Source organism: Salegentibacter sp. UBA1130 (assembly GCF_002311535.1).
In the GTDB taxonomy this organism is placed as follows: domain Bacteria; phylum Bacteroidota; class Bacteroidia; order Flavobacteriales; family Flavobacteriaceae; genus Salegentibacter; species Salegentibacter agarivorans.
Map to the genome: position 1 here is coordinate 1 of NZ_DCAP01000001.1, position 57,671 is coordinate 57,671.

The following is a 57,671-nucleotide window of genomic DNA, read 5'->3' on the forward strand; positions in this document are numbered from 1 at the left end:
TATTGACGATTCTAACGGGATGATGGGCAGGGACCAGATCATCATAACTGGGAGGCAAAAGACTTAACTGCGACTGGTCATAGGTCTTAAATACTGCTCTGGCTTTCATTACATGAAAATACTAAAAACCAGAAAATAATACAACAAACAAGGCTGCCTTTTCAGACAGCCTCTTTGTTTTTAAAGGTGGTTAGAAAGACCTGTTTATTAATTTACTTCACTTTTTACAAGTCTTATAAATTCCGCTCTGTAACCTTCCTTATCCTCTCCACGACCTTTTTCGGCAAGATCTAATATGAATCCAGTATTATGATTTTTCACAAATTCTGAATCGGTTAATTTCATTCCATAAAGAGCTACAGCAGCAGCAAACTTAAAATCGGTGCTGGCTTCTTCAAAATCCTTTTCAGTATCTGCTACCGTCTTGGTAATGAGCTTGCTTTTTGCACCCTCTGGATCCTTATACCTAAATTTTACCGTAAATAACTCACCGCTATTATTTTTTAATTCGGTGTTAGTATACTTCAGTGAGTCTATTTCTTTTAAATACTCACTTTCAACTCCTACAGGAATTAGCTCATAAAGAGCTGTAACGGTGTGGCCACTTCCAAGTTCCCCGGCATCCTTTTCATCATCATTAAAATCTTCTGCATTCAATAATCGATTTTCATAACCAATTAATCGGTAGGCCTGGATTTTTGCGGGATTGAATTCTACCTGTATTTTTACATCTTTGGCAATGGTGTGAAGTGTTCCTCCAAACTCAGTTCCCAGAACTCGTCTGGATTCCTGCATGCTATCTATATAAGCGTGGTTGCCATTCCCGGCCTGGGCAAGGCTTTCCAGTTTTGAGTCCTTGTAATTTCCCATTCCAAAACCTAAAGCGGTTAGAAATACACCACTTTCCCTTTTTTCTTCAATTAATTGCTTCATTGCGCTATCACTGCTGCTGCCAATATTAAAATCACCATCTGTTGCGAGAATCACCCTGTTGTTTCCCCCTTCAATAAAGTTCTCTTTTGCAATTTTATAAGCTAATTCTATGCCCTCACCTCCGGCTGTGGAGCCCCCTGCATTTAGGTTATTAATCGCTTCCAGGATCTTTATTTTTTCACTGCCGGGTGTGGATTCTAAAACAACCCCTGCAGCGCCCGCGTAAACCACTATGGCTACCCGATCTTCTTCCCGTAACTGGTTCACCAGGATTTTAAAAGAAGATTTTAGTAAGGGTAATTTGTTAGGGGAATTCATAGAACCTGAAACATCTAATAGGAAGGTAAGATTGGATGCCGGGATATCCTCAGTAGGAATGTTTTTACCCTGTAAGGCTATTTTCGCGATTTTTGTTTGTTGGTTCCAGGGAGATTTTGCTACCTCTGTATGTATGGCAAAGGGATGTTCATCTTTAGGCCCGGCATAATTGTAGTTGAAATAATTTATCATTTCCTCTATTTTAACGGCGCCTTTGGGTATCTCCTGCCCATTGTTGATCATCCTCCTAATATTGCTGTAAGAAGCACGGTCTACATCTATAGAAAAGGTAGAAAGTGGTGCGGTCTTAACACTCTTGAAGATATTCTCGTTTTTTTCTTTATAAGCTTCTGTGTTAGTTCTATTGTTATAGCCATAGCCAGTCTGTAAACTTGAAGTTCCTCGAATTCTTATCGTTTCTGAAACCGCTACTACTTCTTCGTTCAAAGAAACATTGTCAGGCTCTAAAGAGGCATTAATCACCTTTTTATCTTTAACCTTAACCTCTTTGGTTTTATAACCAATAAAGCTGAAGGTAAGAAGATCTCCTTTTTTAGCTTTAATGCTGTATTTTCCGTCGAAATCGGTTTGTGTCCCGGAATTTGTGCTCTTATTAAGGATGTTAACGCCGGGAAGTGGTGTTGAGTTTTCATTACTTACCGTTCCGGTTATTGTCTGTGCCGAAATCGAGTTGCAGAGAAATAGGCTTAAAATAAATAGTAAATTATACTTCATGAATTGAATTTTTTAGGTATTGTAGAAAGTTGATTTTTATTCCTGAACCTGGAAAATTATGGGTAAGGCATAATTTACATTAACAGGCTTTCCGCGTTGTTTGCCTGGTTGCATTTTTGGTAGGGCTTCAATTAGCTTTTTGGCTTCTTCTTCCAGTTTTGGATGTGGCGCTCGTGCCTGTATATTTACGATATCTCCTTCAGTATTTATTTGAAAAAGAATATTGATACGATTTACTCCTGAAAGACCTAATTCACCACCCAGATCCTTATTGAAATTCTTATTTACATAAGTGGTTATTTTTTCACTCATGCAGTTCTTTCTTGCTGTATTATCTTCTAATGCTTCACAACCCGGAAATATTGGTACATCTTCAATTAATGTAAAAGGAACAGTTTCTACTTCTTCATCGGGTTTATGATCAATTATTTCCTCCGGTTCTACAATGTCGTCAAGATTTGCTTCGGTAGACTCAATTTCGTCTTCTTTGGCTTCGGGGTCATCTTTAATGACCTCTATTTCATCTGGAATTACCGGAGCTTTTGGTGGCGGAGTGTTTGCTAACTCGGTAATGGGGATAACTTCTTCTTCAAGATCATTTAAATAGACCTGCTCTTTTGTAAATTCATCCTTGACGTAGGTTTTCCATTCTATTAATAATAAGCTGGCCAGTAAGGCTACAATAAGTCCGAATGATAAAAACAGGTTTGATTTTTTCCGAAGATCGGCTTTGGCATTTTTCTTAGGTTTCATAATAAATTAGATTAATAGTTAGTAAATAAATGATAAGAAACTTAATAGAATGGTTGGTATTTTAAATAACCATCAATTAAAATGCCAAAAAACTAAAAAATATGATTTCAGTTAATATTGAAAAACTGGATATTCAATTCTAAACTTAGAAGTACAATGCTGCTACAATTTTATAGAAAATCCTATCTTTACTAAAAATTTACTCCTATGTATCCAACTGTACAATTCATTCATTCTTATTGGGCTTATTTAGTATTAATAGTTTTATTTGTAGCCTCTATAAATGCAATTATTGGTTATGCTTCTAATAAAGAGTATGGAGCAACTAATTTTAGGATTGCACTTTTCACACTTATCACTTCACATATTCAGCTTTTAATAGGAATAGTTTTATACTTTGTTTCTCCTTATTTTTCAGTACTTCTGGAAGAAGGAATGGGTACGGTAATGCCAGATCCTACTTTGAGACTTTACATTCTGGAACATCCATTAATGATGATTATTGCGGTAACTTTAATTACCATTGGATATTCAAAACACAAGAGTAAACTTACTTCAAAGCCTAAGTTTAAAATCCTTGCTATATTTTATACCTTAGGATTGTTGGTAATGTTATCCCGTATTCCCTGGAACGCCTGGTTTTAAAACTGTATAATTAAATTATTTCTAAGGTTTTACTTTCATCCAATCATCGAGATTTAAAGGCTACGAGGTAATTTATTTATTGTCTCGGTTTGGATTTGAAGAGACTTCTTTAAGCAGGTAAATATAAACCGGAAAATGGTCACTGTAACCGCCCTGATAACCTGAATAGCCGTAACTCCTAAAAGGATAACCTTTATATTGACCTTTCTCAGTAATGAGTTGTTTTTTATTAAAGATACCTGTTTTATAAAACTGAAATGTAGAATAATTTCTCCCGGTTAAACCGCCAGAAACAAGAATCTGATCAAATAAATTCCAGCCATCCCGGTAAGCAAGGGTGCCCATTCCTTTCTTTAGCATTTTTTCCATAGGGTTATATAATTGATGTGGGTTTACTTCATTTTGAGTAGCTACAGTTTTTAATACTTCCTTGAAACTTTTATTGGTGGGATCATCGTTAAAATCGCCCATACTTATAATCTTAGCCAAAGGTTCTTTCTTAAATATGGAATCAAGAATAATTTTATGGTATAGATCCAGTAAAATCAAAGCCAGGCTTTCTGCTTATTACACGCAAATTAAAGATGCTACTGAAATTTCATTTTATTATGCCGATGGACTTTCAGGATTGGGTAGAAATAGCACTACAGCATTCGTGCAAGAGGTTTTAAGCGGAATTGATAAACAACATTTAGGTTTGGAAATGGGAGTTGAGGCCCAATTAACTTCAGCCATAAAATTAAAAGCTGCGGCGGCATTGGGACAATTTGTTTATAGCAATAATCCTGAACTCTATTTAACTTCAGACGATTTTAATGATATGGTAGATTACGGGACTTCTTATTTAAAAAATTACAGGATAGCCGGCGGCCCGCAGAGAGCCGCGCAAATTGGATTTGAATATCGTGACCCCGATTATTGGTGGTTTGGAACTACAATAAATTTTTTCTCCCAGGCTTTTCTGGATGTAAGTCCGTTAACTAGAACTGCGAATTTCCTGAATGATAGCGATGGTCTACCCATTTTGAATTACGATGAAAATGTTGCCGAGAAACTGCTAAAACAAGAACAATTTAAAGATTATATGCTTGTAAATGCCATAGGTGGCAAATCCTGTTTGGTAAAAGGAAAGTTTATCGGCTTCTTTGTGAGTCTCAATAATATTTTTGATAAGCTCTATAAAACCGGTGGCTTCGAGCAATCCCGAAATGCCAATTACCGCACTTTAAAACAAGACCGGGAGAGGGAAAACCCCATTTTTGGACCTAAATACTATGGCACCGGTGCTTCCTATTTTGCTATGATTTATGTTAGATTTTAAAATTATAGTTATGAAAAATTTCAATTTAATTGTAACTGTTTTATTCGCTTTTTTAGCTACTTCTTGCGTGGAAACTGATGATTTTCAGCTGCCGGAATCCAAAAATAAAGAGATAAATATTGAAGGAAATATTACCGGAATTTCTGCAGTAAAAAGCAATTTTAATCCAGAAACCGAAGAAATCTATGTTTTTTCTGAAACCAATACGGTAATGGAAGCTTGTGTAGTTTCCAGTGATGAGGGTGGAAATTTTTATAAAGAACTGGTGTTGCAGGATAAACCTGAAAACCCAACTGCTGGCATATTACTTCTGGTAGATGATAATTCGCTTTTTGAAACCTATAATTTTGGAAGGAAAATCTATGTAAAATTAGACGGTCTCGCTTTATGGTCTAACAATGGAGTGCATCAATTAGGAGTTCAGAATAGGGGAGACGTGGTGACAATCCCACCTTCAAGGATAGACGATCATATTATTAGAACTATGGAAACTGCGGAAATTCTTCCACTACAACTTGAAATTTCAGAATTTAATGAAAGACACGAAAATTTATTTATTAAAGTTAAAAATGTCCAGTTCAATCTAAACCTACTAAGGGAACAGCATCATTATACTTTTGCAGGGGAAATAACCGATGAGTATGATGGTGAAAGGCAGCTGGAAAGTTGCCGTACCGGTGCCAGCGCGATGTTAAGCACCAGTACTTTCTCGGGTTTTAAATCCCTTTATTTGCCTGAAAATTCCGGAAGCGTAAAGGGGATTCTAACCCGTAATTTTTACGATGATTATTTTGTGATCGCGGTAAATTCACCCGATGATTTTAATTTTGATGAAGATCGATGCGACCCCGAATTTCTTAAATGTGAGGGTGATAATATAAGGGGTGGTTCCCTCATTTTCGAAGAAAATTTCATTAATATAGCAAGTCTTTCTGCATTAGAAAATAATGGATGGACTAACATAAATGTAAACGGCGGCAAAGCATTTGAACCGGGAACATTTGACGGGAATAGGTATATTCGGGTTTCAGCATATAATACCGAAGAAACCCCTATGGAAGTCTGGCTGGTGAGTCCGCCAATAGATTTGGATGAAGTTTCAGAAGCAAATTTATCTTTTGAGATTATGTCTTCTTATGATAATGCAACCATTCTAAGCGTGCTCGTTACAGAGGAATTTACCGGGAATGTCCTAACCACGAATTGGAGGCCGGTAGATGCTGTAATTCCTATAGGCCCAACTAATCAATACGGAAAAAGATTTGTAAAAAGTGAAATAGATATTTCCTGCTTAAAGGGAGATATCCATTTCGCCTTTAGATATTTAGGTGCTGCACCAGATAAAAGCACAACTTATCATATTGATAACATACGAATAAGCGGGAATTGAGTAAATTGGGAGATTATTTAAACTCGGCGCATGAAGCAAAAATTACTCTTTTTATTCTTGATAATTACATCTTTAAGCTCTGCTCAACATTCCCAGGATTTTGCCGGAAATTGGTTCTGGAAATCTCCAGACGGCCAGAATACCATGGAATTAGAACTGGAGTATGAAAGCCAGGGAAGTATTAAAGGTAATCATTGCGTGATCTTCTCACAGGGTGAAAATACCGATTGTAAAAGAAAAAATGGAAATTCGTTTACAATCAATTTGGTTAAAATCGCTGAAGGTGTTTACGACGGAACTATAGAAAGTGCCGTAAGTTATACTTCAGGAAAAATACGTTTGCAATATATAGACAGTGAAAAAGCTATTCGTTTTTATCTAAAAGAAGTGCCTCCCGGAGAATTCTATATGCCCAAGGAGGCTTTTTTAGTTAGATAATTTATTTTTGATAAGCTTCGCTGTAAGGCGACCAGATTTCATAAATAGGATCTCCTTTAGAGCTTTTGCCTTTATGATGCCATTTGCCATTTTTAACTTCATATTGAAACTCTAAACTTGCTCCTACACGGCTGGCATCTCGTGAAAAGAATTCAATATTTTCAGTATATTTTCCATTTTCTGCAGAATAAGTTCCTCCACCCGTTCCATTAAATTCTTTGGTAGCCGAATTAAAGGCGATCCATTGAAACCTTCCACCGCTTAAAATTTTTACCGTGCGCCTGTCACCTGGGGTCATCGTACTCATTTCCCCGTTTCTTTCACGGCCGGTAATTACCCAGTTTCCTGTTAAAGCATCTGATTTATCTGAAACACGTTCCCATATTTTAGTAGTATTTCCGTCAGAAATTTCCATCTTGTTTTCACCTTCCCAGGTAATATTATATTCCCGTTCAGTCCCAATGTTTTCGGCATCGTAGGTGTCAAAATCCCGGATTTCGGTAAGGGTTTCATCTTCCAGGCTAAGTTCGCCTCCCGCAGCGCCTAAAAATTCATTATTACTTAAATTTTTAGAACCCAGGGCAAAATAACCGTCCTGAACTATTTTAATCACTTCACGATCGCTCACCGTTTCACCGTTTTTTTGAATTAGTTTCCAGGCGCCATCAAGCTCCTGAGCTCCCATTATTCCGAAGAAAAAAAGTAAGGGTAATAAGATTAATTTTTTCATTGTAGTAAATTATTGGTATACCCTAATTTACTGAAAATACCAATAAAAAGCCCCGAAATTTTCGGGGCTGTATACTTTTATTTTTCTTCTCCGTATTTATCATATTCCGGATATAGGAAGTTGTTATAGGGAAAACGGGTAATATGAATTTTACGAACAGCTTCATAAACTTTTCTGCGGAAATCTTCCATATTCTCTTTATTCAAAGCAGATATGAACAGAACGTTATCTCCCATTTTATTCATCCAGGTTTGCTTCCATTCTTTCAACGTATAATGCGCTTTTGTCCTTTCGGTCATTAAATCATCATCTTCAATTTCTTCAGCTTCATATTGATCAATTTTATTAAAAACCATAATCGTTGGTTTGTCATTACTCTTAATCTCACTCATAATCTGGTTAACCGATTCTATGTGATCTTCAAAGTTAGGGTGAGAAATATCTACCACGTGAAGTAATAAATCGGCTTCTCTAACTTCATCTAAGGTAGATTTAAAAGACTCTACTAGTTGTGTAGGCAACTTCCTTATAAATCCTACCGTATCGGTTAAAAGGAAGGGTAAATTTCGAATTACCACTTTTCTTACCGTAGTATCCAAGGTTGCGAAAAGTTTATTTTCGGCAAAAACCTCACTTTTACTAATGGTATTCATTAAAGTAGATTTCCCAACATTGGTGTAACCTACCAGTGCAACCCTTACCAACTGCCCGCGGTTACCACGCTGCACCTCCATTTGTTTGTCTATGGTTTCAAGTTTTTTCTTTAATAGGGAAATTTTGTCTCTAACAATCCTACGGTCAGTTTCAATTTCTGTTTCCCCTGGCCCACGCATTCCAATACCACCACGCTGGCGTTCAAGGTGAGTCCACATTCCCGCAAGTCTCGGTAATAAATATTCATATTGGGCAAGTTCTACCTGCGTTCTCGCGTAACTGGTTTGTGCGCGTTGAGCAAAAATATCGAGGATAAGTGTAGTTCTATCTAAAACTTTACATTTCAGGATTTTCTCAATATTTTTCTGTTGAGCAGGAGAAAGTTCATCATCAAAAATAGCGGTACCTACGTCATTTTCATCTACGAACTGTTTAAGCTCGTTCATCTTCCCTGTCCCTATAAAAGTTTTTGGATTGGGTTTATCCATATTCTGGCTAAAACGCTTTATCACTTCCCCGCCTGCGGTATAGGTAAGGAATTCTAATTCGTCCAGGTATTCTTCTAATTTATCATGCCCCTGCTCTTTGGTTACAATACCAATTAGAACAGCTTTCTCGTGGGTTAGGTCGGTTTTTTCAATCATAAATACAAAGTTACACAATAGATTGCTACTGCGATTTTTGCGGAAATTATTTCAACATATATTTAACTAAAATAGGCTCATAAACAACAAACCCGCCGGAAAAGGCAGGTTGTATTTTTAATTTTGTGGTGGTTTTGTCTTCACTTTCAACTCGTTTCAGTATTTAAATAATCAAAATAACTACGGAAACAAGTTCAGCATAAATTATGGGTTTGTTATTGGTTAAAATCCATAATTAAACCCTAAACCAAAAACTTCTCTAATTTGAAAACCTTTTACTGCATTGTCGTCGTAAATAGCCTGGAAAATAAGGTTTGTAGAAAGATAATCGTTAATCTTCATTTTCATGTTCATCGTATAATCGATATCTACGTTTTGAGGATCTTCCAAATAGTTGGAGTAGAGGTTAATTAAATTCTCCATAGTTACATTCTCAATTATATCGAATTGCGCGTAACCCGAAACCGATGCACCAAGTTCAAAACGCATGGCTTTCCCTGCATCTACACCAAAATAATCACCATCTACATAATCTGGACCTGAAGTAAAATCTTTATCTACAAAGACCATTCTTCCCGTAGCCGGTGCAAGATTTATATAGAAATTTTCACTTTTTTTCCACATCATACCGGGACCAAATTGAAGGTAAGCGGGAGATAGAAAATTGGTATATTCACTTCGGGTTGTTTGGCCGCTTTCAGGGTCTTCGCCGAATTTATAGCCCTTTGTAATTTGCGTTCTAAAATTAAGAAAAAGCGAATAATACCAGTTTGATTCCTGTACCTGCTTTCCCGCAATCGAATTAAATTCTAAGCGGTCACTTGTTTTCCTGGCAAATTCGTCACTTCGCTGTTTAGTCATCCCATAATCAAGGAGCAATTTATTATCCCAGGTAAAATCGTCTTTTAAATAATTAAAATCGTAATCAAAAAGAAGGTTTCCAGCAATATTGGAAGTTCCACCGCCCGTCCACTCTTCATTAAAGGCTGACTGATTAAAAAGAATGGCTATGTTTCCTTCTTTTGTCCATCCTTGTTTTTGTTCTTTCTCTTCTTCCTGAGCCGATAAATTAAAAATCCCGCCACAAAGGGCGAGAGCAAATAATAATTTTTTCATTTTGTTTATAATTTAAGATCCCTATCTGGATGTTTACCACTATTTTGTATTTACTTCCTGCGTTTTGCTAATTGTAGCAGTATACATCCAGAGGGTTCAACTTAATTTTTTGGTTTTTTATACAATGGTACCGACGAGCAAGCCTCACCATACATTAAACTTTTAACTACCGGTTGCAGTTTTTCTATTAAAAGTAAATAGGCATTTTTTGGAACCGGTTTGTGAGAGCAGCCTTTAACGATCACAGGTTTATCTGTAAGATTACTAACATCCATTTTATTAATAGCTTCGGTATAAAGTACGGTTTCCAAAGTTTCCAGGTCACCGGTGATTACTTTTTTTGCATATGGCTGTAAATAAGTAGCCAATAACATATATGCCCAGGCAGGGATTATTGCATCGCTGGAGCAGGTAAGGGCTATAAATTTATCCTGGTATTGACTCCAGTCGTGGTTTTTGGCCTGTTCTCTAAATTCTCCTTCCCGCAGCACGAAACCTTCCAGAAGCCAGTCTTTTACATCAAACAATACGCGTTCCCCCTCAGGATAATAATCCTCCAGGTTAAAGGTAATAAGTTTACTGTTGGCTATTCGGTTTACTATTTCTTCGGCCATAAAATGGGTTCAGTGTTAATGGTTAAAAGCTAATAAACATTTAAAGTAAAAGTTTTTATTTCCCTTTGGGGGCCATGGGACTTTTATAAAAGTCCTAATTCCAATTTTGCTTCCTCGCTAATAAGGTCTTGATTCCACGGCGGATCGAAAGTAATTTCTACTTCGGCATCTTTTACCGTATCTATAGAAGCTACCCTCTCCTTCACTTCCTGCGGCAAACTCTCTGCAACAGGGCAGTTTGGTGTGGTTAAGGTCATTAATATTTTCACTTCGTGATCGGTATTTACCATTACGTCGTAAATAAGGCCTAATTCGTAAATATCTACCGGGATTTCTGGATCATAAATAGTTTTTAAAACCTTTACGATCTTTTCTCCTAATTCCTGTGTGTCTATTTCCTGTTCCATTTTAATTAAGTTGTGTTTGGTATGCTACAGCATACATTTTAAGTTGTTTGATCATACTCACCAAACCATTGGCGCGGGTAGGAGACAAGTGCTCTTTAAGGCCAATTTCATCAATAAATTTCGTGTCGGCTTCAATAATTGCTGAAGGATGATGATTGGAAAATGCCCTAATTAAAATGGCTACAATTCCCTTGGTAATAATCGCATCACTATCGGCCGTAAAAACCAATTTCTCATCTTCAAGTTCAGCGTGAACCCACACTTTACTTTGACAACCTTTAATAAGGTTTTCGTCTATTTTATATTTTTCGTCTATAAGCGGAAGCGCTTTTCCAAGCTCTATCATATACTCATAACGCTGCATCCAGTCCTCGAACATTGCAAATTCGTCTACAATTTCTTGCTGTATTTCCTGTATCGTTTTACTCACTATCTTCTGTTTTTTGCAGGTTTAAAAGCTCCTGATTTTCTTTAGATAAAAATATTAAATCTTTATCGCTAATTCTAACATTTCTAATTTCGGGAATTACTTCATTCATAATCTCTTCATATTCCATTTGCCCTTCGCAGTACATTTTGGTTCCCAACGGCGGATTGAATTTCACGATAGAATCCTGAATTTTATAGGTGGCTACAAAATTGTTGCAACCGGTTTTTCCCGATAACCTTTTTTCTGTACCATTAAAATTTAAAATGAAACCTTCTGCAGAAATATCTTCTCCATCCATTTCTACTAAATTATAATCGCCACTTAGTGAATTCAGGTCTGCTGGATCTTCTGAAATTTTTTCTTCTGAATTTCCGCAGGAAATCATTAAAAATGCGCTGAATATAAATAAGATCTTTTTCATTTAATATATTTAGGAAAGCATTGATTTTGCTTTTATAACTGCATCAATAAACCGGTCTATTTCTTCTTTGGTATTATAAAACGAAAAAGAAGCCCGAACAGTACCTGGAATTTTATAAAAATCCATAATAGGCTGTGCGCAATGGTGGCCGGTCCTTACCGCGACCCCCATTTTATCTACGAGCGTCCCAATATCATACGGATGAAGCCCTTCAATATTAAACGAAATAACTGCGGTCTTTTCTCTTGAAGTCCCGTAGAGTTTCATCCCTTCAATTTCCTGAAGTTTTAAAGTAGCATAATCCAACAATTCTTCCTCGTAACGGGAAATTGCTTCAAAACCAATACTATTCATATAATCTATAGCTGCGCCAAAAGCAATGCCACCACAGATATTAGGCGTACCCGCTTCAAATTTATGAGGAAGACCGGCATAAGTTGTTTTTTCAAAGCTTACCGTAGCAATCATTTCGCCACCACCCTGGTAGGGGGGGAGTTTATTCAGCCATTCTTCTTTGCCATATAAAACGCCAACACCTGTTGGGCCACACATTTTATGTGCAGAAACCACATAGAAATCCACATCTAATGCCTGTACATCTGCCTTAATATGCGGGGCAGCTTGCGCGCCATCTATTAAAACGGCTGCGCCTTTCTCGTGGGCTCTATCTATAATCTTTTTAATAGGATTTATGGTTCCCAAAGCGTTTGAAACGTGGTTTAGGAAAACCATTTTTGTTTTTTCTGAAAGCAATTCTTCAAAAGATTCGTAAATAAGTTCTCCCTGTTCGTTCATAGGAATAACTTTCAGTTTTGCACCAGTTTTTTCGCAAAGCATTTGCCAGGGCACAATATTGGAATGATGCTCTAATGCTGAAACCAGGATTTCATCGCCTTCTTTTAGAATAGATGAAAAACCACTTGCCACGAGGTTAATCCCGTGCGTAGTTCCTGATGTAAAAATGATCTCATGAGATTTTCCAGCATTAAAATGTTGCTGAATTTTTTTCCTGGCACCTTCATATTTGTCGGTTGCTTCCTGAGACAGGCTGTGCACACCGCGGTGAATGTTGGCATTGTAATTAGAATAATAATCTACAATAGCATACATTACCTGTTTCGGCGTTTGCGAAGTTGCTGCGTTGTCAAAATAAACCAGGGGGTAACCATTAACTTCCCTATTTAGGATAGGGAAGTCTTTTCTAATTTCGTCAACGTTAAATGCTATATTATTAGTAGCAATGCTCATTTTTATATTTATTTGAGGATTCTATTAAAGCTACTTTTAATAGCGATTTACAGGTTGAATCCTAATTCTACGCCCAATTTAAGGGCTATAAGTTTATTGATTCTCTTCTTAATCTCTGGAATTTTTACACTTTCCAATACATTATTGGCAAATGCATACATTAAAAGTCCGCTGGCTTCTTTTCTTGGAATACCACGAGATTGAAGATAGAATAATGCTTCTTCGTCTAACTGTCCAATAGTACAACCGTGGCTACATTTTACATCGTCTGCAAAAATTTCCAGCTGAGGTTTTGAGTTTATGGTTGCTTTATCGTTTAATAAAACATTATTGTTAGACTGGTAAGCATTTGTTTTTTGCGCTTCTTTTTCAACCACTACTTTCCCGTTGAAAACACCAACCGATTTTTCATCAAAAATACCTTTGTAATCCTGGTGCGATTCACAATTTGGTTCTATGTGATGTACCAAAGTATTATGATCTACGTGTTGTTTTCCTTCAATAATGGTAACACCTTTCATAGTAGAATCTATGCGTTCCCCTCTTTGATAAAAATTAAGGTTGTTACGCGTTAATTTTCCGCCAAGAGAAAAAGTATGTACAGAGCAAAAACTTTCAGATTTCTGTTCTATGTAGGTATTATCAATTAAAGACGCCGAAAGTTTGTCGTTCTGAATCTTATAATAATCTACTATAGCACGTTTATCAGCAAAAATTTCGGTAACCGAATTAGTAAGCACCGGTTGATCTGTTAAACTTTGGTGACGCTCAATAATCTGGCAATGGGAATTTTCGTCTACCACAATTAAATTACGAGGCTGCACTAATAAAGAAGATTCGTTTCCGGTAGAGAAATTAATGATCTGAATTGGTTTATCGGCCATCGTATTCTTGTGAATATGAATAAAAGCCCCTTCTTTGGTAAAAGCAGTATTCAACGAATTTAGTCCATTTTTTGGAGCAATTTTGTTGAAATAATTATCAATTACCGGTTTGTAAAGATCTTTATTTAAAGCCGAAGACATTAAGCAAACATCAATCTTATCATGCGTAGTGCTAGATAAGTGTGATGAGTAAATACCATCTATAAACACTAAATCGTAAGTATCTATCTCGTGGATAAAATACTTTTTAATGTCTTTATATTCAAGCGTATTTTCCTGTTTTGGAAAAAGACTATAATCTTCCTTTAAAATTGATTTAAGGGAAGTATATTTATAATCTTCCTGCTTTCGGTTTGGGAAACCTATAGTTTCAAAATCCTTAATCGCCTGATTTCTTATTTTATGAAGATCATCGTTAGAACCTGTGTACTCTTCTTCAAAAGCCAGGAAAGATGATACTAATTTCTCTTTTAATTCCATGATAATGTATTTTGTCTTTCCCGCGTAAGCGGGAAACTTGACCAGTCTTCAAAAAGACTAAAATAGCTTTTCTTACTTTTTTCGAAATAAGTTATTAAACCGCTTTTTCGGCTTTAACCCATTCGTAACCTCTTTCTTCCAGCTCGAGTGCAAGTTCTTTACCGCCAGATTTCACTATTTTACCGTCTATCATTACGTGAACTACATCTGGTACAATATAGTTAAGCAAACGCTGGTAGTGAGTAATTAGCAAAACTGCGTTGTCTTTGCTTCTTAATTTGTTTACCCCGTCGGCAACAATTTTAAGGGCATCAATATCCAAACCTGAATCGGTTTCATCAAGAATAGCCAATTTTGGTTCTAACATTGCCATTTGGAAGATTTCATTTCTTTTCTTTTCTCCACCTGAAAACCCATCATTTAAAGATCTTGACAAAAATTTACGGTCAATTTCCAAACTTTCAGATTTCTCTCTAATCTTTTTCAGCATTTCATTTGCCGGCATATCTTCCAGTCCATTAGCTTTTCTATGAGCGTTAATGGCGGTTTTCATAAAATTGGTAACTGAAACTCCAGGAATTTCCACCGGATATTGAAAAGAAAGAAAGATACCTTTATGAGCTCTTTCTTCAGGATCCATTTCTGAAATCTCTGTGTTTTCAAAAATAATTTCTCCCTGGGTTTGTTCAAATTCCTCTTTTCCCGCAATTACCGAAGAAAGTGTACTTTTTCCTGAACCATTAGGTCCCATAATAGCGTGAACTTCTCCGGGATTAATATCAAGATTAATTCCTTTTAAGATTTCTTTATCTTCTATACTTGCGTGTAAATTCTTTATTTGTAGCATAAATTATCTGTATGCATCCCGAATAAATTTGGGATTGGTTTATTATTCTTCTTCCTGTTCTTCTAAAGCCTTCTCAGACTCCAGAATTTCTATAATTTCTCTTATTTCTATATTCTCATCCCAGCCTTCCTGTCTTGGGTTGGGCACAATTTTTCCTTTAACTTTTACTGGAACCATATCAAATTCTTCCTTCTGAAATGGTTGTACCTGCTCGGCGAGTACTTTAGACATCGAGTCTATAGTTACACCATAAACAAAATCGCTTCCTCTTAAAATTGCTGCATCGCCGGCATAAATAAATTCACCGGTTAGCGTTTGAATACTATCGGGAACTTTTTCTGCTTCAGGCTGGTTCATTAGATCCTGGCGGCCTTCGTCCTGACAGGAAAAAGCCGTAAAAGCAAGGCTAAGAATTAGTAAAAACTTCTTCATTTCTTCAATCTTCATTCGCCCAAATTATCCTACAGATCCTTCCAGAGAAATTTCTAATAGTTTTTGTGCTTCCACTGCAAACTCCATAGGTAGTTTGTTCAATACCTCTTTACTAAACCCGTTAACAATAAGAGCAATAGCTTTCTCGGTATCAATACCACGTTGGTTACAGTAGAAAATTTGGTCTTCTCCAATTTTACTTGTGGTGGCTTCGTGTTCTACCTGCCCGCTTTTGTTTTTAACTTCAATATATGGGAAGGTATGCGCGCCACATTTATTTCCCATTAAGAGGGAATCACATTGTGAAAAGTTACGGGCATTTTCAGCTCTGCCGTTTATTTGCACGAGTCCGCGATAAGAGTTTTGCGACTGTCCCGCTGAAATACCTTTAGAGATAATGGTACTCTTGGTATTTTTACCAAGGTGAACCATTTTTGTACCGGTATCTGCCTGCTGGTGGTTGTTGGTAACCGCGATTGAATAAAATTCACCAATAGAATTATCTCCTTTTAAAATACAGGATGGATATTTCCAGGTTACTGCAGATCCCGTTTCAACTTGCGTCCAGGAAATCTTAGCTCCTTTTTCACAAAGTCCACGTTTGGTTACGAAGTTATAAACTCCTCCTTTTCCTTCTTTACTTCCCGGGAACCAGTTCTGTACAGTACTGTACTTAATTTCGGCATCATCTAATGCTATAAGTTCTACAACCGCCGCGTGTAATTGATTTTCGTCACGGGTAGGTGCGGTACAACCTTCAAGATAACTAACATAACTTCCCGGTTCTGCAACTACAAGCGTACGCTCAAATTGCCCGGTACCAGCCTGGTTAATTCTAAAATACGTTGAAAGTTCCATTGGGCATCTAACGCCTTTTGGAATGTAGCAAAATGAACCATCACTAAATACTGCAGAATTTAATGCTGCGTAAAAGTTATCGGTTGTAGGTACTACTGAGCCTATGTATTTTTTAACAAGCTCAGGATGTTCCCTGATTGCTTCTGAAATTGAACAAAAAATAATTCCTTTTTCAGCTAGCGTCTTTTTAAATGTTGTGGTTACAGAAACAGAATCCATAACTACATCTACAGCAACACCGGCAAGTTTTTTCTGTTCGTCTACAGAAATTCCAAGCTTTTTAAAAGTATCCAACAATTCTGGATCTACTTCGTCTAAACTCTCGTATTTAGGTTTTTTATTAGGAGCCGAATAGTAAGAAATATTCTGAAAATTTGGCTTTTCGTAATGCACGTTAGCCCATTCAGGTTCTTTCATGGTTTTCCAATGGCGATATGCTTTTAGTCGCCATTCAGTCATCCATTCCGGTTCTTCTTTCTTTTTGGAGATCGCTCTAACAATATCTTCATTTAATCCCACAGGAAATGTATCCGATTCAATGTCGGTATAAAACCCGTACTCATATTCTTTCGTTTCGAGCTCTTTTTTTAAATCATCTTCAGTATATGCCATCTCTTATTTATTCAAAAATATTTAAGGTTCAAAAGTTTAAAAATTTAGAGGTTTAATCTTTATTTTTAAATTCTGTTCCTTTTAATTAATTACAGAGAAAAACTTTCTCCGCATCCACAGGTTCTTTGGGCGTTAGGATTATTAAATACAAATCCCTTGCCGTTTAATCCGCCAGAAAATTCTAAAACAGTTCCTGCCAGGTATAATACGCTGCGTTTATCTACTACTATTTTTATATCGTTGTCTTCAAAAAGTTTGTCATCTTCGGCCTTGGATTTGTCAAAATTTAACTCATAAGACAAACCAGAGCAGCCTCCGCTTTTCACACCTACCCGAACAAAGTCTTTCATATTGTCAAAACCCTCTTCACTCATAAGTGTGGCAATCTTTTTTTTAGCGCTTTCGCTTACTTTTATCATAGCTTAAAAAGATTAATTCTAAATTGGGTACAAATATACTATAAAACAAGCGGTTTACCATAGCGCTGGTATATGTTTTAAGAATACATTGATAAGTCCTGCCAATTCTAATTTTTGAAAGGTCAATTGCTTTTAAATAACTGAAAATTAAAGCATTTAGTGTTTATTTTCAATTCTTTCTGAAATAAATAAACCGTCGTTTTTTTAATCTATGCCTATCTTTATAATGGCAGTTGAATAATATTCAGTTATTTTGCAAATTAAAATAATTAGTTATGTTTCAGGATAGTCAGGATATGCGCACAAACCTTTCAGAATTAGGTGAATTTGGATTAATAGATCATCTTACCAAAGGTTTTGAACCCAAACTTTCTTCAACTGTAAAAGCCATTGGCGACGATGCTGCAGTATTAAATTTTGAAAATAAACACACCGTAGTAACTACAGATCTTTTGGTGGAAGGTGTTCATTTTGATTTGGCTTATATGCCTCTTAAACATTTGGGGTATAAGGCGGTAATGGTAAATGCTTCAGATGTTTACGCAATGAATGCTAAAGCCACCCAAATCACTGTTTCTATAGCAGCTTCAAACAGGTTTCCGGTAGAAGCGCTGGAAGAATTATATTCGGGTATTGAACTTGCTGCGAAATTATATAATATTGATGTGGTAGGTGGTGATACTACTTCTTCAACTTCAGGCTTATTAATTAGTATCACCGCACTCGGCATTGCTGACAAAGAAGATATTGTTTACCGTAGCGGTGCTAAACCAAATGATTTGCTTGTGGTGACCGGCGATCTTGGTGCGGCTTATATGGGTCTGCAAATTTTAGAGCGTGAAAAAGAGGTTTTTAAAGCCAATCCGAACGCCCAACCAGATCTGGATCCTTATACTTATTTAATTGAAAGACAATTGAAGCCGGAAGCAAGAAAAGATATTGCGCCTTTATTGAAGGAACTTGGTGTAAAACCAACTTCTATGATAGATATTAGCGACGGACTCTCCTCTGAAATCATCCATTTATGTAAAAATTCTCAGGTTGGTGCAAATTTATATGAAGAGAAAATTCCGCTAGACCCGGCAGTGATTTCGGTTTGTGAGGAGTTTGATATAGATAGTACTACTATTGCTTTAAGTGGTGGCGAAGATTACGAATTACTTTTCACTATTTCCCAGGAAGATTATGATAAAATAAAAGCAAATCCTAACTTAACCGTAATAGGCCATATGGCAGAGGAAAAAGAAGGAATGCATTTAATAACGCGTGCAAACCAGAAGTTGCCACTAATTGCAAGAGGCTGGAATTCTATGGAAGATAAAAATGAAAAATCTGAGAAAAAGGAATAAATTTCCGGGAATTTAATTCCGAAATAAATGCTTAAGAAGCGTGAGCGTAATGCTTACGCTTTCTTTTTTGGTGTATTTTGGAAATATAATCGTTGGTTTCTTTGAATTTTGGGGTTAACCGAGCCAAAAAACCATTTGCGGTATCGGTCATTTCCATGCCGCATTTCTCGCATTTGTATTCGTGAACGTGATCTGTAACATTTTTAGACACGCGTAATTTATGCCCGAAAATGCTGCAAAGAACTCTTCCGAATGAAAATCTAGTAGGGTGTTTTTCTTTCATAAAAGCTTGATTTTCTTATTTCTGAAAGTCTAAAGTATAAAAAAAAGTTAAACTTTCGACAAAAAGTTAAAATTTATCGACAAATTGCAAAATTTTAAAGAGTTCATTTTTATCTTCCAAAAAGGCTAAATGACCACCCGGAAGACTTTCAAACTCACTTCCACAACGTTTAGCTATGACTTTTATTGTGTTAAAATCCATAACAGGATCATTTTTTCCTGCAATCACAATTTTTTGTCCTTTAAAATTTGCAAAAAGCCCGGTGTGATCTGTACGAATTTTCATTCCTTTAATTGCAGCGTAGATTCCTTCAGTAGAAAACTTAAGAGCGCGATTTTTTAATTCTTCAATTTGAGGTTTGAATAATTTATTATTTGCTGGCATCAATAAATTTGAGATAGCCATACTTACAAAAGCCCTTTTGTTTTTTAGAACCAAAGCAGCCGCGCGGTCGCGATTTGCTTTTCGTTCTTCAGAATCTTCCTGCGGAGTAGAATTTACCAACACCAGACTGTTGCACATTGTAGGAAAAATATTTTGAAATTCCAAACTCACATAGCCACCCATAGAATGACCTGCAAAAGAAGCCTGTTGAATATCAAGCTCGTCCAAAACCGCTTTTACTGCTTTTGCCATTTCAGCCATCGTGTGCACTTCTACAATATTCCCAGATTCACCGTGCCCGGGGAGGTCTATGCAAATAACCTTTCGCTTTGCTGATAGTTCTACCACAAAATCCTGCCATATTTCTTTAGACTCTAAAAAGCCATGCAAGAGAACTAGAGGATTTCCTGTTCCCTGTGAGGTAAAAGAAATAGGTGTGTTTTTATAGGTTGTTTTCATTAGTGCTTAAAATAGAAAAAGCCACGAATTCACAAAATAATTCTTGCATTCGTGGCTTTGGTTTTAAATCGTCATCCTGAACTGGTTTCAGGATCTTTCATTATTCTGGTAGATCTCATATTTGAATCTGAAACAAGTTCAGATACGTAAAAAGTAATTGACCTATTCTATTAAGAATTCATAATATCCTCAATCTCCTCAATTTCAATTGGGATATTGCGCATTAAGTTGAAAGGCTCGCCTTCTGGCTGAATTACCACATCATCTTCCAAACGAATTCCGAAACCTTCATCGGGTAAATAAATTCCCGGTTCTACGGTGAAAACCTGGTTGGGCTTCATGGGTTCGGTTAAAATCCCGTAATCGTGGGTGTCTAATCCAATATTATGCGCGGTCCCGTGCATAAAATATTTTTTATAAGCAGGCCATTTTGGGTCTTCATTTTGAACATCGGCTTTATCCAATAAGCCATGATCTAGTAATTCTGATGTCATTAATTTACCGACTTCTTTATGGTATTCTGCCCATATTGTTCCGGGAACCAACCATTTTGTAGCTTCTTTTTTAACCTTATTTACAGTGTTGTAAATCTGTTTCTGTCTATCAGAAAACTTTCCTGAAACCGGAATAGTTCTGGTCATATCACTGGAATAATTGGCATATTCTGCCCCGGTGTCTAAAAGGATTAAATCTCCTTCTTTACATTGTTGGTTATTCTCGGTATAATGCAGTACGTTGGCGTTATTTCCACTGGCAATAATTGGAGTGTAAGCGAATCCGCGGCTACGGTTTCTAATCATTTCATGCCAGTATTCGGCTTCAATTTCGTGTTCCCACACTCCGGGTTTTGTGAATTTTAATGCCCTGCGGAAAGCTTTTTCGGTAATATCGCAAGCTTTTTGCATTAGATCCAGCTCAATAGGGTCTTTTACTGAACGTAGACGCTGCAAAATAGGATTACTTTTCGCAACCTGGTGTGCAGGATATTTTTCTTTACACCATTTTATAAATCTTTCGTCACGAGTTTCGGTTTGTACATTCGCACGATAATGCTCGTTGGTATTGAAATATACTGTCTCGCATTGGGACATTACTTCAAAGAAAATCTTCTCAAAATCCTGAAGCCAGTAAACCGTTTCTATACCGCTAACTTCTAAAGCTTTTTCCTTATCTAATTTTGCGCCTTCCCAAACTGCGATATGCGGATTAGTTTCCGTAAGAAATAAAATCTCACGATGCTCCGGTTTTGGGGCATCCGGGAAAAGCACCAAAATTGCTTCCTCCTGGTCTACACCGCTTAAATAAAATAAATCCCTGTTTTGCTGAAAAGGCATAGTGCTATCGGCACCAATCGGGTAAATATCGTTAGCATTAAAAACCGCAAGGCTGTTAGGCTTCATTCCAGCCGTAAAGCTTTTTCGGTTTTTTATAAATAATTTACTGTCTATTTGATCGTATTTCATTTGTTTATATTTTAAACCTCGCAGGTTTCCAAAACCTGTGAGGTTTGTTCGTTTGTAAAGTCTTCCTGCAAAGTTATCATTATCTCCCAGAGGAAAAAACCTCCAGGCAAGCCTATAAGTATTATCTGGAACTATAACTTGATTTCGAGACAAATCCTGGTTTACTCATATAAACCCAAACGGTTTTTAAGCTCTAGATTTTTCTTTTGTAATTTTTTCACCTGCCTTAATAAATGCTGAATTGCTTCAAGCCCTTCCAAATTTATATCGAGGTCGTAATGCAAACGCCATAGCCTCTCAAATTCTGAAATCTCATCGCAATGCACATACTCTGTGTCTTCTACGGTAATAATTTCTATCAAACCGCTTTCGTAAAGCGAACTAACAAAAGTGCGTTTCACTTTATACCTTGCGCAAATCTCATCGGTTGGTATTAAATCTTCTAAATTCATGAGCGTAATTTTTGAAGTTCTTGAAACAGTTCTCTTTCTCTCGCGCTTAAGTTTGTCGGCATTTTTACATCATAAGTGATAATTAAATCTCCAAACTGATTTTCCTTTTTATATTTCGGAAAGCCTTTGCCTTTTAATTTCACTTTAGTTCCGGGTTGGGTTTCAGGCTTTACTTTTAACTTAACTTTTCCGCCAAAAGTGTCTACGGTGAGTTCCCCGCCAAGTAAAGCGGTATATAAATCCAGGTTTACAGTGCAGAATAAATTCTCTTTTTCTCTTTTGAATTTTGTGTTGTTTGCAATATTAAAAGTGATATAAAGATCGCCTTTAGGGCCACCCTGAACGCCCGGCCCGCCGTGACCTTTAATCTTAATGGTTTGCCCATTCTCAACTCCGGCGGGTATTGTAAGTCGGATATTTTTCCCATTTACCGTTAGCGTTTGTTTGTGACTGGTATACACATCGCTTAGGTTTAGCTGAAGTTCAGCATTAAAATCCTGGCCTTTAAAATGACGGCCGCGGCCTGAACCGTGAGCTCTTGCGCCACTGCCAAACATTTCTTCAAAGAAGTCTGAAAAAGTATCATCGTCAAAATTTCCTGAATAGGAATAGCCGCCCTGGCCGCCACCAAATCCGCCGCCCGAGTAAGCTCTGCCGCCAGAAGCTTGCTGTTGTTTTTTAGCTTCTTCGTAAGCATCGGCGTGTTGCCAGTCTTTCCCGTATTGGTCGTATTTCTTACGTTTTTCGGGATCGCTCAAAACTTCGTTGGCTTCATTTATTTGCTGAAACCTGAGCTGAGCTTCCTTATTATTGGGGTTGAGATCTGGGTGATATTTCCTGGCCAGCTTCCGGTAGGCTTTTTTAATATCAGCCTGGCTGGCAGATTTATCTAATTCCAGCAATTTGTAGTAGTCTATAAAATCCATGAAAACTTATGAATTAATGTTGAAATTCTATCTCCTGAAATTACTAAAAAGCTGGCTTAGTTCCCATTAAGTTTTTGCAAAATCGGAGAAATTAGGAGAAATTCAACCAAAAGGTGATTTTCGCAATCTTCAAGTTTGGGAATAATATTTTTAATGTTTCCCGAAAATTCTACTCGAGTTTACTCCGAAGTAGTTTACTGCTGAAATTAAATTGTAATTATTATTAAAAATTATTTTTAATATGAAGTTAATATTCAATTTTAAATTTTCATATGTAACCAGATATACTCTATTAGCTTTTTTTATGAAATATTTATTCAATATTTGTTTCAATATTAATACTTAAAACTTTAATGCTGTGTGTGGAATTGTTTGTGCATTCGATTTAAAAGAGAAGTCTGAAGACTTAAGACCTCAAATATTAGAAATGGCTAAATGTTTAAGACATCGTGGCCCAGACTGGAGTGGAATTTATAGTGATGAAAAAGCGATTTTGGCGCATGAGCGTCTGGCTATTGTAGATCCTATTTCTGGTGGACAACCATTATTATCTGATGATAAACAGCTAGTGCTTGCTGCAAATGGCGAGATCTATAATCATAAAGAATTAAGAAGTCAGTTTCCAAATTATAATTTTCAAACAAAATCTGATTGTGAGGTTATCCTTGCGCTCTATAAAGAAAAAGGAGATAGCTTTTTAGATGAATTAAACGGGATTTTTGGTTTTGCTATTTATGATGCTGAGAATGATGAGTATTTTATTGCTCGAGATCATATGGGGATTATTCCTTTATATATAGGCTGGGATCAAAACGGAACCTTTTATGTAGCTTCAGAACTTAAAGCTCTGGAAGGAAAATGTACTAAGATTGAATTATTTCCTCCCGGGCATTATTTATCCAGTAAAAAGGAAGGTTTTCAAAAATGGTATGAGCGTGACTGGATGGAATATGATGCCGTAAAGGATAATGAAACCAGTATCGAAGATTTAAAGGAAGCTCTTGAAAAAGCGGTACACCGGCAGTTAATGAGTGATGTTCCTTATGGGGTTTTACTTTCAGGTGGCTTAGATTCTTCAATTACTTCTGCAGTTGCCAAATTGTATTCAGAAAAAAGAATAGAGAGTGACGATAAAGACGCGGCCTGGTGGCCGAGATTGCACTCTTTTGCCATAGGGTTAGAGGGTTCGCCAGATCTTGCGGCTGCACAAAAAGTGGCCGATCATTTAGACACGGTGCATCACGAAATAAAATTCACTATACAGGAAGGATTAGATGCGATTAAAGATGTGATTTATCATTTAGAAACTTATGATGTAACCACAATTAGGGCGTCTACTCCTATGTATTTAATGGCTAGAACTATCAAATCTTTGGGAATCAAAATGGTGCTTTCGGGTGAAGGTGCAGATGAAATATTTGGTGGATATCTTTACTTTCATAAAGCTCCGAGTGCAAAGGATTTTCACGAGGAGACCGTTCGAAAATTAGATAAATTACATCAATATGATTGTTTGCGGGCTAATAAATCTCTTAGCGCCTGGGGTATAGAGGGTCGTGTTCCATTTTTGGATAAAGAATTTATGGACGTAGCCATGAGAATAAACACGAAAGATAAGATGATTACCGGGGAACGTATTGAAAAATGGGTCCTAAGAAAGGCATTTGAAGATTATTTGCCAGAAAGCGTAGCCTGGAGACAAAAAGAACAATTTTCAGATGGGGTTGGTTATAGTTGGATAGATACTTTAAAAGAATTGGTTAATGCAGAGGTGAGCGATGAGCAGCTTAAAAATGCACACTTTAAATTTCCAATTCAGCCACCATCTAGTAAAGAAGAATATTATTACCGATCTATTTTCACCGATCATTTTCCAAGTGATGCGGCAGCAATGTCAGTACCTTCTGTACCTTCTGTAGCCTGTAGTACACCAACCGCTTTAGAATGGGATGAGTCTTTTAAAAATATGAACGATCCATCGGGTAGAGCAGTAGCAAATGTTCATGCTGATAGTTACCAAAAAGCTTAGAAAAATAATTTCGAAAATTAAATTTTATTAAAAAGCTACCTAAATCTATGGGTAGCTTTTTTTATGGAGTTTTAATTCCTAACCTGGTTGTGAATTGTGTAGCCGTATTTATATGAATTTTCAGCAAAAAGAATTGAAGTGCCTTGGAAGATAGCATTAGGTAAAGGTTTTAAGCTTTATTATTGTGTTAATTCGGAATAATAATCTTCAACAAAATTATCGCTTACTTATACTTGTTCTAAATAGTCCTATAAACAGCCTTGAAAGTTTGTCCGTAAGTGATTTGGAGTGTATTTTTGCTGTTAAATTTCTATAAAATTATCAAACCAATGGGTGGATTTCTAAATTCAACCATAGCAAGAAAATTTGCTATGGCCTTATCGGGACTATTTCTGGTCTTATTTTTAGCTCAGCATTTCAGCATCAATTTTATTTCAGTATTCAGTAAAGACGTCTTTAATGAAGTTTCTCACTTTATGGGAACCAACTTTTTTGTCCAGGCTTTATTGCAACCGGTTCTAATTTTTGGAGTGATTTTTCACTTTGTAATGGGTTTTATACTGGAAGCGAAAAACCGTGGAGCAAGAGACATAAAATATGTGAAGTTTGCCGGAAATGAAAATTCAAGCTGGGTTTCAAGAAATATGATTTACTCCGGACTTGTAGTTTTAGCTTTTTTAGGGCTTCACTTTTACGATTTCTGGTTTCCGGAAATGATTCATAAATATATAGAATCGCATCCCGAAGACGCTGCTCGTTATTATGATGAGTTAGTGGCGAAATTCCAAAGCCCGGTTAGAACAATATTATACGTGGTTTCATTTGTATTTTTGGCCCTTCACCTTTATCACGGCTTTTCTTCTTCTTTCCAATCTGTTGGATGGAGAAATAAGTACGCTAAAGGACTTAGAGGATTTACCAAAGCTTATGCGATCATCATACCGCTAGGATTTATTTTTATAGCCCTTTTTCACTATATTAATAACCTTTAATACGTAAGATTTATGTCAGTTTTAGATTCAAAAATACCTAAAGGGCCTCTAGCAGAAAAGTGGACCAATCATAAAAATGATATTAACCTGGTAAACCCGGCCAATAAGCGTAATATCGATGTTATCGTTATTGGAACAGGTCTTGCGGGAGGAGCTGCAGCTGCAACTCTTGCCGAATTAGGTTATAATGTAAAAACATTTTGTTATCAAGATTCTCCAAGACGTGCTCACTCAATCGCCGCCCAAGGAGGAATTAACGCCTCCAAAAATTACCAGGGAGATGGCGATTCAGATTACCGTTTGTTTTACGATACTGTAAAAGGTGGGGATTATCGTTCTCGTGAAGGGAACGTTTATCGTCTTGCTGAGGTTTCAGGAAATATTATAGATCAATGTGTGGCACAGGGAGTTCCTTTTGCCCGTGAATATGGTGGTTATTTAGATAACCGCTCTTTTGGTGGGGTGCTTGTTTCCCGTACCTTTTATGCGAAAGGACAAACAGGACAACAGTTGTTGTTGGGAGCATATTCAGCAATGAACCGCCAAATTAACCGTGGAAAGATCAAGCCTTACAACCGTCACGAAATGATGGATTTGGTATTGGTAGATGGTAAAGCTCGTGGAATTATTGCCAGAAATATGGTTACCGGTGAGATTGAACGCCACTCGGCTCACGCCGTGGTATTGGCTTCCGGTGGTTATGGGAATGTTTTCTTCCTTTCTACAAATGCGATGGGAAGTAACGTGATGGCAGCCTGGAGAGCTCACCGTAGAGGAGCTTATTTCGCTAACCCTTGCTATACACAAATTCACCCAACCTGTATTCCGGTTACCGGAGATCACCAGTCTAAATTGACTTTGATGTCTGAATCTCTTCGGAATGATGGACGAATCTGGGTGCCTAAGAAAGAAGAAGATGCAAAGGCAATAAGAGAAGGCAAGAAAAAACCAACAGAACTTTCAGAAGAAGAAAGAGATTATTATTTAGAGCGTCGTTATCCCGCATTTGGTAACCTTGTGCCTCGAGATGTGGCTTCAAGAGCAGCTAAAGAGCGTTGCGATGCCGGTTATGGAGTAAATAAAACAGGACAGGCAGTTTATCTTGATTTCTCTAGTGCTATTGAGCGTTACGGAAAAGAAAAAGCCTTTACCTCTGGAAATAAAAATGCTTCAAAAGAAGAAATTACAAAACTTGGGAAAGAAGTTGTGGCTTCTAAATACGGAAACCTCTTCGATATGTATCAGAAGATCGTAGACCAGAATCCGTATGAAACCCCAATGATGATATATCCTGCGGTTCACTATACAATGGGTGGACTTTGGGTAGATTACAACCTACAAACTACCATTCCTGGTTGTTATGCTGCCGGAGAAGCAAACTTCTCAGATCACGGCGCTAACAGACTTGGGGCTTCTGCATTAATGCAAGGGCTGGCAGATGGTTATTTTGTACTACCATACACTATTGGAGATTATTTATCAAAAGACATTCGTACCGGAGCAATTCCTACAGATTCAGCAGAATTTGAAGAAACCGAGAAAGCAGTGAAGGAGCGAATTGATAAAATGATGAATGCCGGCGGAACGAAATCTGTAGATTCCTATCACAAGGAATTAGGATTGATTATGTGGAACAAATGTGGAATGGCACGTAATGCAGAAGGATTAAAAGAAGCGATTGAAGAAATTGCAGCTTTAAGAGAAGATTTCTGGAAAAACGTAAAAGTTCCCGGAAGTGCAACTTCTAAGAACGCCGAGCTTGAAAAAGCAGGTCGTGTAGCAGATTTCCTTGAACTTGGAGAGTTATTCGCTAAAGATGCACTACATAGAGAAGAATCTTGTGGAGGGCACTTTAGAGAAGAATACCAAACCGAGGAAGGTGAAGCTTTAAGAGACGATGAGAACTTTAAGTATGTTGCTGCCTGGGAATATAAAGGGAAACCTGCAGATGCCGTGCTTCATAAAGAAGACCTGGTATTTGAAAATATAGAATTGAAAACAAGAAGTTATAAATAGAATTGAGATTTTAGTATTGAGTATAAAAGCTCAATACTAAATACTCACTACTCAATACTTTTAACGATATGAAGTTAACACTTAAAATATGGCGTCAGGAAAATGCCACTGCTAAAGGAAAAATGGTAGATTATCCTGTAGATGGGATAGACGGTGATATGTCTTTTCTTGAAATGCTGGATATACTTAACGAGCAGTTGGTAGAAAAAGGAGAAGATACCATTCAGTTTGATCACGATTGTCGTGAGGGAATTTGTGGTTCCTGTTCTTTGCAAATTAACGGGGAGCCTCACGGGCCAGATAAGTTAATCGCAACCTGCCAGTTGCATATGCGTTCTTTTAAAGATGGTGATACCATTTATATAGAGCCATTTAGAGCAAAAGCTTTTCCGGTAATAAAAGACCTTATTGTAGATCGTACTGCTTTTGACAGGATTCAACAAGCCTGGGGATATGTTTCGGTAAATACTTCGGGGAACACCGTAGATGCCAATACTATTCCTATAGAAAAAGAAAAAGCCGATGAAGCTTTTAACGCGGCAACCTGTATTGGTTGTGGAGCTTGTGTAGCAGCTTGTAAAAATGCAAGTGCTATGTTGTTTACTTCAGCAAAAGTTTCTCAATATGCTTTGCTTCCGCAAGGGCGTGTAGAAGCTACTGAGCGTGTTCAGGCAATGGTCAGACAAATGGACGAAGAAGGATTTGGAAACTGTAGTAATACGGGAGCCTGCGAAATAGAATGTCCTAAAGGAATTTCTTTAGAGAATATCGCGCGTATGAACCGTGAATATCTTGCAGCTAGCGTAAAAGGATAAAACTTCCTTAAATACAAATAAATCAATCCCAAATTCCTTTTGAATTTGGGATTTTTTATGCAACTTATTTAAAAATAACATAATGCCAGATTTCCAAAATCTTCCTTCAAAACTTCCAGCCGGAAAAACCAGTATATTTTCAGTAATGAGTGGACTGGCAAGAAAGCATAATGCGATAGATCTTTCTCAGGGTTTTCCGAATTTCGAAACCGATAATCATTTAAAGGAGCTGGTTTGTAAAGCTATGAAAGATGGCTACAACCAGTATCCGCCAATGAATGGCATTCCCGAATTGCGTGAGCAAATAGTTAGTAAAATAGAAAATCTTTACGGGAAGAAATACGATGAAGCTTCTGAAATTATCTTCACCGCTGGAGCTACCCAGGCATTGTATTGTGCTATAAGCGCATTTGTTCATCCTGGAGATGAAGTAATTGTCTTTAAACCGGCTTACGATTCTTACGAACCGGACATTAAACTGGCCGGTGGGAAACCTGTTTTAATTGAATTAAAAGGAAAAGATTTTAAAATTGACTGGCAGGAAGTGGAAGAAAAAATCACTTCTAAAACCAGGATGATCGTAATCAATACACCGCATAATCCGACTGGAACTGTTCTTTCAAAAAACGATATGCAGCAACTTGAAAAATTGCTAAAAGACACCAATATTATCCTGTTAAGCGATGAGGTTTATGAGCATCTTATTTATGATGAGGAACAGCATCAAAGTGCCTCAAAGTTCCTTGGTTTAGCTGAAAGAGCTATTGTTTGTGCTTCTTTTGGGAAAACTTTTCATAACACGGGTTGGAAAATGGGCTACTGCGTGGCACCCGAAGTTTTAATGAAAGAGATCATTAAGTTTCATCAGGCTACGGTTTTTTGTGTTAATCATCCAATGCAAAGAGCTTTCGCTGAATATTTAAAAAATCCGGATCATTATTTGAACCTGGGAAATTTCTATCAGAAAAAGCGAGATAAGTTTTTGGAATTGATGCAGGGCTCAAAATTTAAAGGAACACCTTCAAAAGGAACCTATTTCCAAGTGATGGATTATTCAGAAATTACCGATGAACACGATGTGGATTTTGCGAAAAGATTAATTACTGAATTCGGACTGGCCACAATTCCGGTTTCGGTATTTCATAAAGATGGCAAAGATCACAAACAATTGCGTTTCTGTTTTGCCAAAACCGATGAAACCCTGGAAAAAGCAGCTGAGATTTTACATAAATTATAATATTACGTCATCCTGAACTTGTTTCAGGATCTAATTATGCAAGTCTAAAGGAGAAGGCGGAAGCCGACGCGGCAATCTGTGCTTTTCTAAAATCCGCAAGAGATTACTTCTCCCGATTAGCATCGGGATCGTAATGACGTATAGTTTCATACATTGTAATTAGATGACAATAAACCTCCAAAACCAAACTTTTGAACTCCACCCCAGCGGTGCCGCTTTTTGGAAAGAAGAGGAAATCCTCTTAATTAGCGATGTGCATTTGGGGAAGATCTCGCATTTCAGGAAATTTGGAAGTGCAGTGCCTCATAAAGCTATTAATGCAAATTTTTTAAGGCTGAGTGAAGTTGTTGGGAAATTTCAGCCTAAAACCGTCTGTTTTCTAGGCGATCTTTTTCATAGCGATCTTAATAGTGAGTGGAAATTATTCGAAAACTGGCTCAGTTATGTAGAAGCCGAAGTAGTTTTAATAGCAGGAAATCACGATATAATTTCTCCCTTAAAATATGAAAAGCTGGGCGTTAAAATTCATTCAGAATGGCAGCTTAATGGTTTTTTACTTACCCATCATCCTGAAAACAGAGTAGGTTTCTTTAATCTTTGTGGCCATATTCATCCTGGCTACCGATTAAATGGAAAAGGAAAACAAAGCCTGAAGTTACCTTGTTTTTTCCGAAGAAAAGATCAGTTGATCTTTCCTGCGTTTGGAGAATTCACCGGGAATTTTATGATGAAGCTAAATGAAGGGGAAAAAGCATACGCGATTACCCAAAATGAAGTAATTTTAATAGAAAACAGCTAAAAATGGAAAAACGTCTTGCTATTTTAAATTTCATCTCGGTAATCTTGATCATTGCGGTAAGTTATATTTCCCAAACCGGGATTATTAACGGCAACACTATGGGCAGCCTTAGCGCCGAGTATTATAATCTTTTTACTCCTGCAGGTTACGCTTTTGCCATTTGGGGAATAATCTTCCTTTCGCTTTTAGGTTTTTCCGGCTATCAACTTTTCCAGGCATTTTCCGCGAAAAATGATCTGGAGTTTTTAAGGAATTCTGGGTATTGGTTTCTAATTGCTAACCTTGCCAATGCCGGTTGGGTTATCGCCTGGCTTAATGAATTTACAGGACTTTCGGTTTTATTGATGTTTCTAATTATGTTTTCCTTAATAAAAGTCATTCTCAATACCAATATGGAGCGCTGGGATGCTCCCTTAAAGATCATTGCTTTTAGTTGGTGGCCTATCTGCTTGTATTCGGGTTGGATCGCCGTTGCCAGTATCGCCAATGTTTCGGCTTACCTTTCTAAAATAGGCTGGACAGCCCCGTTTTTTGGGGAAGAAATTTGGACGGTTATTATTATTGCAGTGGCTGTTTTTATAAATATCGCTATCATCTGGCGCAGAAATATGCGGGAATTTGCCGCAGTTGGAGTTTGGGCGTTAATCGCTATTTATTTTAGACATTTTGGCGAAATTCCACTTATTACTTATTCTGCTTTAATAGGTGCGGTTGCTATTTTTTCAAATATTATTTATCACGGTTGGATGAATAAGGAAACTAACCCGATGTATAAGTTCCTTGAGAGTAAAACTAAATCCAGTAGTCAATAAAAAAGTAAAGAATTTAAACCATTCCTTTAATGTCGCTTGCCCAACTGGGATAAGTGAAAATCATTTTTTTTAAAGTTTCACAATCAAGCTTTCCACACATCGCCATTACAAACATATTGATGATTTCTGAAGCTTCCGGGCCAACCAAATGAGCGCCAAGTACCAATCCGGTTTTCTTATCCACTAAGGTCTTATAAGCATATATCTTTTCATTGATGTGTTTAGCATTAAACCAGTCGGGCACTAATTTATGTTCCAGTTCATAGTCGTATCCCTGTTCCTTAGCTTCTTTTTCTGAAAGTCCTACGAAAGCCAGTTTTGGTAGGGTATAAACCACGGTAGGTTGAGGAGGATAATCTGCTTTTTTAGGCTCTTTACTATTTAAAAGATTTGCTGAAACGATCTTTGATTCCTGTGAAGAAAGCGGGGTTAAAGGTAATCCCGAACTGTCTGAAACATCACCACAGGCATACACGTTTTTATTGGTTGAATTTTGAAGAAATTCGTTAACCGTAATTCCCTTTTTTGAAAAGGCAACGTTTCCTTTTTCCAGATCCAGATCTTCTATAGATGGAACACGACCTGCAGTATTAAAAACCATTTCAGCTTTTGCTGAAATCTCTTTCCCATCCTGAATTCCTTTTACCCTAAAGTTCTTTTGCAGCTTTTCAATTTCCTTCACTTCTGCATTAAAAATAAAATCGATTCCCAGATCTTCTTCCGAAACCTGCTGGATGTAGTTCACCATATCTTCATCAAAGTTGGAAAGCGGACCTGGCATAAAATCCATCATGGTGACTTTTACACCAAAACGGGCTGCGATATGCGCGAATTCCATCCCAATATATCCGGCGCCGATAAAAATCATTGTTTCGGGTAATTCTTTTAGATCGAGAAAATCTTCACTTAAAAGAGCGTATTCTTCGCCAGGAATTCTCAACGGCATAGGTTTTTGTCCGGTTGCGATAACGATCTTATCTGCGGTTATCGTTTTGCCTTCCACAGAAAGCGTGTTTTTATCTAAAAATTTCGGAGATTGGTGATACATTTTTATGTCCAGGGCTGCCAGATCTTTTTCGGTAGCAGCAGGAATGGCATCTAAGAATGTTTCTTTAAAAGTCATTAGATCACTCCAATTTACTTCCGGCATTTTCGTAATTCCTTTACCTTGCATTTTAGTGGCGCGATCTATAATTTCGGTAAAACCTACCAGAACTTTTTTAGGATCACAGCCACGATTTGGGCAGGTGCCGCCATACTCCCTGTTATCGGTTATCGCTACTTTCCATCCTGCTTTAGCGCAATCTTTAGCAACACCCTTTCCGGCGGTCCCGGTTCCTATCACAAATACATCAAAATGCTCAAATCCCATAATTATAAATTCTTACAGCAAATTAGGCATCTGCAGGCATTTTTGCTGTTATGAAAATGGTAAAAGTGGAGTAGAGATAAAATTTGTAATTTTATAAGACCAATAATATTCTGATTATGGAAACAATAGCGTTAAAGAAAACGGTCCTTAAATATGTTGAAGAAGCAGATGCACGTCTATTAGAAATGATGCTTTCTCTCGCCGAAAGTTATGAAAATAACGACTCTTCAGTTCTCTCCGAATCAGATTACCATGAAATGGATAACCGCAGGTTGAATCATTTAAAAGAGAAAAGCGAATCATATTCCTGGGAAGAAGTGCAGCAAAGAGCTAAAAATGCTTTGAAGAAATGACTTTTAAGCTTATAATTAAAGAGGAAGCTCAATTAGAAGTAATTGAAGCTTTTCTTTATTATGAGAGAAAACAAAGTGGGTTGGGTGATTTATTTTTAGATCATCTTAACTCGTATTTTAAGTGGATTAAAAACTATCCTTTTCATTTTTCGGAGAAAAGAAAACCATTTAGGGAAGCTGTAGTCAAACGCTTCCCCTATGTTATTATCTACGAAGTCCAGGAGAGTGAGGTGAGTGTTTATTCCGTATTTAATTCCTGGCAAGATCCCGAAAAGAAAAAAGTATAAATCAACTAACGTTAAAAAAATGTTGAGAGGTTGCGGGACAAAATTTCTGCAATTATCTTTGCGCCAATGAGTAAAACTATTATCGCCCAAAGCTTTGCACAATCCTCGCAACAGCAGGAATTGAGGGATTCCCTTGTCTCTTCTGAAAAAAATCGGACTAAAATTCAACTTAAAGGACTTGTTGGTTCTGCTTTTTCTTTTGTTGTAGCCAATGCGTTTAAAGAAGCAGAAAAACCCTTTTTGCTGATTTTTAACGATAAGGAAGAAGCGGCTTATTATTTAAACGATCTCGAGCAGCTGGTAGGAGAAAAAAATGTGCTTTTTTATCCCGGCAGTTACCGCCGTCCATATCAAATTGAGGAAACAGATAATGCAAATGTATTATTACGAGCCGAAGTTTTAAACCGAATTAATTCGCGTAAAAAACCAGCGATAATTGTTACCTATCCTGATGCTTTATTTGAAAAAGTAGTTACCCGAAAAGAACTGGATAGAAGCACGCTAAAAATTTCTGTAGAAGATGAACTTTCTATAGATTTTGTAAACGAGGTTTTATTCGAATATAAATTCAAAAGGGTTGATTTTGTAACCGAACCGGGCGAGTTCTCAGTACGTGGGGGGATTATAGATGTTTTTTCCTTTAGTAACGACGAGCCTTACCGTATCGAGTTTTTTGGAGATGAAGTAGACAGCATCAGAAGTTTTGATGTAGAAACCCAGCTTTCTACAGATAAGGTGAAGAAAATTTCGGTGATGCCGAATGTGGAAAATAAACACCTTGATGAAATACGGGATAGTTTTCTAAAATATATTTCAGAAAAAACCGTGGTGTTTGTTAAAAACCTCGATTTACTCACTGCGCAAGCCGATAAACTTTTTAGCAAGGCAGAAGAAGCCTTTAATAAACTTTCTGAAGATGTAAAACATAGTGAACCCAAAGAGCTGTTTTGTGATGGGCAGTTAATTAAAAGTCAGCTAGAGCTTTTTTCAGTTGTTGAATTGAGTAACCAGACTTATTTAGAAGCTCAGAAAAGTATAGAATTTCAAACAAAACCCCAGCCTTCTTTCAATAAGCAATTCGATTTACTGATTGATAACTTAATTGAAAATCAGGAAAACGGGTATACAAATTATATCTTCTGCGTAAGTGAACAGCAAGCCAAACGGTTCCACGATATCTTCGATGATCAGGAACGTATAGTAAAATACCAAACAATTACTTTGGCTTTATTTCAGGGTTTTATCGATGAAACCGGAAAAAATGTTTGTTACACAGATCACCAGATCTTTGAGCGCTACCATAAGTTTCATCTTAAGAATGGTTATGCTAAAAAACAGGCGATCACGCTTAAGGAACTCGGTAACCTTGAAGTGGGTGATTATGTAACCCATATTGACCATGGAATAGGGAAATTTGGCGGACTTCAGAAAATTGATGTAGAAGGAAAAAAGCAGGAAGCGATCAAGCTTTTCTACGGTGAGCGGGATATTTTATATGTCAGCATTCACTCTCTCCATAAAATTTCGAAATATAACGGGAAGGATGGCAAAGAGCCCAAGATCTTTAAATTGGGAAGTAACGCCTGGAAGAAACTAAAGCAAAAGACCAAGGCGCGTGTTAAACATATTGCCTACAATTTAATTGAACTTTACGCAAAACGAAGATTACAAAAAGGCTTTGCCTTTGGCCCAGATTCTTACTTACAACACGAGCTGGAAGCCTCTTTTATGTATGAAGACACGCCAGATCAAAGTACCGCAACCCAGGCGGTAAAAGAAGATATGGAAAACGAGCGCCCTATGGATCGGTTGGTTTGTGGGGATGTTGGTTTCGGGAAAACAGAGGTTGCTATTCGGGCAGCTTTTAAAGCGGTAGATAACGGTAAACAAGTTGCTGTTCTAGTGCCAACCACTATTTTGGCGTTTCAACATCATGAAACTTTCACTGAACGTTTAAAAGATTTCCCGGTAACAGTAGATTATTTAAATAGGTTTAGAACCGCTAAAGAACGCCGAGAAACTTTAGCCGATCTGGAAAATGGAAAAGTAGATATTGTGATTGGTACGCACCAATTGGTTAATAAAGCGGTGAAATTTAAAGATCTTGGATTACTGATCGTAGATGAAGAACAAAAATTTGGAGTTTCGGTAAAAGATAAACTGAAAACTATCAAGGAAAATGTAGATACACTTACATTAACGGCAACGCCTATTCCAAGAACGCTTCAGTTTAGTTTAATGGCCGCGCGAGATTTATCTACCATCACCACTCCGCCCCCAAACCGTTATCCAATTGAAACTAACGTAATTCGTTTTTCCGAAGAAACTATTCGGGATGCGGTTTCTTATGAAATTCAACGGGGCGGACAGGTTTTCTTTATTCATAACCGGATTGAAAATATTAAAGAAGTCGCCGGAATGATTCAGCGTGTGGTGCCAGATGCTAAGATTGGTGTAGGCCACGGCCAGATGGAAGGCAAGAAGCTGGAAAAACTGATGCTGAGTTTTATCAATGGTGAATTTGACGTTTTGGTTTCAACAACGATCGTGGAAAGCGGACTTGATGTTACTAATGCGAACACTATTTTCATTAATAATGCGAATAATTTTGGGGTTTCAGATCTTCACCAAATGCGAGGTAGAGTAGGACGAAGCAACAAGAAGGCTTTTTGTTACTTTATAACGCCACCGTATTCTGTAATGACTGAAGATGCTCGGAAACGAATTAGTGCTTTAGAGCAATTTTCTGAATTAGGAAGCGGAATTAATATCGCGATGAAAGATTTGGAAATTCGTGGAGCCGGAGACTTACTGGGTGGCGAACAAAGCGGATTTATCAACGAAATTGGTTTTGATACCTATCAGAAGATTTTAAATGAAGCGATTGAGGAATTAAAAGAAAATGAATTTCAGGAGCTTTATAATGAATCTGAAAATATAGAGGATAAAACCTTTGTAAAAGATGCGCAGATCGATACCGATTTTGAGATTCTTTTCCCCGATGATTATATCAATAATATTACTGAAAGACTGAATTTATATACACAGTTAAATAAAATTACTTCAGAAGAAGAATTGCAAAAGTTTGAAGCAGAGCTTGTAGATCGTTTTGGGGAATTACCAACCCAGGCGGTAGATTTACTTAATAGTGTTCGTATAAAGTGGATCGCGGCGAGTATAGGTCTGGAAAAGATCATATTAAAACAAGGCAAATTGATAGGCTATTTTATTTCCGATCAGCAATCCAGATTTTATCAAACCAATACGTTTACCAAGGTGCTGCAATATGTACAAACGCATAAGCATAAATGCACCATGAAAGAGAAGAAAACCAGGAATGGCTTGCGATTGCTCTTAACTTTTGAAAAGATCAATTCGATAGAAAGCGCTTTAAAAGTTTTGCAGCCCCTGGATTTTAGGGTTAAGGAAGAAGAGGTTGAAGCCCCCTAACCTCCGAAGCGGGAATAAAAAAAATGTCACCCTCCTTTTTAAGGAGGGGTGGCCGATAGGCCGGGGTGGTTGAACCCTTCCGTCATTCCTTCGGAATGCCACCTCCCCTTAAAAAGGGAAGGAGCTTTTACGTCATTCTGAACTCGTTTCAGAATCTATGTTGTTAAATAGTCACTTCAAATAAGTAAAAAAAATTCATTTTAAAACCTAAATATTGTGGTTTTTCCAATGTTTTAGCAAATAAAAACTATGTTTGTAGTTATAACATAAACTATCTAACAAAATGATTAAAAATTTCTTTTTAGTTTTCTTCCTTTTTCTGGGATTAAACTCCTTTGCTCAAAATGTAGATTTCGGTATCCAGGCTGGATATACAAATGTTGAAGTAGAAGCTAATGCCAAGGGTGGTACACAGGTTTCTGCAGACGGTTCCGGTTTTTATGTAGGATTTTTAGCCGATTTTCAATTCACCGAAAATTGGCACCTTCAACCTTCCGTAAATTATTTTAATGTAGAAGAAACCGATTTCTTATCTATTCCGGTTCTTGTGCAGTATTATATAGAAAATTCCGGTTTTTATTTACAAGCGGGTCCTCAGGCAACTATTGTATTAGAAGATGTTCCCACTACAAACGAATTTGGTTTAGATGCGGCATTTGGTGTAGGCTATCATATCACCGAGGATTTCTTTATTGAGGCACGTTATGGTATTGAACTAACCAATAGATATACTGACGAATCTATAGAATTTGCCGAACAATACGATACAGATATTAAAAGTGGAGTAAATACTTTGATGGTAGGAGTAGGTTATAAGTTCTAACCAAACCTCAAGTTTGCTAAACCGAAATGAAAGGAAAACCTTTCTACAATATAGACCTTACAGGTTTTTAAAATCTGTGAGGTTTTTTATTTACGCCATCTTCAGCCTGGTTCAGAGGGTCTCTAGATTTCCTTCTCAAATTGATAATCCAATACTTCCCCTAAATTAACCGAACTTATTTTCTTGCCCTTAGAAACTCCATTCTGGTCAAAATAGGGAATATTTAAGTTCTTTCCCTTTGCAGTTTTCGTGTAATAATCTTCCTTAGTTGGATGATCTGGACAGGCTGCGTTAAAAGTTTTTCCCCAGGCTTCTTTCTTGATGATCTGATTTATGATTTCTATACAATCTTCCTGTTGAATAAGGTTTACCGGCGCTTTTGAATTTTTAAGCCCGGTTTTGTTAGCAAGGTAATTTACAGGATGTCTTCCCGGACCAATTAATCCGCCGAACCTAATAACTGTGGTTTGAAAATGCTGATTTTTCAATAGCATTTGTTCTGAAGAAATAAGTTGGTTAGCGGCTTCTGAAGTTCCGTTAGCTTCGTTTTCTTCGGTGTATTCGGGGAAGTTTTCTTCGTCTTTATAGACTGAAGTAGAACTCACAAAAATCACTTTTTCTACCGGAGATTTTTCTATATAATCTATAATCCTGCCTATTTTACCAACGAAATCGGCTTCGGGATCGCCACGAAGGCCGGGCGGTATGTCTATAATTAGCAATTCAGAATGCGCCAGGAAAGAAGTAAGATCGCCCTGAACGCCTTCTGTAAAAATTTTAATCTGATAAGGCGTAATGCCGGCCTCACGCAATGGCTGCATTTTTTCCTGGCTGGTTACCGAGCCTTTTACTACGTGCTCTTCTTTAAGCTTTTTTGCGAGTGGCAATCCCAGCCAGCCGGTTCCTAATATAGATATGTTCATAAAGCCCCTCCCGGCCTCCCCAAAGGGGAGGTGTTTTTAAGTTTTAAATAAAATATTCGTGTATTCGTCAAGCTGAACTTGTTTCAGCTTCTAATATGAGAAGATTTCTTATCAAGTTAGATCCTGAAATAAATTCAGGATGACGAGTAATAACCTCAAAGCTACAAAACCAAAACCTACTCGGGACTTATGGTTTTCTTAAATATTACAGCATCGTTTAGTACAAAAGGCCTTGGAATCATAGTTTCTGGTCTGGGCTTTACATTTAAATCTTGATTTTCAAGCAAATCATAACTGGACTCGTAAAGTGTGAATTCTGGTGTTTTATCCTTTTTCAAACTGAATTCCAATCTTAAAGTATCCCTTCCCGAAATATGATAAGTCAATATTCGGTCGTGCCATCTACGGGTGTGAATATGAAAATCGTTACTTCCCAGCGCGACAGAATCAGCTTCGAGACCATTCACTTTAAAACTTTCAAAATCTACGGTTCTATCAGCAAAAAGTTCTATTCTATCCGCTTTTCGGTTGGTAGCAATTTTCAGAGAATAGGAATTAAAAGCTGTGGTAGAATCGGTTTTTTCCCAAATTACGCCGGGCGATTTTAGATCAATTTTTGGAGCTTCGGCACGCCAGGTAAAATTTGAGCCGTATTTGCTGCTAAAGGTTTTATTTTCTGAAGGAGCAATTAATGGTTCTTCTCCAAAATATGCTTCAGTCCATTCGTCTGGCATCTTATCGTAAGAATACCAATTGGTAGTATTTTTATCGGCATCAAAAAGATACACCAGCGAATTCGGTTTAGGGTGTTCTTCGGTGAAATCGGCTTTAAAATGTGCGATAATTAAAAGAATATTGAAAACTAAGAAGAATAAAACCGCGATTTTTTTATTGCTTTTAAAATAGGCAAAAACAGGTAACAGCAGTTGAAATAATAAAACGGTGAGTAAAGCTGAGACAAACAATATTTTCAGACCTAAAGCTACCGGAAACATTTTTATAAAAGGCACTAAAATAAATACAGCCGGAAGGCTTAAGAACGCCATTAATAAGGAATTTGGCGATTCCTGACGCATCATAATAAATAGCTGCAGTAAGCCGAAAAAGCCTGGGATTATAAAATATGCCGCGCCTTTTAAAAAGAATGCTAGCAAAGTGCAAAGCAATAACCAGAAAAATAGTGGAACAACAAATAGATTCGCCTTTTTGTCTATATGTCTAAATCGGAAGTAGGTGAAAAACGAAATGAGTAAGCTTAATGAAACAAAAGCAGCGATATAATAATAGCCATTATAGGTAAAACCCTGTTCCATTTCTGAATATTCAGGGTAGCTGTAAAGTAGAAATTTCCAAAGTAGAAAAACCAATAAGCCAGAAAAGGCCAGGCTCACCATAAACGGAATAATACTCTTTGAAATTTCTTTTAGCTGAAGATGATCCTTGGAAAATCCATAGCCCAGAATGATAAAAAACAAAACAAAAGCGAGAATAAGCATTGGGAATATCCAGGAAAACGGATAACTGATTATTTCCCCGCCCGGAATATTAAAAAACAATACTTCTTTTTCCGCATTTACTTCGCTTAAATCTGCATCTTTAAAATAATCGAGTAGAGGCATTAAATAACTGCCTTGATGTGCTAAGGTTTCTTTATCTAAGTTTTTGGGGGTGTCAGTCGCGGTGTGATAATCAAAATGATCGTCTATAAATGCAAAATTATAACCCGGGATATTTCCCTGTTCCCTTAAAACAGTAAGATCGGTGTCGTTAGGCAGCATTTTATAAACGCTATAAACCAGCGAATTTGTAACTAGAAATTCTGGATTGGCTTCTTTGAAAGAATTAATAAGCCCTGCATTTCCAGAATTTGTTTCCAGGAACATAAAAGAATCGCCATCACTGCCGCGGGCTTCAAAATTAAGGGCAAGTTTGGCATCTTTAGCCCAGGGATGATCTTTTATAAAAAGTTCGGCGCCATTTAAACCGAGTTCTTCAGCATCGGTAAACAGTATGATAATATCATTTTTGTGCTTTTTATTTTCAGCTAAAAATGTACGAATTCCTTCTAAAATTGTTCCCACGCCGCTGCCGGCATCACTGGCACCGGGAGAAGAATGCGGATTACTGTCGTAATGCGTCATAAGCACCAAAGCTTCACCGTTTCCGTTGCCTTCTAAACGTGCTAAAATATTTTGAGGACGCACTAGCGTGCCGCTTTTGGTAAGCGTATAATCTTCGTGAGTTTGCGCCTGTAAGCCCATTTCCTGTAACTGGCCTACAATATAATTTCTTACGCGGCTATGAGCTTCAGTCCCTACATAATGTGGTTTCTGCGCAATCGCTTCCACGTGTTTAAAAGCGCGTTGGGTAGAAAAAGTGGTTTCAGGCGCATCTTTAGCTTCAATATTTTTTGGTTGGCTGCTGTAAAAGCTAAACCAAACTGCAATGGTAATAAAAATGAAAGAGAAAAAGCGAGGTATATTCTTCAGCATAATTCAGAAAAAAACAAAAGGTTTACAGGATTTAAAGATACTTAAGATTTTAAGGAATAGTAATACAGGAAAGCAGGCTTTCAGAATAATTAAATTTTACCTATATTTAAGTTATTAGTAATCAAAAATTTAAGTTATGGGTATTAAAAGTTTTCAGGGAAAAAGGGCGGAACCGGAGAAGCCGAAGAGCGCACCCATGTTGGTTAGAGATTATATGAGTACCTCACTGGTTACTTTTAAAGAACACGAGAATATTTTAGATGTTGCCGAAAAACTGACCAAACATAAAATATCTGGTGGGTGTGTGGTAGATGACAATAATAAACTAGTAGGGCTTATTTCTGAAGGGGATTGTATGAAACAAATTTCAGACAGCCAGTATTACAATATGCCCTTAGAAGATACTACCATTGGTAAGCGAATGACTTGTAATGTGGAAACCATAGACGGAAATATGAATGTGATGGATGCCGCAAAACTATTTATTGAAAAACGGTTTAGGCGTTTTCCAATTGTGGAACACGGCAAACTTATTGGGCAAATTAGCCAAAGTGATGTACTTAGGGCAGCGGTGCGTTTAAAAAGTAATAATTGGGGAGATTAAGACCTTTGCTTAAACTAATTATTCAAGCTTTTTAAAAATCTTTGACATGGTTTTCCCGTCTATTGCTTCCATATCTATAAGCTTTAAGGATTCTACCATATTAAGTGTTGAAGATTTATATTCTTTGAAATGTGGTGTTTCCAGATGAGCTTTATAGGCTTCATTATCTGCATATATTTCTAATATTCTTATTTTGGTAGGGTCTTCCTTTTGAAACATTGGGTATATAGAAATAACGCCTGGCTCTAACCTAACAGAAGCTTCAGCTTCATATTTTAAAATTTTTATATACTCTTCAAGATACTGCTCTTCTATTTTAATTTCAGAAATCCTGATAAGCATTTCATCTGTTTGCGGAGTATTTTTCATCTTATTTTGAGAACCACAAGAGTAGATTAAAAAAATTAAAGATAGAATCGTAAATGCCGATTTTATAAATTTCATTTAGTATTAATTTTGAAATCCCTATCGGTAAATGCACTATGTAATAGTGTGTGGTTAACTGCGTTTAACTAAAGCGTAAATTCCATTTTCTAAAGGAAGATATCCCTGGTCGTACACAAAATAATAGACCTTACCGGTTTTGGTTGTATAGATGCTGGTAAAATATTCAAAATTGAAACCACGGGCGAGTAATTTATTTTTACTAATCGTGGTTTTTTCGTTTGGATTGAATTCTTCTAAAATTCGGTAATTTTTGCGAAGCAAGTTATTGACGTTTCTAACCAGGTTTTTCCTGTCTTTGTTGAGGTTGTTATGGTGTGCATTGCGACAATAATCGCTGCAGAATTTCTTATCTACGCGACCTACAATTTTTTCGCCACATTCCAAACAGGATTTTTGCATACTACGCGATAATCGAGGATTAAATATTTCCAGGCTTTACTCGAAATTAAATTTTGTTTTCACAATAAATATAAATAAAAAGCTTAAAAAATACTGAAATTCAGGTTTTTGTAGAGTTATACTTACTTGTTTTTCCGTATTTCCGCTTGGCGCATCGGCATACTATCTATAGTATTAAAAAGTTTTTCTGCGGAAAGCACTTCGGTTTGTTCCAGTTTTTCGCCGCCATCCAATCCGATTAGAATAACCCGAAAATCGCTTTTTTCAGCTTTATATTTCTGAAAAAGCTCAGAAGAATTTTTCCAGTTCTCTTCTTCAAATCCGGTTGTATATTTTTCAGGTAAAATTTGGTAGATTACCAGTTTTCGCTCGTTTAAGCCTTGTTGATGTTTTTGAAGTTCGGTAAGTTGTTGCTGGAATTTTTCATTTTTCTGTTCAGCTACAATCAAAATTAGTCGGTCTTTCCATTGGTGTTTAGAAAGATCTTGCGCATTTAAATTCATAGCGAAAGAGAAAATTAAGATAAAACAACTTATAGATTTTAGCATATTCTAAAATACGAAAAATCTGCTATACCTTTAGTCTAAGCATTTCGGCACGAGCCATAAAAGAATCTTTTAGGCGTTCAATTTTAGGATTCATCGTAGAGGCAAACACCAGGTATTGGCATTTTGTAATATGCTGCGGAATCCTAATTAAATCGTTATAATCGCTGTTTTTGGTTAAGAATTCGGCGTCTTCTACCGCAAGAATCTTTAACTGACTTACATTGATGCCGGTGATTTTAAAAAGCTGAAATAATTTTTTTGGTGTAGCGATCACAATGTCCACACCATCATAAATATCATCTTTTTGTTTGCTGATATCGGGAGCGTCATGCGCGCTATAAACGCGTAAGTCCATGTATTTTGTGAATTTGTTGAATTCTTCTTCCAGCGCCAGGGCAGCTTCTTTGTCCTGAACAAAAATCAAAGCTCTGGGAGCATCTTCAAAAGCTGCGCTTTCTAATTTCTGAATTGTGCTAATTACAAGTGCGGTAGTTTTTCCGGAACCTTCAGGAGCAACGATAAAAAGATCTCTTCCGCTTTTAATTTTGGGTAAAATTTGTTTTTGAAATGGAAGCGGATTTTCAATTTTCAGTCTTTCCAAAGCTTCTTTAAGCGGAATATTCAGTTTTTTAAAGGACATAAGATTTGTTTTAAAGCTACCGACGTTTTAATCTTTCTATATAAATATCAAAAGCTTCTGAAGCTTACAAAGATAACTTTCCCTATAATTAAAGCGCTATAAAACATTATTGCTTTTAGAAAACTTGTTGGAAAAGGGCAGGATTTCAAATCCATTCCTGATTTTCCACGCTTAGTTTATCTTTCACTTCGCCGGTATGTTTGGTACTTGCAGGCTCAAAAAGTAAAATCCAGGCTTCCTCTTCAGCTACAGGGTTATGCTCAACACCTCTTGGGACAATATACATTTCGCCTTCATTTAAGCGAATAGTTTTATCTCGAAATTCAATCTTTAGACTTCCTTTAATAACCAGGAACATTTCATCTTCCTCTTTATGATCGTGCCAAACAAATTCCCCTTTTAATTTCGCGAGTTTTACCTGTTGCCCGTTGAGTTCGCCAATAATTTTAGGCGTCCAGTGCTCATTAAACAACTCGAATTTATCTTTTAAATTTACTTTTTCAGGTTTCATAAGTTTAGGGTTAACTAATTAAAAATAGGAAAATTACGTTCAGTTTTTAATAAGCTGTGGTAATTTAGCTTCAATGGGGAAACCTTTAATTCCTTCTTTGGTCTTTAAATAAGTTTCAATTTCGGCCTCACTCATTTGGTAGGTTTCTTTAAGGCCGTCAATAATTATTTTTAGGTAAAATTCGTGTGGGGAATTTATTTCCTCTTTTAAATAATCTTCATTAGTAAAAGTGAAGATTGGGCAATTTTCATCTTCACCCAGATAAATGATCTTCCCGTACCAGGAATTATTTTTCATATCCAGGCTACGATTTTTAATTACGTGTTGGAGATCTATATCAAAATCGCCTTCAAATTTTATTTCCTGTTGTACCAAATCAACAAATTGCTGCTGGGTGATGAGGTACATTCTACCCAGGGTTTTTATATTTTTATCAAAGTCAGATTTTATAAATCCGGCGCCACCGCCACTCCAGGTTTTTGAAGATTTAGCGAAATAAAGTTCGCCATTTATAGTGATTCCTTTAGATTTTTCAGGCAGGGTTTTATTGGTGCAACCGGGATAAACGCGTTTGGCATTGGCAGGGCGACCACCACTAATATAACAGCTAAAACGCTCTTTTAATAAATTGGAACCATAACAGGCATACCAAACTTTGGGTTCTTCTTGTGGCATCTTTTTTTTACAAGAAAAGCTTTCTTAAAGAGAATAGCAACCTCTACAGTTATTTAGGAATTTTGAAGGTATAGCTTAGTAGCTGTTATTCAGAATACTTAGTAATTAATCTTATTAATAATTCATTTAAAAATTCTACTTCATATTCGCCTATAGAGGGTTCAATATGATCATTGCCTATGCCACTGTGATTAGTAATAAAAACATAAGTGCTATTGGTAGCCATGGAGAAGTAACGCATAAGGAATTCAGTTTTTTTATCAATTCCGCTTGCGGTAACAGGTATAAGTTTAATTCCTTTTTCAGCTGCTTTTTTTATTGAATTTTGAATATCAGCAATAACCTGTTGATTATGATGTGGTGGGGCATCTAATATTAAGAAAGCCAAACGGGTGCGGGCGCTGGTAGACCATTGTAGCTCGTTTAATGTTGTATTTAAAGCGGTATGTACGGCTTCTGGAAAATCGCCACCACCATTTGCAGATTGGTTATTAATAAAACTTAAAGTGGTATTTATATCACTTGAAAAACCTGAATGTCTTACAAGGTATTCATCTTCAGTATCGCGGTAAAAAACCGAGGATGTGAAAATATCAAGATTAGAATTTGAATTTTCAACTTTTTGAATAATGCTCTTCAAGTCATCTTTTAGAAACTCTAACTCGTCTGCCATGGAGCCGGTAGCATCTACAATAAATGCAATTTCCACATTGGTTGGGACTACCTCGGTGTTTTTTATTTGAATCTCATTAATCCCCTGGCCAATTCCTTTTAAAGTAGTATTAATCTTTTCGCCATTTACCCATAGCGAATAATTGCTTAGACTGAAATTTGAGGAATTTTCAAAAGGATTTATCCATAACTCAGCCTTTCCATTATTATCAGATTTGGCAGACCAGGTTGTGTTAGCCTGTTCGTTTTTTAATTCTATAACGGCATCTATAACAGGCAGTGCACTCATATTTTGTATAGAAACTGAAATCCGGTTATTAAAGAAAAAATCCCAATGGTTTAGTTTTTCGGCAAAATCCTGGGTGTTTTTTAATTCAAGCCAAAAGTTCCAGTTTTCAAGGTCGTTCCATTCTCCTGCAGTTATCATACCAGAGGAATCGGAATCACCGTTCCCGTTGTCTGGTTCTCCAGTACCTTCAGAAGAAGCTCCATCAAAAGAATTTCTTACTGCTTCTCCCGTTTCCTCTGTTGATTCACTTAAAGAATCTTCGCTGCAGCCAATAGAGCAGAAAAGTATTAGAGCTAAGCATATTTTAATAAATTTACCCATCTTATTTGAATTTAGTAGTTCTTTCTGTAATTAGATGCGAAAACATTAAAAAGGTTGCGTGGGGATGCTAATGAATTTTATATTTAATTCCTATTTGCATTAAAATGCTGACATCTTCCCCGCCAATTTGCCATTTATCGCTTTCTCTGAACGAACCTACAAGATCAGTCCAAAGTAAAGTGGGTTCTAATTGCAGGGCTAAATTGTTATTTAGCTTAGAACTAATAATTCCGGAAAAACTGACACTCATAAAATTACGATCAACTACTGGAGATAAATTAATTAAATCCTGTCTGAATTCCTGGTGGGTATAGCCAAAACCAAAGTTATAGCCAAAATTCCATTTGCTATTTTCTTTAAGGTGCTCTAACAGAATCATAGAAGTTAGTGAAGTAACATCGCCATCAATAGGTTCATTAGAACTTTTCCAATTTCTGCCTTCAATTGCGGAGTTTAAATATTGTAATTTAAGTTTAAGTCCGAAATAAGAATCAGGTTTCGAATATTTTAGATCAAGATATGAACTAAAGGGTAGCGAGTAATCAATATCAATATTATTATCGGCATTCTCAAACATATATGCTGAACCTGTTCCCAGTCCAAACCCGACTTCCAAATTTTGTGATTTCCCGTCAAGTGTAGCAACTAGAAAAAACAAGATAATTATTGTGATTTTTCTCATAAATTTTATTTGATAATTGAGATTTGAATGTTTTTAAGCTTGCTTTAGGAGCGTGCTCAGAAATAGTTTGCTAATTCTCCGCAGTAAGAATTTTACGGATTTAAAGAAAGCGGTAGCGTATCCCAAAACTCCCTCTAAGTATATCGGCATCAAATAGAATAGGAGCAGCTTCTATGTGAAAACCGAATTTTTTCTCGTTAAACGGGTAAAAGTTAAGTCCAACGGGTGCTACAAGTCCTTCAAAAGCGTTAACTCTATATCCCAGGCCCGCATAAAAATCGTAATTTTCTTTTTTCAGAAATTTATAGGTAATCACAGCTTCTACTGATAAATCTGAAATAAATTGATCGGTGCCCAGTCTTAATTCTGGAGTAAGGCGCTCATTTATATCGTAGCCTATACCAATAAAAGGAAGGTTAGATTGATGGTAGCTTACATTTAATTGACTATAAGAATTTGCTACGAAAAACACGGTGAAAGCTAAAAAGAGTGATTTTTTGTACATTCTATTTGATTGATGAATTTTATGAAATTATATTGAAAATGATGATTTTTTAATAATTATTACAATAATATATAAATTTTATAATTCTATTGATTATTATCTAATGTTTTAATGATTTTAGCCGGATTTCCACCCACCAGTACGTTTGGAGGAACATCATTTACTACTACTGTACACTCCCTGCGCCAATATTAACTCCCGGACAAATGGTTGCACCGCCGCCTATCCACACGCTATTGCCAATAGTAACCGGTTTGCCATATTCTAAAAGCGAATCTCGAGTTTTGGCATCTAAGGGATGCGTTGCGGTATAAATATTTACGTTGGGCGCTAAAAATACGTTGTTTCCAATATTCACTTCCACAACATCTAAAATGCAGCAATTAAAATTCATAAAAACCTGGTCGCCCATTTTATGTTATATCCGTAATCACAATAAAACGGCGGCTCTATCCAAAGATCTTTACCAGCTTTTCTAAATAAGGAGTAGAAGAGCTTGATTCTTTCATCTGCTTTTTCTTCCCCTAACTTATTTGCTTTTTGAAATATGAGCCTTGCATTATACCTGTCTTTTGCAATTTCTTTATCTGAGCCCAGGTATAATTGGCCTGAAAGCATTTTTTATTTTTCGGTCATGGTAAGTCTTAATTGAAATTTAATATTACAAAAAATTTCCGATTGCTTGATTCATTTCCAAACGTTTACAAACGTATTTAAACGTAAACAAATAATTACCAGACGATTACTACTAAAAGACTGTGCTATGTTTGTCCTGTTGAAATGAACTAACGATTTTCAGCTTTTTAAATTAATACGTTATGAGCACTATTAGAAACAAAGTACAGTTGATCGGGAATGTTGGGAGAGAGCCTGAAATCGAAAACCTGGAATCGGGTAAAAAACTAGCTAAATTCTCGGTAGCTACAAATGAAAGTTACAAAAACGGAAATGGCGAACGCATAACCGATACGCAATGGCATAACATTGTAGCCTGGGGGAAAACCGCAGAGCTGGTTGAAAAATATATAAATAAAGGCAAGGAAGTTGGAATAGAGGGAAAACTCACCAACCGAAGCTGGGATGATAAAGACGGGAACAAGCGCTATATAACCGAAGTAGTTTGTAATGAATTGCTTTTAATGGGAAAATAATCTGATTTGGTTCTTATTTCTCAGAATTATAAAAGAGTACAAATGCTAAGGTGGAGCAAAAGTGGTTATTTTCTTTAAAAAGATAATAACCACTTTATTTTGTCTTTTGTATTGCCTCTATAGCATTGGCAAGATATACAAAAGGAGCATTCCAGTTAATTGCGATTTCATTACTGGCATAACTACAACGGTTATCAATATATGAAGTTGCAGGATGCTTATGCGCAGCCGTGTATTTCTCTGCACATTCATTTTTGTCTTGTTGCCCGGGGTTTGGGCCCCCGGCTAAAAGTCCGGGTACCGGATCTTCATTATCGTCAGCTTCAGAAGGTCTGTGATGCGGATCTCTTGTAGATTTCTCGCCAAAACCGGTTAAAAAAGAAAAGCCCGTGGCATTTCTTCCCAGCAGGTAATCCAAATTGCTATTTGCAGCATCAAGATATTTCCTGTCGCCTGTTATTTCGTATACATTTAAAAGTAGTATTCCCTGATTTGCTGCGGTGGAGTTACTTCCCCAAACAAAATCTGATTCATTTATTCCAATTGGAATCGCATAAGCAGAACTTTTTGAAGAAGTTACCAGATTATTGGCCATTTGGGTAAGCTGCTCAATTATGGCATGAATATTTACAAGCTCACTATTCTTATAATTTTTCCTGTGCCTGGCAAGAGAGTAGAGAGCAAGCGTATTCACATTTGGCCAGGCGGGAATTCCAAAGTTAAGTTCTAAAAGGTTTTCCAGCCCAGCTTCCTGGTAATAATCTTTCTTTCCTGTGGTTATGAAAAGTTCTGTGGCAGCCCATTGCAATTCATCTTTAAAATTTCGATCTCCATAGGCTCCGGTGTTTATTTCAGGATCTTTTAATGTTTCCTGCTGGTAAATTACATCGGGGTTTTCTTTCGCCCAGCGATAAGCTTTTTCGCTCATCACCAAAAGCGAATCTGATAATCTTGGTAATTCATCTTTATAATCTTCGAAAATTCTTGTTGCCTGTGCAGTTACTGCAGCAAAATCTAAAGTAGCTGCTGTACTTTTTTGTACTACCCATCGCTGAAGTGTAGCATCTTTTGGCGCAACCGCGCTGTGAAAATTCGCGCTGGTAAGCTTGTGATAAACACCCCCGTCTTTATCCTGCATTGTCATCATCCATCTTAGATTGTACAATGTTTCGTCAAGAAAATCGGGAATATTGTTCTCGCTTTCTGGAATATTTAAATTAAGTGTGTCCAGGTATTCCGGGAAATCTTCATAAAGCGATAACAAAGTCCCCATGGTAATTCCGCTGTTTACAATATACTTTCCAAAATCTCCTGCGTCATACCATCCTCGGGGGCTTGAAATAGTAGATCCAGCCGGTCTATTCTCTGAAGCGGCAGAATTATGGATTTTCACCTTGTCGTCTGGATGGCCGGCTTCTCTCGCCCATTTTCCGGCATATTCTTCGGGTAAAGCAGTAGAAGCTCGCTGAAAATAAAAAGCCTTCATACTTGCTTTTGCTGGCTCAAAATGTACATTTTCGTCTATATGAAAAGGATGGCTGGTACCAATTCCGGGAACTTGTAATACATACTCTCCTGAGATTTCCACGGAAGAAAAATCAGCTTGTTTTACGGTTTCTTTACTATGTGGCCATTTTTTCGCATCGCTAAGTTTGCCTGAAAACACTTCATTCTTTTTATCTGCTGTAAGAATTGAAAAATTGGTAGCTTCTGAAGTTACAACAATCGCTATTTTTTGGCCTGTAGGATAGAATCCAACCTGGTTGATCCTGATTTTATCTGAACCTGAACTTTCTTGATTTAATGGGGCAAATGCTGAAATATTCAGAAGAAAACATAAAATTGGAATCAGGAATATTGTTGCAAGCCTCATAACTTAGATTTAAAATGGATATAATTATATTGAATTAACCGATACTAAAGTTAATGCTCCTAAAGCATTTTTCCATCACCTGTTTTATTTTTCTATTGAAATTGCTAAAAATTTCCTGGTAATTAAAAAGCGGAAAGTGAATTTTTTAAAACGGCAAATTTTGCTAAAAGTAAATTTCTTTAGCCAGTCGGTAAGTATTAGCATGGGCTTCAATAATCACCCTAATTTCTTTAGAATAACCGCCACCCATACTGCATTGAACCGGAATGTTTAAATCGTAGCAGGTTTGCAAAACAAACCTGTCTCTTTCTTTGCAGCCATTTACCGTGCAGGAGAGTAGGCCGAGTTTATCACTCTCTAAAATATCAACACCGCTTAAGTAAAAGATAAAATCTGGTTTTTGTTTTTCTATTAAATCAGGTAATGTCTCTTTTAGTAGTTTTAGATATTCAATATCACCACTGCCGTCGGGGACTTCAATATCGAGATCTGACTTTTCTTTTTTGAACGGATAATTACCTTTTCCGTGCATAGAAAAAGTAAAAACCGAAGAATCATCCTGAAAGATCTCTGCTGTTCCATTTCCCTGGTGAACATCCAGGTCTACAATAAGAATTTTTTCAGCTAAATTTTTATACTGAAAATATCTTGCGGCAATTGCCTGGTCGTTAAGTAAGCAAAATGCTTCGGCCCGGTTAGAATAAGCGTGATGAGTACCTCCGGCAATATTAAAAGCAATTCCATGTTCCAGGGAATAATGCACGGCTTTCATCGTACCATCGGCGATGATCATTTCCCGTTTCACTAAAGCTTCGGAAAGTGGAAAGCCACTTTTTCTAATTTCCCTGGTGCTAAGTTTTAAATCACGTAAGCGTTCAAAATAATCAGCATCGTGAGCTTTTAGAATATATTTATCGGTTGGAAATTCCGGCTCAAAGAAATTTTCTGCGCTACAGGTTCCTTCGTGAAGTAATTGCCTTGGCAGCAATTCATATTTTTCCATCGGGAAACGGTGACCTTCAGGTAAAGGATGTTTGTAGATAGGATGGTAGGCGATTTTGAGCATTTATAAAGAGTAAACCTCACAGGTTTTGAAACCTGTGAGGTTTTTTATTATTTGAGTAAAACAACTAATTTATCGTTGCGCCCGGTTCTACACCATCTTCATCTGGATTTACAAAAACCAGTTTTCCGGCTGAATTTTCTGTCATTAAAATCATTCCTTCACTTTCTACACCACGCAGTTTTCTTGGTGCTAAATTGGCCAAAACAGTCACTTTTTTACCAAGAATTTCTTCTGCCTTATAATGCTCAGCGATTCCTGAAACTACCGTTCTTTGATCCAGACCGGTGTCTACTTTTATCACCATTAATTTTTTGGTTTTAGGCATCTTATGGGCTTCAATAATAGTTCCTACACGCAAATCCATTTTGGTGAAATCTTCAAAACTAGCAGTTTCTTTTTGAGGTTCTACCTTATTGTTTTCGGCTGCATTAGCAGTTTTTGTGGCTTCCAGTTTGTCTAATTGTTGCTGCATTTGGGCATCTTCTATTTTGCTGAAAAGCAATTCTGCTTTTCCAATTTGGTGCCCCGCGGGGAGTAAAGAATCACGTGTAGCGATCTTATCCCATTGTGAATATTCCTTGCCGGAAAGTTGACTTTCAGCATCGGTGAAATTCAGCATTTTTTGAAGTTTCGCTGAAGAAAATGGTAAAAATGGTTCGCTTAAAGTAGCTAGCGCTGATGCGATTTGTAATGCCACATACATCACTGTTTTTACACGTTCTTCATCGGTTTTAATGAGTTTCCAGGGTTCCTCATCGGCTAAATATTTGTTTCCTAATCTGGCTAAATTCATTAATTCACCTTGCGCTTCGCGGAAACGGTATTTTTCAATAGAACTTGCAATAACCGCCGGATAGGCTTTTAGCTCGGCAATGGTTTGCTCGTCCACTTCAGAATAATCATTAGGTTTTGGAACAATTCCGGAGTAATATTTATTGGTTAGTACAACTACGCGATTAATAAAATTCCCGAAAATAGCTACCAATTCATTATTATTCCTGGCCTGGAAATCTTTCCAGGTAAAATCATTGTCTTTGGCTTCAGGAGCGTTTGCAGTTAAAACATAGCGTAAAACATCCTGCTGGTTTGGAAAATCTTCCAGGTATTCGTGCAACCAGACTGCCCAGTTTTTGGAGGTAGAAAGTTTTTTTCCTTCTAAATTAAGGAATTCGTTTGCCGGAACATTTTCTGGCAAGATGTATTCGCCGTGTGCTTTCAGCATCACAGGGAAAATAATACAGTGAAAAACAATGTTATCTTTTCCTATAAAGTGTACAAGTTTCGTGTTTTCGTCTTTCCAGTAAGGCTCCCAGTCCTTGCCTTCGCGTTCTGCCCATTCTTTGGTAGAAGAAATGTAGCCAATTGGCGCATCAAACCAAACGTAAAGTACTTTACCGGCACCACCTTCTACAGGGACAGGAATTCCCCAATCCAAATCACGAGTTACGGCTCTTGCGCGCAAACCATCGTTTAACCAGGATTTCACCTGCCCGTGAACATTGCTTTTCCAGTCGTGAGCGTGCCCTTTTACGATCCACTCATCTAACCATTCCTGGTATTGATCTAAAGGTAAAAACCAGTGACGGGTTTCTTTTAAAGTGGGTACTTCACCGGTAATTGCCGATTTTGGATTAATAAGATCTGTGGCGTTTAGCGAAGTTCCGCAGCTTTCACATTGGTCGCCATAGGCCTCCTCGTTTCCGCATTTTGGGCAGGTTCCGGTTACAAACCTATCGGCCAGGAATTGTCCTGCTTTTTCGTCGTAAAGTTGTTGGGTGGTTTCTTCAATAAACTTCCCATCTTCATACATCTTTTTGAAAAATGCCGAAGCGGTATCGTGATGTACTTTAGCTGAAGTTCTTGAGTAATTATTAAAAGAAACGCCAAAATCTTCGAAAGATTTCCTGATAATTCCATCGTACTTGTCAACGATATCCTGCGGCGTAACGCCTTCTTTCTTTGCTTTTATGGTAATAGGAACTCCGTGCTCATCACTTCCGCAAACAAAAGCCACATCATTGCCCTGCATTCGTAAATAACGGGCATAAATATCGGCTGGAACATAAACACCTGCAAGATGGCCAATATGTATGGGGCCGTTGGTGTATGGTAATGCTGCGGTAATAGTGTATCGCTGTGGAGTATTATTCATTTATCTTAAAATTTATTGAGGGCGCAAAGGTAAGCAACTCCTTAAAAATACGCGTTAAATTCTTGTAAAACAGAAGGCGTCTATAGGAAATGTTCCTCAATTTAGCCTTTAAATTTAATTCGAATACCAAAAGTTTTAAATCGATAAAAATTAACCAATGAAAAAATTAAGCTTAATAATTATTGTACTTAGTCTTGCAGCCTGTGGAAGTTCTAATAGCAAAATGTCTAAAGATAAATTTGTGGTTGAAAACCTTACAAATTATAATGCTGAGGAATTGAAGGCAAATTATCCTGAAGCAGATTTTCTTGAAGATACCGGCATGTTTGGAGAAGGAACAGTAGAGCGGGCCTATACCGTAATGTATCCCGATACGCCCGATGAATTGCATATTACCTGGAAAACTGAAGATCGTAAAGAAATTTTTGATATTCGGTTTTCTGAAAATGGAAAATGGAAATCTACAGAGGGCATTGAAATAGGAACCATGTATGAAGCTTTGAATAAGCTTAATGAAAAGGAGATCTCTTTCTACGGATTTGGATGGGACTATGGAGGTGCGGTTATGTGGAATAACGGGAAACTGGAAAATTCTAATTTAAGAGTGTTCCTGGCACCCAAAGAAGAAGTAGCCAATAAGTTTTATGGTGATCGCATAATTGAAGCCAGTAAAGAGGAAATTGAAAGTTTAGATTTAAAAGTTGCCAGTATAATGCTAGTGAATTAGTTATTTTTTACGGGAAATCCCCAAGTATAGAAACCTGGAATAAATCCTAAATTCACTTTATGGCTCAGCATAACGCTTTGGGGGAATTGGGTGAACGCCTCGCTTTAGAGTACCTTTTAAAACAAGGTTATGAAATTCTGGCTCAAAATTATGTTTATAACAAAGCGGAAATAGACATTTTAGCCCGGAAGCATAGCACTTTGGTAGTAGTAGAAGTTAAAACAAGAAGCACACCCGATTTTGGGGACCCACAAAGTTTTGTAAAGCCTAAACAAATTCGGCAGCTTGTAAAGGCTGCCGATTTTTTTTTGAATGACAATCAATTAAACCTTGAAACCCGTTTTGATATTATTGCGATAATAAAGAACAAAGCCGGAATACAAGTAGAACATCTTGAAGATGCTTTTTTACATTTTGAGTGAAAAACTTCTGGAAAAAACTTTATTCTAACCGCATTGTTTCAGTGACTAGTGGTTATAAAAAAACTGTCTAAAAAGTTCTAAATTCGTCAAGCTGAACTTGTTTCAGCTTCTAACTTGATTTGAATATCAACATCTTAGATCCCCGATCAAAAATCGGGGCAGGCTCTGAAATAAATTCAGGATGACGATAAAATAAAAAGACCTCACAGGTCTACAATACCTGTGAGGTCTACTTTTTGGTAAAGAAAAACCTCACTGTCCCAATGGCGATCGGGACTGTGAGGTCTATACTTTTATTAAAATACTTCCTAAGAAATTTATTACCAGATCTTCACTCGATCTTCTGGGGCAACATACATTTTATCACCTTCTTTAATATCAAAAGTGGTATAAAATGCATCAATGTTCTGAAGCGGTACATAAGCTCTGTACATTCCAGGAGAATGAGGATCGGTCTTGATTCTGTTTTTCAAGGCTTCGTCACGCATTTTTGTTCTCCAAACAGTAGCCCAGGACATAAAGAAACGTTCATCTGGAGTAAATCCATCTATTTTTCCGGGATCTCCGTGTTCTTCTAAATGAATTTGTAACCCGTCATAAGCAGCGTTAACGCCACCAAGATCACCAATATTTTCACCTAAAGTAAATTGACCGTTGATGAAAACACTGTCTAAAACTTCAATATTGCTGTATTGGTCTGCAAGATCTTTTCCAAGAGCTTCAAACTGTTTAAGATCTTCGTCTGTCCACCAGTTATTAAGGTTTCCTTCGGCATCAAAACGAGAACCGCTATCATCAAAGCCGTGAGAGATTTCGTGACCAATTACAGCTCCAATTCCGCCGTAATTTACAGCAGCATCAGCTTTATAATCATAAAAAGGTGGCTGAAGAATAGCTGCAGGGAATACAATTTCGTTATAGCTTGGGTTGTAATAGGCGTTAACGGTTTGTGGTGGCATAAACCATTCGGTTTTGTCTACCGGTTGTCCAAGGTCTGCCATATTATCGGCAACTCTCCATTTGCTGGTATTCATCATATTCTGGAAATAAGACCCACCGTTTTCAACATTTACTATTTCTAGATCGCTGTAGTCTTTCCATTCGTCTGGATAACCAACTTTAATAGTGGTGGTTCCTAGCTTTTCCTTGGCTTTTTTCTTGGTTTCTTCGCCCATCCAGCTAAGGTTGTCTATCCTGTTTTCGTAAGCTTTAATAAGATTTGAAATCATTTCCTGAGCTTTTTCTTTAGCTTCAGCAGGGAAATGTTCGTCTACATATAATTTACCAAGTGCTTCTCCCAGAGTACCGTTTACAGTTTGTAAAGCACGTTCTTTTCTTGGGCGTTGTTCTTGTGCACCTTGTAGGGTTTTGCTGTAAAACTCCCAATTTGCAGTTTCAATATCTGTAGAAAGTGTGCTGGCCGCATCATTAAAAATGCTCCATTTTAGATAATCTTTCCAATCATTAACAGAATTTCCAGCAAAAACATCCTGAAGGGATTCCATATAGTTTGGTTGAGAAACGATTATGGTATCAAGATCTGTAGCACCAATTTCTTCAAAATAAGAATCCCAGTCTATCGCTGAAACCATATTTTTAAGTTCGGCTACAGTTTTAGGGTTATAAGTGTTACGGGCATCACGACGCTCTACTTTGTCAAGTTGAGGTTCTGCAAGGCTGGTTTCAAAAGCAAGAATACGCTCGGCTGCATCTGCAGCTTCATCTTTAGAATAGTCTATATACTGAAGCATTCTGGTAATATGCTCTTTATATTTTTCCCTTTTTTCTTTGGAATCTGAATCGTCTGCTACGTAGTAATCACGATCTGGTAAACCCAATCCTGCAGGATAAAGGTAAGCAGCATTCATATTACTGTTTTTAGCATCGGCACGAACCCCAAAAGAGAAAAATCCGGCGCCACCATATTGTTGCATTTCGGTAAGAAATTCCTGGAGGTCTTCCTTATTTTCAATAGCATCTACTTTTGCCAAATATGGTTTTACCGGTTCCACGCCTTTTTCATTTCGGGCAACGGTATCCATAATTGTTTTGTAAAGGTAAACGGCTTTAGCCTGGTCACTAGACGGGTCTAAACTATCGTTAGCAGAAGCGCCTTCTAAAATAGCCATCGCATCCTCATCGGTACGCTCACGCAATTCCATAAAACTTCCCCAAGTAGTCTGGTCTGAAGGGATCTCGGTAGAATCTACCCATTTTCCGTTTACGTATCTAAAGAAATCTTCCTGAGCGCTTACGGTGGTGTCCATATAGGCAAGGTTAATACCGCGAACCTCTTCTTTTTCTTTACTTTCTTTATCATCGTTTTGACAACTTGTTAGGGTTGCAGCTCCCAAAATCGATAAAAAGAGCACATTACTTATTTTTTTCATATGTGGTTTAAATTATTATGAATTCTCGCGCTAAAGTACTAAAAAGTAGCATATTTAGCTGAGGATTATTCAAAGTATAAAATTGATTGAATTTTTCGCAAAAACTAATCCTGGAAAAGCTGGATTTACCTGAAGGTTTAATCAATTTGATTTATCAAATTTTGATCGAATTCCTTTTTTAATTGGGTTACTTCTTCCACATTTTCGTTGGGTACAGTAACAGAAAGTACATAATGAGTAATTTTCCAGCCATCTTTAGTTTTTAGAAGCACGCCAGAGCCACGACAAATTCCCATTTGCGTGTCAAGAAGTTCATCAAACCATGCGGTTTTACTGTTTTCATCGTTATAAATATTTCGTTCTAAAGTGGTGAAATTCCAGGCCTGACCCTGATCAAAATAAGGTTTTGAAAATTCACGAAAATCATCATTCTGCCAGTTCTCGGTGGCATCGGTGCCTATAAAAACCCCCTCTTTGGTAATTAAGCTGAAGTATTTATCAAAGTTACCATCAGCGGCTGCTTGGTGCCATTGGGTTAAAACCTTATCTATT

60 protein-coding genes (1 of these 60 running past the window's edge) are annotated in these 57,671 nt (G+C 37.1%); 20 read left to right on the plus strand and 40 right to left on the minus strand.

The annotated features are described in order from the left end of the window. Positions 1-207: 207 nt before the first annotated feature. Positions 208-1,986: a vWA domain-containing protein gene (locus B4F31_RS00005; protein WP_286760309.1), complete on the minus strand. Its 1,779-nt coding sequence runs from the start codon at positions 1,984-1,986 to the stop codon at positions 208-210. A gap of 36 nt (positions 1,987-2,022) precedes the next feature. Further along, entirely contained in the window at positions 2,023-2,739 is a 717-nt protein-coding gene (locus tag B4F31_RS00010) for an energy transducer TonB (RefSeq protein ID WP_075325197.1), read from the minus strand. Positions 2,740-2,946: 207 nt separating this feature from the next. On the opposite strand from B4F31_RS00010, the gene B4F31_RS00015 reads away from it, so the two are divergent. Continuing rightward, complete coding sequence (locus tag B4F31_RS00015; protein ID WP_075325196.1) at positions 2,947-3,384, plus strand: hypothetical protein; 438 nt, start codon at positions 2,947-2,949, stop codon at positions 3,382-3,384. Between the two features lie 72 nt (positions 3,385-3,456). Here B4F31_RS00015 and B4F31_RS00020 read toward each other — a convergent pair whose 3' ends face one another. Further along, a complete protein-coding gene (locus B4F31_RS00020; RefSeq protein WP_156858126.1) occupies positions 3,457-3,873 on the minus strand; it encodes a hypothetical protein in 417 nt (138 codons plus the stop codon). 16 nt (positions 3,874-3,889) lie between these two features. Between B4F31_RS00020 and B4F31_RS00025 the strand changes: the two genes are divergently transcribed. The 3 genes from B4F31_RS00025 to B4F31_RS00035 are packed head-to-tail and all read left to right on the plus strand — an operon-like array spanning position 3,890 to position 6,533. Then, positions 3,890-4,705: a hypothetical protein gene (locus tag B4F31_RS00025; protein ID WP_286760310.1), complete on the plus strand. Its 816-nt coding sequence runs from the start codon at positions 3,890-3,892 to the stop codon at positions 4,703-4,705. A gap of 10 nt (positions 4,706-4,715) precedes the next feature. Next, the gene (locus B4F31_RS00030; RefSeq protein ID WP_286760311.1) at positions 4,716-6,095 is read left to right on the plus strand and encodes a DUF5689 domain-containing protein; all 1,380 of its coding nucleotides are present in this window, start codon (positions 4,716-4,718) and stop codon (positions 6,093-6,095) included. A 30-nt stretch (positions 6,096-6,125) separates the two neighbouring features. Continuing rightward, positions 6,126-6,533: a hypothetical protein gene (locus tag B4F31_RS00035; RefSeq protein ID WP_075325193.1), complete on the plus strand. Its 408-nt coding sequence runs from the start codon at positions 6,126-6,128 to the stop codon at positions 6,531-6,533. Between the two features lies 1 nt (position 6,534). On the opposite strand, the gene B4F31_RS00040 is transcribed toward B4F31_RS00035, so the two are convergent. The 13 genes from B4F31_RS00040 to B4F31_RS00100 form a co-directional block, all read right to left on the minus strand. Then, entirely contained in the window at positions 6,535-7,263 is a 729-nt protein-coding gene (locus tag B4F31_RS00040) for a hypothetical protein (RefSeq protein WP_075325192.1), read from the minus strand. Between the two features lie 77 nt (positions 7,264-7,340). After that, positions 7,341-8,561 carry a GTPase HflX gene (hflX, locus tag B4F31_RS00045; protein WP_075325191.1) on the minus strand — a complete coding sequence of 407 codons (1,221 nt, stop codon included), beginning with the start codon at positions 8,559-8,561 and terminating at the stop codon, positions 7,341-7,343. 222 nt (positions 8,562-8,783) lie between these two features. Then, positions 8,784-9,677 (minus strand): DUF3078 domain-containing protein, encoded by an 894-nt coding sequence (locus B4F31_RS00050; RefSeq protein WP_075325190.1) that lies wholly within the window; start codon positions 9,675-9,677, stop codon positions 8,784-8,786. Between the two features lie 101 nt (positions 9,678-9,778). Further along, the gene (locus tag B4F31_RS00055; RefSeq protein ID WP_075325189.1) at positions 9,779-10,291 is read right to left on the minus strand and encodes a DUF2480 family protein; all 513 of its coding nucleotides are present in this window, start codon (positions 10,289-10,291) and stop codon (positions 9,779-9,781) included. Positions 10,292-10,374: 83 nt separating this feature from the next. Beyond that, on the minus strand, positions 10,375-10,698 hold the full coding sequence (locus B4F31_RS00060; RefSeq protein WP_075325188.1) for an iron-sulfur cluster assembly protein: 324 nt from the start codon (positions 10,696-10,698) through the stop codon (positions 10,375-10,377). 1 nt (position 10,699) lies between these two features. Beyond that, positions 10,700-11,077: a SufE family protein gene (locus B4F31_RS00065; protein WP_075327872.1), complete on the minus strand. Its 378-nt coding sequence runs from the start codon at positions 11,075-11,077 to the stop codon at positions 10,700-10,702. A 43-nt stretch (positions 11,078-11,120) separates the two neighbouring features. Continuing rightward, on the minus strand, positions 11,121-11,549 hold the full coding sequence (locus B4F31_RS00070) for an META domain-containing protein (RefSeq protein ID WP_083634125.1): 429 nt from the start codon (positions 11,547-11,549) through the stop codon (positions 11,121-11,123). A 9-nt stretch (positions 11,550-11,558) separates the two neighbouring features. Further along, a complete protein-coding gene (locus B4F31_RS00075) occupies positions 11,559-12,797 on the minus strand; it encodes an aminotransferase class V-fold PLP-dependent enzyme (protein ID WP_075325186.1) in 1,239 nt (412 codons plus the stop codon). 47 nt (positions 12,798-12,844) lie between these two features. After that, positions 12,845-14,161 carry a Fe-S cluster assembly protein SufD gene (gene sufD, locus B4F31_RS00080; RefSeq protein WP_075325185.1) on the minus strand — a complete coding sequence of 439 codons (1,317 nt, stop codon included), beginning with the start codon at positions 14,159-14,161 and terminating at the stop codon, positions 12,845-12,847. 94 nt (positions 14,162-14,255) lie between these two features. Continuing rightward, positions 14,256-15,008 carry a Fe-S cluster assembly ATPase SufC gene (gene sufC / locus B4F31_RS00085; RefSeq protein WP_075325184.1) on the minus strand — a complete coding sequence of 251 codons (753 nt, stop codon included), beginning with the start codon at positions 15,006-15,008 and terminating at the stop codon, positions 14,256-14,258. A 42-nt stretch (positions 15,009-15,050) separates the two neighbouring features. Then, positions 15,051-15,455: a hypothetical protein gene (locus B4F31_RS00090; RefSeq protein ID WP_083634124.1), complete on the minus strand. Its 405-nt coding sequence runs from the start codon at positions 15,453-15,455 to the stop codon at positions 15,051-15,053. Between the two features lie 9 nt (positions 15,456-15,464). Continuing rightward, on the minus strand, positions 15,465-16,910 hold the full coding sequence (gene sufB, locus B4F31_RS00095) for a Fe-S cluster assembly protein SufB (protein ID WP_075325183.1): 1,446 nt from the start codon (positions 16,908-16,910) through the stop codon (positions 15,465-15,467). Positions 16,911-16,999: 89 nt separating this feature from the next. Then, a complete protein-coding gene (locus tag B4F31_RS00100) occupies positions 17,000-17,329 on the minus strand; it encodes a HesB/IscA family protein (protein ID WP_075325182.1) in 330 nt (109 codons plus the stop codon). 275 nt (positions 17,330-17,604) lie between these two features. On the opposite strand from B4F31_RS00100, the gene thiL reads away from it, so the two are divergent. Continuing rightward, positions 17,605-18,678 (plus strand): thiamine-phosphate kinase, encoded by a 1,074-nt coding sequence (thiL, locus tag B4F31_RS00105; RefSeq protein ID WP_075325181.1) that lies wholly within the window; start codon positions 17,605-17,607, stop codon positions 18,676-18,678. 31 nt (positions 18,679-18,709) lie between these two features. Here the strand turns inward: thiL and B4F31_RS00110 are convergent, their stop codons facing one another. The 5 genes from B4F31_RS00110 to B4F31_RS00130 all read right to left on the minus strand — a co-directional run bounded on the left by B4F31_RS00110 (position 18,710) and on the right by B4F31_RS00130 (position 22,645). Further along, positions 18,710-18,961, minus strand: a complete 252-nt coding sequence (locus tag B4F31_RS00110; RefSeq protein WP_075325180.1) for a hypothetical protein — start codon at positions 18,959-18,961, stop codon at positions 18,710-18,712. Between the two features lie 66 nt (positions 18,962-19,027). Beyond that, a complete protein-coding gene (locus B4F31_RS00115) occupies positions 19,028-19,804 on the minus strand; it encodes an alpha/beta fold hydrolase (RefSeq protein WP_286760312.1) in 777 nt (258 codons plus the stop codon). Between the two features lie 170 nt (positions 19,805-19,974). After that, the gene (locus B4F31_RS00120; protein ID WP_075327870.1) at positions 19,975-21,267 is read right to left on the minus strand and encodes an aminopeptidase P family protein; all 1,293 of its coding nucleotides are present in this window, start codon (positions 21,265-21,267) and stop codon (positions 19,975-19,977) included. Between the two features lie 161 nt (positions 21,268-21,428). Beyond that, a complete protein-coding gene (locus B4F31_RS00125) occupies positions 21,429-21,719 on the minus strand; it encodes a chaperone modulator CbpM (RefSeq protein WP_075325178.1) in 291 nt (96 codons plus the stop codon). Continuing rightward, on the minus strand, positions 21,716-22,645 hold the full coding sequence (locus tag B4F31_RS00130; protein WP_075325177.1) for a DnaJ C-terminal domain-containing protein: 930 nt from the start codon (positions 22,643-22,645) through the stop codon (positions 21,716-21,718). Before B4F31_RS00130 ends, B4F31_RS00125 begins: the two co-directional genes overlap by 4 nt. Positions 22,646-23,003: 358 nt before the next feature. Between B4F31_RS00130 and asnB the strand changes: the two genes are divergently transcribed. The 7 genes from asnB (at position 23,004) to B4F31_RS00165 (ending at position 31,345) form a co-directional block, all read left to right on the plus strand. Next, positions 23,004-24,674 (plus strand): asparagine synthase B, encoded by a 1,671-nt coding sequence (asnB, locus tag B4F31_RS00135; RefSeq protein WP_093305630.1) that lies wholly within the window; start codon positions 23,004-23,006, stop codon positions 24,672-24,674. A 329-nt stretch (positions 24,675-25,003) separates the two neighbouring features. Then, positions 25,004-25,666 (plus strand): succinate dehydrogenase cytochrome b subunit, encoded by a 663-nt coding sequence (locus tag B4F31_RS00140; protein ID WP_075325175.1) that lies wholly within the window; start codon positions 25,004-25,006, stop codon positions 25,664-25,666. Between the two features lie 12 nt (positions 25,667-25,678). Then, positions 25,679-27,682, plus strand: a complete 2,004-nt coding sequence (locus tag B4F31_RS00145; protein ID WP_093305634.1) for a fumarate reductase/succinate dehydrogenase flavoprotein subunit — start codon at positions 25,679-25,681, stop codon at positions 27,680-27,682. A 68-nt stretch (positions 27,683-27,750) separates the two neighbouring features. Continuing rightward, entirely contained in the window at positions 27,751-28,497 is a 747-nt protein-coding gene (locus tag B4F31_RS00150; RefSeq protein ID WP_075325173.1) for a succinate dehydrogenase/fumarate reductase iron-sulfur subunit, read from the plus strand. 82 nt (positions 28,498-28,579) lie between these two features. Beyond that, complete coding sequence (locus B4F31_RS00155; RefSeq protein WP_075325172.1) at positions 28,580-29,734, plus strand: methionine aminotransferase; 1,155 nt, start codon at positions 28,580-28,582, stop codon at positions 29,732-29,734. 163 nt (positions 29,735-29,897) lie between these two features. Then, positions 29,898-30,533 carry a ligase-associated DNA damage response endonuclease PdeM gene (gene pdeM / locus B4F31_RS00160; protein WP_075325171.1) on the plus strand — a complete coding sequence of 212 codons (636 nt, stop codon included), beginning with the start codon at positions 29,898-29,900 and terminating at the stop codon, positions 30,531-30,533. Between the two features lie 2 nt (positions 30,534-30,535). After that, a complete protein-coding gene (locus tag B4F31_RS00165) occupies positions 30,536-31,345 on the plus strand; it encodes a hypothetical protein (RefSeq protein ID WP_093305636.1) in 810 nt (269 codons plus the stop codon). Between the two features lie 13 nt (positions 31,346-31,358). On the opposite strand, the gene B4F31_RS00170 is transcribed toward B4F31_RS00165, so the two are convergent. After that, positions 31,359-32,717, minus strand: a complete 1,359-nt coding sequence (locus B4F31_RS00170; protein ID WP_075325169.1) for a dihydrolipoyl dehydrogenase family protein — start codon at positions 32,715-32,717, stop codon at positions 31,359-31,361. Positions 32,718-32,833: 116 nt separating this feature from the next. Between B4F31_RS00170 and B4F31_RS00175 the strand changes: the two genes are divergently transcribed. From B4F31_RS00175 to B4F31_RS00190, 4 genes are all read left to right on the plus strand, one after another. Further along, entirely contained in the window at positions 32,834-33,070 is a 237-nt protein-coding gene (locus tag B4F31_RS00175; protein ID WP_075325168.1) for a hypothetical protein, read from the plus strand. Then, positions 33,067-33,357: a type II toxin-antitoxin system RelE/ParE family toxin gene (locus tag B4F31_RS00180; RefSeq protein WP_286760313.1), complete on the plus strand. Its 291-nt coding sequence runs from the start codon at positions 33,067-33,069 to the stop codon at positions 33,355-33,357. Before B4F31_RS00175 ends, B4F31_RS00180 begins: the two co-directional genes overlap by 4 nt. A gap of 66 nt (positions 33,358-33,423) precedes the next feature. Continuing rightward, the gene (mfd, locus tag B4F31_RS00185) at positions 33,424-36,807 is read left to right on the plus strand and encodes a transcription-repair coupling factor (RefSeq protein WP_075325166.1); all 3,384 of its coding nucleotides are present in this window, start codon (positions 33,424-33,426) and stop codon (positions 36,805-36,807) included. A 283-nt stretch (positions 36,808-37,090) separates the two neighbouring features. Then, entirely contained in the window at positions 37,091-37,630 is a 540-nt protein-coding gene (locus B4F31_RS00190) for an outer membrane beta-barrel protein (RefSeq protein ID WP_075325165.1), read from the plus strand. Positions 37,631-37,752: 122 nt separating this feature from the next. Here B4F31_RS00190 and B4F31_RS00195 read toward each other — a convergent pair whose 3' ends face one another. Further along, entirely contained in the window at positions 37,753-38,553 is an 801-nt protein-coding gene (locus B4F31_RS00195) for an NAD(P)H-binding protein (protein ID WP_286760314.1), read from the minus strand. 176 nt (positions 38,554-38,729) lie between these two features. Further along, positions 38,730-41,045, minus strand: coding sequence for a M28 family peptidase (locus tag B4F31_RS00200; protein WP_286760315.1), 2,316 nt, complete (start codon positions 41,043-41,045; stop codon positions 38,730-38,732). A gap of 136 nt (positions 41,046-41,181) precedes the next feature. On the opposite strand from B4F31_RS00200, the gene B4F31_RS00205 reads away from it, so the two are divergent. After that, a complete protein-coding gene (locus tag B4F31_RS00205; RefSeq protein WP_075325162.1) occupies positions 41,182-41,649 on the plus strand; it encodes a CBS domain-containing protein in 468 nt (155 codons plus the stop codon). Positions 41,650-41,667: 18 nt separating this feature from the next. Here B4F31_RS00205 and B4F31_RS00210 read toward each other — a convergent pair whose 3' ends face one another. The 11 genes from B4F31_RS00210 to B4F31_RS18065 form a co-directional block, all read right to left on the minus strand. Next, a complete protein-coding gene (locus tag B4F31_RS00210; RefSeq protein WP_093305638.1) occupies positions 41,668-42,093 on the minus strand; it encodes a putative quinol monooxygenase in 426 nt (141 codons plus the stop codon). A gap of 54 nt (positions 42,094-42,147) precedes the next feature. Then, entirely contained in the window at positions 42,148-42,495 is a 348-nt protein-coding gene (locus tag B4F31_RS00215; protein ID WP_075325161.1) for a hypothetical protein, read from the minus strand. Positions 42,496-42,617: 122 nt separating this feature from the next. Next, a complete protein-coding gene (locus tag B4F31_RS00220; protein WP_075325160.1) occupies positions 42,618-43,043 on the minus strand; it encodes a DUF4174 domain-containing protein in 426 nt (141 codons plus the stop codon). A 22-nt stretch (positions 43,044-43,065) separates the two neighbouring features. Continuing rightward, positions 43,066-43,683 carry a DEAD/DEAH box helicase gene (locus tag B4F31_RS00225; protein ID WP_093305640.1) on the minus strand — a complete coding sequence of 206 codons (618 nt, stop codon included), beginning with the start codon at positions 43,681-43,683 and terminating at the stop codon, positions 43,066-43,068. Positions 43,684-43,828: 145 nt separating this feature from the next. Then, positions 43,829-44,194 carry a cupin domain-containing protein gene (locus B4F31_RS00230; protein ID WP_057482536.1) on the minus strand — a complete coding sequence of 122 codons (366 nt, stop codon included), beginning with the start codon at positions 44,192-44,194 and terminating at the stop codon, positions 43,829-43,831. Positions 44,195-44,233: 39 nt separating this feature from the next. Then, a complete protein-coding gene (locus B4F31_RS00235; protein WP_075325158.1) occupies positions 44,234-44,869 on the minus strand; it encodes a hypothetical protein in 636 nt (211 codons plus the stop codon). 85 nt (positions 44,870-44,954) lie between these two features. Continuing rightward, entirely contained in the window at positions 44,955-46,151 is a 1,197-nt protein-coding gene (locus B4F31_RS00240; RefSeq protein ID WP_093305642.1) for a vWA domain-containing protein, read from the minus strand. A gap of 67 nt (positions 46,152-46,218) precedes the next feature. Further along, entirely contained in the window at positions 46,219-46,833 is a 615-nt protein-coding gene (locus B4F31_RS00245; RefSeq protein WP_075325156.1) for a hypothetical protein, read from the minus strand. Positions 46,834-46,933: 100 nt separating this feature from the next. Beyond that, the gene (locus B4F31_RS00250; RefSeq protein ID WP_093305644.1) at positions 46,934-47,338 is read right to left on the minus strand and encodes a hypothetical protein; all 405 of its coding nucleotides are present in this window, start codon (positions 47,336-47,338) and stop codon (positions 46,934-46,936) included. Positions 47,339-47,504: 166 nt separating this feature from the next. Then, positions 47,505-47,750, minus strand: a complete 246-nt coding sequence (locus tag B4F31_RS18060; protein ID WP_349675905.1) for a hypothetical protein — start codon at positions 47,748-47,750, stop codon at positions 47,505-47,507. Continuing rightward, on the minus strand, positions 47,729-47,956 hold the full coding sequence (locus B4F31_RS18065) for a maltose acetyltransferase domain-containing protein (RefSeq protein WP_349675906.1): 228 nt from the start codon (positions 47,954-47,956) through the stop codon (positions 47,729-47,731). The genes B4F31_RS18060 and B4F31_RS18065 overlap by 22 nt, the downstream gene beginning before the upstream one ends. A 200-nt stretch (positions 47,957-48,156) precedes the next feature. On the opposite strand from B4F31_RS18065, the gene B4F31_RS00260 reads away from it, so the two are divergent. Continuing rightward, positions 48,157-48,489, plus strand: a complete 333-nt coding sequence (locus tag B4F31_RS00260; protein WP_075325154.1) for a single-stranded DNA-binding protein — start codon at positions 48,157-48,159, stop codon at positions 48,487-48,489. Between the two features lie 94 nt (positions 48,490-48,583). Here B4F31_RS00260 and B4F31_RS00265 read toward each other — a convergent pair whose 3' ends face one another. The 3 genes from B4F31_RS00265 to metG form a co-directional block, all read right to left on the minus strand. After that, complete coding sequence (locus B4F31_RS00265; protein WP_286760316.1) at positions 48,584-50,362, minus strand: glycoside hydrolase family 9 protein; 1,779 nt, start codon at positions 50,360-50,362, stop codon at positions 48,584-48,586. Positions 50,363-50,525: 163 nt separating this feature from the next. Beyond that, the gene (locus B4F31_RS00270) at positions 50,526-51,428 is read right to left on the minus strand and encodes a histone deacetylase family protein (protein ID WP_286760317.1); all 903 of its coding nucleotides are present in this window, start codon (positions 51,426-51,428) and stop codon (positions 50,526-50,528) included. Between the two features lie 64 nt (positions 51,429-51,492). Further along, entirely contained in the window at positions 51,493-53,580 is a 2,088-nt protein-coding gene (metG, locus tag B4F31_RS00275) for a methionine--tRNA ligase (protein WP_075325151.1), read from the minus strand. A gap of 157 nt (positions 53,581-53,737) precedes the next feature. On the opposite strand from metG, the gene B4F31_RS00280 reads away from it, so the two are divergent. Continuing rightward, positions 53,738-54,307 carry a hypothetical protein gene (locus tag B4F31_RS00280; RefSeq protein WP_286760318.1) on the plus strand — a complete coding sequence of 190 codons (570 nt, stop codon included), beginning with the start codon at positions 53,738-53,740 and terminating at the stop codon, positions 54,305-54,307. 59 nt (positions 54,308-54,366) lie between these two features. Beyond that, complete coding sequence (locus B4F31_RS00285) at positions 54,367-54,729, plus strand: YraN family protein (RefSeq protein ID WP_075325149.1); 363 nt, start codon at positions 54,367-54,369, stop codon at positions 54,727-54,729. A gap of 320 nt (positions 54,730-55,049) precedes the next feature. Here B4F31_RS00285 and B4F31_RS00290 read toward each other — a convergent pair whose 3' ends face one another. Together B4F31_RS00290 and B4F31_RS00295 are read right to left on the minus strand one after the other, a co-directional pair. Beyond that, positions 55,050-57,119, minus strand: a complete 2,070-nt coding sequence (locus B4F31_RS00290; RefSeq protein ID WP_075325148.1) for a M13 family metallopeptidase — start codon at positions 57,117-57,119, stop codon at positions 55,050-55,052. 137 nt (positions 57,120-57,256) lie between these two features. Continuing rightward, positions 57,257-57,671: the 3' portion of a nuclear transport factor 2 family protein gene (locus B4F31_RS00295; RefSeq protein WP_286760319.1), read on the minus strand. It continues 68 nt past the right edge of the window; 415 of the gene's 483 nt are visible here — the last part of the coding sequence; its start codon lies off the right edge, out of view; its stop codon occupies positions 57,257-57,259.

Bases quoted from the DNA above. Each gene is read 5' to 3' on its own strand.
- B4F31_RS00210 (WP_093305638.1), bottom strand. From the start codon at position 42,093: ATGAAATTTATAAAATCGGCATTTACGATTCTATCTTTAATTTTTTTA.
- hflX (WP_075325191.1), bottom strand. From the start codon at position 8,561: ATGATTGAAAAAACCGACCTAACCCACGAGAAAGCTGTTCTAATTGGT.
- B4F31_RS00250 (WP_093305644.1), bottom strand. From the start codon at position 47,338: ATGTACAAAAAATCACTCTTTTTAGCTTTCACCGTGTTTTTCGTAGCA.
- B4F31_RS00180 (WP_286760313.1), top strand. From the start codon at position 33,067: ATGACTTTTAAGCTTATAATTAAAGAGGAAGCTCAATTAGAAGTAATT.
- thiL (WP_075325181.1), top strand. From the start codon at position 17,605: ATGTTTCAGGATAGTCAGGATATGCGCACAAACCTTTCAGAATTAGGT.
- B4F31_RS00205 (WP_075325162.1), top strand. From the start codon at position 41,182: ATGGGTATTAAAAGTTTTCAGGGAAAAAGGGCGGAACCGGAGAAGCCG.
- B4F31_RS00050 (WP_075325190.1), bottom strand. From the start codon at position 9,677: ATGAAAAAATTATTATTTGCTCTCGCCCTTTGTGGCGGGATTTTTAAT.
- B4F31_RS00190 (WP_075325165.1), top strand. From the start codon at position 37,091: ATGATTAAAAATTTCTTTTTAGTTTTCTTCCTTTTTCTGGGATTAAAC.
- B4F31_RS00125 (WP_075325178.1), bottom strand. From the start codon at position 21,719: ATGAATTTAGAAGATTTAATACCAACCGATGAGATTTGCGCAAGGTAT.
- B4F31_RS00285 (WP_075325149.1), top strand. From the start codon at position 54,367: ATGGCTCAGCATAACGCTTTGGGGGAATTGGGTGAACGCCTCGCTTTA.
- B4F31_RS00130 (WP_075325177.1), bottom strand. From the start codon at position 22,645: ATGGATTTTATAGACTACTACAAATTGCTGGAATTAGATAAATCTGCC.
- B4F31_RS00165 (WP_093305636.1), top strand. From the start codon at position 30,536: ATGGAAAAACGTCTTGCTATTTTAAATTTCATCTCGGTAATCTTGATC.
- B4F31_RS00260 (WP_075325154.1), top strand. From the start codon at position 48,157: ATGAGCACTATTAGAAACAAAGTACAGTTGATCGGGAATGTTGGGAGA.
- B4F31_RS00140 (WP_075325175.1), top strand. From the start codon at position 25,004: ATGGGTGGATTTCTAAATTCAACCATAGCAAGAAAATTTGCTATGGCC.
- B4F31_RS00055 (WP_075325189.1), bottom strand. From the start codon at position 10,291: ATGGCCGAAGAAATAGTAAACCGAATAGCCAACAGTAAACTTATTACC.
- B4F31_RS00040 (WP_075325192.1), bottom strand. From the start codon at position 7,263: ATGAAAAAATTAATCTTATTACCCTTACTTTTTTTCTTCGGAATAATG.
- B4F31_RS00245 (WP_075325156.1), bottom strand. From the start codon at position 46,833: ATGAGAAAAATCACAATAATTATCTTGTTTTTTCTAGTTGCTACACTT.
- sufD (WP_075325185.1), bottom strand. From the start codon at position 14,161: ATGGAATTAAAAGAGAAATTAGTATCATCTTTCCTGGCTTTTGAAGAA.
- B4F31_RS00005 (WP_286760309.1), bottom strand. From the start codon at position 1,986: ATGAAGTATAATTTACTATTTATTTTAAGCCTATTTCTCTGCAACTCG.
- B4F31_RS18060 (WP_349675905.1), bottom strand. From the start codon at position 47,750: ATGGGCGACCAGGTTTTTATGAATTTTAATTGCTGCATTTTAGATGTT.
- sufC (WP_075325184.1), bottom strand. From the start codon at position 15,008: ATGCTACAAATAAAGAATTTACACGCAAGTATAGAAGATAAAGAAATC.
- B4F31_RS00170 (WP_075325169.1), bottom strand. From the start codon at position 32,717: ATGGGATTTGAGCATTTTGATGTATTTGTGATAGGAACCGGGACCGCC.
- B4F31_RS00290 (WP_075325148.1), bottom strand. From the start codon at position 57,119: ATGAAAAAAATAAGTAATGTGCTCTTTTTATCGATTTTGGGAGCTGCA.
- B4F31_RS00175 (WP_075325168.1), top strand. From the start codon at position 32,834: ATGGAAACAATAGCGTTAAAGAAAACGGTCCTTAAATATGTTGAAGAA.
- B4F31_RS18065 (WP_349675906.1), bottom strand. From the start codon at position 47,956: ATGCTTTCAGGCCAATTATACCTGGGCTCAGATAAAGAAATTGCAAAA.
- B4F31_RS00235 (WP_075325158.1), bottom strand. From the start codon at position 44,869: ATGCCACAAGAAGAACCCAAAGTTTGGTATGCCTGTTATGGTTCCAAT.
- B4F31_RS00220 (WP_075325160.1), bottom strand. From the start codon at position 43,043: ATGCTAAAATCTATAAGTTGTTTTATCTTAATTTTCTCTTTCGCTATG.
- B4F31_RS00010 (WP_075325197.1), bottom strand. From the start codon at position 2,739: ATGAAACCTAAGAAAAATGCCAAAGCCGATCTTCGGAAAAAATCAAAC.
- B4F31_RS00240 (WP_093305642.1), bottom strand. From the start codon at position 46,151: ATGGGTAAATTTATTAAAATATGCTTAGCTCTAATACTTTTCTGCTCT.
- B4F31_RS00065 (WP_075327872.1), bottom strand. From the start codon at position 11,077: ATGTTCGAGGACTGGATGCAGCGTTATGAGTATATGATAGAGCTTGGA.
- B4F31_RS00145 (WP_093305634.1), top strand. From the start codon at position 25,679: ATGTCAGTTTTAGATTCAAAAATACCTAAAGGGCCTCTAGCAGAAAAG.
- B4F31_RS00150 (WP_075325173.1), top strand. From the start codon at position 27,751: ATGAAGTTAACACTTAAAATATGGCGTCAGGAAAATGCCACTGCTAAA.
- B4F31_RS00070 (WP_083634125.1), bottom strand. From the start codon at position 11,549: ATGAAAAAGATCTTATTTATATTCAGCGCATTTTTAATGATTTCCTGC.
- B4F31_RS00230 (WP_057482536.1), bottom strand. From the start codon at position 44,194: ATGAAACCTGAAAAAGTAAATTTAAAAGATAAATTCGAGTTGTTTAAT.
- B4F31_RS00120 (WP_075327870.1), bottom strand. From the start codon at position 21,267: ATGAAATACGATCAAATAGACAGTAAATTATTTATAAAAAACCGAAAA.
- B4F31_RS00075 (WP_075325186.1), bottom strand. From the start codon at position 12,797: ATGAGCATTGCTACTAATAATATAGCATTTAACGTTGACGAAATTAGA.
- B4F31_RS00030 (WP_286760311.1), top strand. From the start codon at position 4,716: ATGAAAAATTTCAATTTAATTGTAACTGTTTTATTCGCTTTTTTAGCT.
- B4F31_RS00015 (WP_075325196.1), top strand. From the start codon at position 2,947: ATGTATCCAACTGTACAATTCATTCATTCTTATTGGGCTTATTTAGTA.
- B4F31_RS00270 (WP_286760317.1), bottom strand. From the start codon at position 51,428: ATGCTCAAAATCGCCTACCATCCTATCTACAAACATCCTTTACCTGAA.
- mfd (WP_075325166.1), top strand. From the start codon at position 33,424: ATGAGTAAAACTATTATCGCCCAAAGCTTTGCACAATCCTCGCAACAG.
- B4F31_RS00115 (WP_286760312.1), bottom strand. From the start codon at position 19,804: ATGAAAACAACCTATAAAAACACACCTATTTCTTTTACCTCACAGGGA.
- B4F31_RS00265 (WP_286760316.1), bottom strand. From the start codon at position 50,362: ATGAGGCTTGCAACAATATTCCTGATTCCAATTTTATGTTTTCTTCTG.
- B4F31_RS00090 (WP_083634124.1), bottom strand. From the start codon at position 15,455: ATGAAGATTGAAGAAATGAAGAAGTTTTTACTAATTCTTAGCCTTGCT.
- B4F31_RS00215 (WP_075325161.1), bottom strand. From the start codon at position 42,495: ATGCAAAAATCCTGTTTGGAATGTGGCGAAAAAATTGTAGGTCGCGTA.
- B4F31_RS00200 (WP_286760315.1), bottom strand. From the start codon at position 41,045: ATGCTGAAGAATATACCTCGCTTTTTCTCTTTCATTTTTATTACCATT.
- pdeM (WP_075325171.1), top strand. From the start codon at position 29,898: ATGACAATAAACCTCCAAAACCAAACTTTTGAACTCCACCCCAGCGGT.
- B4F31_RS00025 (WP_286760310.1), top strand. From the start codon at position 3,890: ATGGAATCAAGAATAATTTTATGGTATAGATCCAGTAAAATCAAAGCC.
- B4F31_RS00225 (WP_093305640.1), bottom strand. From the start codon at position 43,683: ATGTCCTTTAAAAAACTGAATATTCCGCTTAAAGAAGCTTTGGAAAGA.
- sufB (WP_075325183.1), bottom strand. From the start codon at position 16,910: ATGGCATATACTGAAGATGATTTAAAAAAAGAGCTCGAAACGAAAGAA.
- B4F31_RS00195 (WP_286760314.1), bottom strand. From the start codon at position 38,553: ATGAACATATCTATATTAGGAACCGGCTGGCTGGGATTGCCACTCGCA.
- B4F31_RS00060 (WP_075325188.1), bottom strand. From the start codon at position 10,698: ATGGAACAGGAAATAGACACACAGGAATTAGGAGAAAAGATCGTAAAG.
- B4F31_RS00155 (WP_075325172.1), top strand. From the start codon at position 28,580: ATGCCAGATTTCCAAAATCTTCCTTCAAAACTTCCAGCCGGAAAAACC.
- metG (WP_075325151.1), bottom strand. From the start codon at position 53,580: ATGAATAATACTCCACAGCGATACACTATTACCGCAGCATTACCATAC.
- B4F31_RS00280 (WP_286760318.1), top strand. From the start codon at position 53,738: ATGAAAAAATTAAGCTTAATAATTATTGTACTTAGTCTTGCAGCCTGT.
- B4F31_RS00035 (WP_075325193.1), top strand. From the start codon at position 6,126: ATGAAGCAAAAATTACTCTTTTTATTCTTGATAATTACATCTTTAAGC.
- B4F31_RS00110 (WP_075325180.1), bottom strand. From the start codon at position 18,961: ATGAAAGAAAAACACCCTACTAGATTTTCATTCGGAAGAGTTCTTTGC.
- B4F31_RS00100 (WP_075325182.1), bottom strand. From the start codon at position 17,329: ATGATAAAAGTAAGCGAAAGCGCTAAAAAAAAGATTGCCACACTTATG.